Annotated in this window: 49 protein-coding genes and 3 tRNA genes (1 of these 52 running past the window's edge); 47 read left to right on the top strand and 5 right to left on the bottom strand. The window is 50.1% G+C overall.

All coding sequences use genetic code 11. The annotated features are described in order from the left end of the window. Positions 1-163: 163 nt before the first annotated feature. From NE473_RS23940 to NE473_RS23925, 4 genes are all read right to left on the bottom strand, one after another. Complete coding sequence (locus tag NE473_RS23940; protein ID WP_055651931.1) at positions 164-532, bottom strand: hypothetical protein; 369 nt, start codon at positions 530-532, stop codon at positions 164-166. A 231-nt stretch (positions 533-763) separates the two neighbouring features. Then, the gene (locus NE473_RS23935; RefSeq protein WP_172682299.1) at positions 764-1,564 is read right to left on the bottom strand and encodes an HAD-IIA family hydrolase; all 801 of its coding nucleotides are present in this window, start codon (positions 1,562-1,564) and stop codon (positions 764-766) included. A gap of 11 nt (positions 1,565-1,575) precedes the next feature. Next, complete coding sequence (locus NE473_RS23930; RefSeq protein WP_055651932.1) at positions 1,576-2,910, bottom strand: ABC transporter substrate-binding protein; 1,335 nt, start codon at positions 2,908-2,910, stop codon at positions 1,576-1,578. A gap of 15 nt (positions 2,911-2,925) precedes the next feature. Further along, positions 2,926-3,813 carry a sugar phosphate isomerase/epimerase family protein gene (locus tag NE473_RS23925; RefSeq protein ID WP_022032431.1) on the bottom strand — a complete coding sequence of 296 codons (888 nt, stop codon included), beginning with the start codon at positions 3,811-3,813 and terminating at the stop codon, positions 2,926-2,928. A 382-nt stretch (positions 3,814-4,195) separates the two neighbouring features. Here NE473_RS23925 and NE473_RS23920 point away from each other — a divergent pair, with 382 nt between their 5' ends. From NE473_RS23920 to NE473_RS23895, 6 genes are all read left to right on the top strand, one after another. Further along, positions 4,196-5,077, top strand: coding sequence for a glycoside hydrolase family 43 protein (locus NE473_RS23920; protein ID WP_055651933.1), 882 nt, complete (start codon positions 4,196-4,198; stop codon positions 5,075-5,077). Next, positions 5,074-5,955 (top strand): helix-turn-helix domain-containing protein, encoded by an 882-nt coding sequence (locus tag NE473_RS23915; RefSeq protein ID WP_006771440.1) that lies wholly within the window; start codon positions 5,074-5,076, stop codon positions 5,953-5,955. Before NE473_RS23920 ends, NE473_RS23915 begins: the two co-directional genes overlap by 4 nt. Before the next feature lie 168 nt (positions 5,956-6,123). Then, positions 6,124-7,458, top strand: coding sequence for an ABC transporter substrate-binding protein (locus NE473_RS23910; RefSeq protein ID WP_055651934.1), 1,335 nt, complete (start codon positions 6,124-6,126; stop codon positions 7,456-7,458). Between the two features lie 305 nt (positions 7,459-7,763). Next, positions 7,764-8,669: a carbohydrate ABC transporter permease gene (locus NE473_RS23905; RefSeq protein ID WP_006771443.1), complete on the top strand. Its 906-nt coding sequence runs from the start codon at positions 7,764-7,766 to the stop codon at positions 8,667-8,669. 14 nt (positions 8,670-8,683) lie between these two features. Beyond that, positions 8,684-9,526 carry a carbohydrate ABC transporter permease gene (locus NE473_RS23900; RefSeq protein ID WP_055651935.1) on the top strand — a complete coding sequence of 281 codons (843 nt, stop codon included), beginning with the start codon at positions 8,684-8,686 and terminating at the stop codon, positions 9,524-9,526. 67 nt (positions 9,527-9,593) lie between these two features. Continuing rightward, complete coding sequence (locus tag NE473_RS23895; protein WP_022031946.1) at positions 9,594-11,030, top strand: MGH1-like glycoside hydrolase domain-containing protein; 1,437 nt, start codon at positions 9,594-9,596, stop codon at positions 11,028-11,030. Between the two features lie 137 nt (positions 11,031-11,167). Here NE473_RS23895 and NE473_RS23890 read toward each other — a convergent pair whose 3' ends face one another. Then, positions 11,168-11,560 carry a desulfoferrodoxin family protein gene (locus tag NE473_RS23890; protein ID WP_055651936.1) on the bottom strand — a complete coding sequence of 131 codons (393 nt, stop codon included), beginning with the start codon at positions 11,558-11,560 and terminating at the stop codon, positions 11,168-11,170. A gap of 193 nt (positions 11,561-11,753) precedes the next feature. Here NE473_RS23890 and NE473_RS23885 point away from each other — a divergent pair, with 193 nt between their 5' ends. The 41 genes from NE473_RS23885 to flhA form a co-directional block, all read left to right on the top strand. Continuing rightward, positions 11,754-12,185 (top strand): hypothetical protein, encoded by a 432-nt coding sequence (locus tag NE473_RS23885; protein WP_006771448.1) that lies wholly within the window; start codon positions 11,754-11,756, stop codon positions 12,183-12,185. Positions 12,186-12,227: 42 nt separating this feature from the next. Continuing rightward, the gene (locus tag NE473_RS23880) at positions 12,228-13,148 is read left to right on the top strand and encodes a DUF1848 domain-containing protein (RefSeq protein WP_055651937.1); all 921 of its coding nucleotides are present in this window, start codon (positions 12,228-12,230) and stop codon (positions 13,146-13,148) included. A 25-nt stretch (positions 13,149-13,173) separates the two neighbouring features. Beyond that, positions 13,174-15,021, top strand: a complete 1,848-nt coding sequence (locus NE473_RS23875) for a putative bifunctional diguanylate cyclase/phosphodiesterase (protein WP_055651938.1) — start codon at positions 13,174-13,176, stop codon at positions 15,019-15,021. A gap of 145 nt (positions 15,022-15,166) precedes the next feature. Then, positions 15,167-15,239, top strand: a tRNA-Phe gene (locus tag NE473_RS23870). A 45-nt stretch (positions 15,240-15,284) separates the two neighbouring features. Then, positions 15,285-15,355, top strand: a tRNA-Gly gene (locus tag NE473_RS23865). Between the two features lie 80 nt (positions 15,356-15,435). Continuing rightward, a tRNA-Gly gene (locus tag NE473_RS23860) sits at positions 15,436-15,507 on the top strand. Between the two features lie 225 nt (positions 15,508-15,732). Then, positions 15,733-16,590, top strand: coding sequence for a MurR/RpiR family transcriptional regulator (locus tag NE473_RS23855; protein ID WP_022031948.1), 858 nt, complete (start codon positions 15,733-15,735; stop codon positions 16,588-16,590). A 1-nt stretch (position 16,591) separates the two neighbouring features. Continuing rightward, entirely contained in the window at positions 16,592-17,482 is an 891-nt protein-coding gene (murQ, locus tag NE473_RS23850) for an N-acetylmuramic acid 6-phosphate etherase (protein ID WP_055649426.1), read from the top strand. 57 nt (positions 17,483-17,539) lie between these two features. Beyond that, the gene (locus NE473_RS23845) at positions 17,540-18,979 is read left to right on the top strand and encodes a PTS transporter subunit EIIC (RefSeq protein ID WP_055649425.1); all 1,440 of its coding nucleotides are present in this window, start codon (positions 17,540-17,542) and stop codon (positions 18,977-18,979) included. A 4-nt stretch (positions 18,980-18,983) separates the two neighbouring features. Continuing rightward, entirely contained in the window at positions 18,984-20,054 is a 1,071-nt protein-coding gene (locus NE473_RS23840) for a MupG family TIM beta-alpha barrel fold protein (protein ID WP_055649424.1), read from the top strand. A gap of 154 nt (positions 20,055-20,208) precedes the next feature. Further along, positions 20,209-20,655 carry a DUF2975 domain-containing protein gene (locus NE473_RS23835; protein WP_022031952.1) on the top strand — a complete coding sequence of 149 codons (447 nt, stop codon included), beginning with the start codon at positions 20,209-20,211 and terminating at the stop codon, positions 20,653-20,655. 11 nt (positions 20,656-20,666) lie between these two features. After that, entirely contained in the window at positions 20,667-20,885 is a 219-nt protein-coding gene (locus tag NE473_RS23830; RefSeq protein ID WP_022031953.1) for a helix-turn-helix domain-containing protein, read from the top strand. A 109-nt stretch (positions 20,886-20,994) separates the two neighbouring features. Beyond that, entirely contained in the window at positions 20,995-22,407 is a 1,413-nt protein-coding gene (locus NE473_RS23825) for a redoxin family protein (protein WP_055649423.1), read from the top strand. An 11-nt stretch (positions 22,408-22,418) separates the two neighbouring features. Further along, positions 22,419-22,742: a thioredoxin gene (gene trxA / locus NE473_RS23820; RefSeq protein ID WP_341465585.1), complete on the top strand. Its 324-nt coding sequence runs from the start codon at positions 22,419-22,421 to the stop codon at positions 22,740-22,742. Positions 22,743-22,979: 237 nt separating this feature from the next. Beyond that, positions 22,980-23,315 carry an AtpZ/AtpI family protein gene (locus tag NE473_RS23815; RefSeq protein WP_022031956.1) on the top strand — a complete coding sequence of 112 codons (336 nt, stop codon included), beginning with the start codon at positions 22,980-22,982 and terminating at the stop codon, positions 23,313-23,315. A 20-nt stretch (positions 23,316-23,335) separates the two neighbouring features. Next, on the top strand, positions 23,336-23,737 hold the full coding sequence (locus NE473_RS23810) for an ATP synthase subunit I (RefSeq protein WP_055649421.1): 402 nt from the start codon (positions 23,336-23,338) through the stop codon (positions 23,735-23,737). Between the two features lie 51 nt (positions 23,738-23,788). Then, a complete protein-coding gene (gene atpB / locus NE473_RS23805; protein WP_022031958.1) occupies positions 23,789-24,490 on the top strand; it encodes a F0F1 ATP synthase subunit A in 702 nt (233 codons plus the stop codon). Between the two features lie 58 nt (positions 24,491-24,548). After that, entirely contained in the window at positions 24,549-24,806 is a 258-nt protein-coding gene (gene atpE / locus NE473_RS23800; protein ID WP_002605128.1) for an ATP synthase F0 subunit C, read from the top strand. Positions 24,807-24,849: 43 nt separating this feature from the next. Beyond that, on the top strand, positions 24,850-25,365 hold the full coding sequence (gene atpF, locus NE473_RS23795; RefSeq protein ID WP_022031959.1) for a F0F1 ATP synthase subunit B: 516 nt from the start codon (positions 24,850-24,852) through the stop codon (positions 25,363-25,365). Further along, the gene (gene atpH, locus NE473_RS23790) at positions 25,353-25,901 is read left to right on the top strand and encodes an ATP synthase F1 subunit delta (RefSeq protein WP_022031960.1); all 549 of its coding nucleotides are present in this window, start codon (positions 25,353-25,355) and stop codon (positions 25,899-25,901) included. The genes atpF and atpH overlap by 13 nt, the downstream gene beginning before the upstream one ends. A 34-nt stretch (positions 25,902-25,935) precedes the next feature. Continuing rightward, positions 25,936-27,438: a F0F1 ATP synthase subunit alpha gene (gene atpA, locus NE473_RS23785; RefSeq protein WP_055649420.1), complete on the top strand. Its 1,503-nt coding sequence runs from the start codon at positions 25,936-25,938 to the stop codon at positions 27,436-27,438. 30 nt (positions 27,439-27,468) lie between these two features. Then, a complete protein-coding gene (atpG, locus tag NE473_RS23780) occupies positions 27,469-28,323 on the top strand; it encodes an ATP synthase F1 subunit gamma (RefSeq protein ID WP_022030482.1) in 855 nt (284 codons plus the stop codon). An 18-nt stretch (positions 28,324-28,341) separates the two neighbouring features. After that, entirely contained in the window at positions 28,342-29,733 is a 1,392-nt protein-coding gene (gene atpD / locus NE473_RS23775) for a F0F1 ATP synthase subunit beta (protein ID WP_006776514.1), read from the top strand. Positions 29,734-29,744: 11 nt separating this feature from the next. Beyond that, positions 29,745-30,143 carry an ATP synthase F1 subunit epsilon gene (gene atpC, locus NE473_RS23770; RefSeq protein ID WP_006776513.1) on the top strand — a complete coding sequence of 133 codons (399 nt, stop codon included), beginning with the start codon at positions 29,745-29,747 and terminating at the stop codon, positions 30,141-30,143. Positions 30,144-30,336: 193 nt separating this feature from the next. Further along, a complete protein-coding gene (locus NE473_RS23765) occupies positions 30,337-31,578 on the top strand; it encodes a C40 family peptidase (RefSeq protein ID WP_055649419.1) in 1,242 nt (413 codons plus the stop codon). Positions 31,579-31,606: 28 nt separating this feature from the next. Beyond that, positions 31,607-32,836, top strand: a complete 1,230-nt coding sequence (locus NE473_RS23760; protein ID WP_055649418.1) for an N-acetylmuramoyl-L-alanine amidase family protein — start codon at positions 31,607-31,609, stop codon at positions 32,834-32,836. 18 nt (positions 32,837-32,854) lie between these two features. Next, positions 32,855-34,057, top strand: coding sequence for a PspC-like choline-binding domain-containing protein (locus tag NE473_RS23755; RefSeq protein ID WP_055649417.1), 1,203 nt, complete (start codon positions 32,855-32,857; stop codon positions 34,055-34,057). Positions 34,058-34,278: 221 nt separating this feature from the next. Beyond that, a complete protein-coding gene (fliE, locus tag NE473_RS23750; protein ID WP_022030486.1) occupies positions 34,279-34,587 on the top strand; it encodes a flagellar hook-basal body complex protein FliE in 309 nt (102 codons plus the stop codon). 29 nt (positions 34,588-34,616) lie between these two features. Continuing rightward, complete coding sequence (fliF, locus tag NE473_RS23745; protein WP_055649416.1) at positions 34,617-36,236, top strand: flagellar basal-body MS-ring/collar protein FliF; 1,620 nt, start codon at positions 34,617-34,619, stop codon at positions 36,234-36,236. A gap of 1 nt (position 36,237) precedes the next feature. Beyond that, positions 36,238-37,245: a flagellar motor switch protein FliG gene (gene fliG / locus NE473_RS23740; RefSeq protein ID WP_006775059.1), complete on the top strand. Its 1,008-nt coding sequence runs from the start codon at positions 36,238-36,240 to the stop codon at positions 37,243-37,245. After that, positions 37,229-38,017: a FliH/SctL family protein gene (locus NE473_RS23735; RefSeq protein ID WP_242866082.1), complete on the top strand. Its 789-nt coding sequence runs from the start codon at positions 37,229-37,231 to the stop codon at positions 38,015-38,017. Before fliG ends, NE473_RS23735 begins: the two co-directional genes overlap by 17 nt. 20 nt (positions 38,018-38,037) lie before the next feature. Beyond that, positions 38,038-39,339 (top strand): FliI/YscN family ATPase, encoded by a 1,302-nt coding sequence (locus tag NE473_RS23730; RefSeq protein WP_055649415.1) that lies wholly within the window; start codon positions 38,038-38,040, stop codon positions 39,337-39,339. A gap of 10 nt (positions 39,340-39,349) precedes the next feature. Further along, the gene (locus NE473_RS23725; protein ID WP_006775062.1) at positions 39,350-39,802 is read left to right on the top strand and encodes a flagellar FliJ family protein; all 453 of its coding nucleotides are present in this window, start codon (positions 39,350-39,352) and stop codon (positions 39,800-39,802) included. A 33-nt stretch (positions 39,803-39,835) separates the two neighbouring features. Further along, positions 39,836-41,236, top strand: coding sequence for a flagellar hook-length control protein FliK (locus NE473_RS23720; protein ID WP_055649414.1), 1,401 nt, complete (start codon positions 39,836-39,838; stop codon positions 41,234-41,236). Between the two features lie 39 nt (positions 41,237-41,275). After that, positions 41,276-41,893 carry a flagellar hook assembly protein FlgD gene (locus tag NE473_RS23715; protein WP_055649413.1) on the top strand — a complete coding sequence of 206 codons (618 nt, stop codon included), beginning with the start codon at positions 41,276-41,278 and terminating at the stop codon, positions 41,891-41,893. A 27-nt stretch (positions 41,894-41,920) separates the two neighbouring features. After that, positions 41,921-42,319 carry a TIGR02530 family flagellar biosynthesis protein gene (locus tag NE473_RS23710; protein ID WP_006775065.1) on the top strand — a complete coding sequence of 133 codons (399 nt, stop codon included), beginning with the start codon at positions 41,921-41,923 and terminating at the stop codon, positions 42,317-42,319. Positions 42,320-42,391: 72 nt separating this feature from the next. Next, on the top strand, positions 42,392-44,386 hold the full coding sequence (locus tag NE473_RS23705) for a flagellar hook-basal body complex protein (protein WP_022030491.1): 1,995 nt from the start codon (positions 42,392-42,394) through the stop codon (positions 44,384-44,386). Positions 44,387-44,401: 15 nt separating this feature from the next. Continuing rightward, positions 44,402-44,608, top strand: a complete 207-nt coding sequence (locus NE473_RS23700) for a flagellar FlbD family protein (RefSeq protein WP_006775067.1) — start codon at positions 44,402-44,404, stop codon at positions 44,606-44,608. Positions 44,609-44,653: 45 nt separating this feature from the next. Further along, positions 44,654-45,505 (top strand): motility protein A, encoded by an 852-nt coding sequence (locus NE473_RS23695; RefSeq protein ID WP_006775068.1) that lies wholly within the window; start codon positions 44,654-44,656, stop codon positions 45,503-45,505. A 15-nt stretch (positions 45,506-45,520) separates the two neighbouring features. Beyond that, positions 45,521-46,585 carry a flagellar motor switch protein FliN gene (fliN, locus tag NE473_RS23690; RefSeq protein WP_055649412.1) on the top strand — a complete coding sequence of 355 codons (1,065 nt, stop codon included), beginning with the start codon at positions 45,521-45,523 and terminating at the stop codon, positions 46,583-46,585. A 2-nt stretch (positions 46,586-46,587) separates the two neighbouring features. After that, positions 46,588-48,328: the 5' portion of a flagellar biosynthesis protein FlhA gene (gene flhA / locus NE473_RS23685; RefSeq protein WP_055649411.1), read on the top strand. Its footprint extends 314 nt past the window's final position; only the first 1,741 of its 2,055 coding nucleotides appear in the window; it begins with the start codon at positions 46,588-46,590; its stop codon lies beyond the right edge, outside the window.

Here is a 48,328-nt window from a genome sequence, read left to right as displayed (position 1 = left end):
ATTGATAACACATATCCCTGAAGATTTATCTTTTATGATCCGGGTGGCCCATGTTCCATAGATGGCATAACCAGGGTTTAATGTAATATCTTTGACAATTAATCCAGTTATGCTGGCTAAATCACTACTTTATAATCGAACATTTATTCTTGTGTGCTGAGAATTAGAGTCCTTGTGATATATTTTCCTTTGTGATACTACAAAATTCGCTAATATTTTGATCTGTAATTTGCTGACGAATTAAAGAACGTACTTTTTCATCACTAAATAAAGAAGATACTGGTTTTCCCATAATTCTAACTGTGTTTATTTCTTTTGCTATATAACCTTTGACAAAGGTATTTATGCTGCAAAGCATTTCGGTGTCTAAGCATACGCAACCGTCATTTATAGTGGCATTATCCCAAACTGGCGGATCGGTCATATAATTCTGTTCTGCCTCAAAGCAATATTTTACAATATCAGCCTCTTCATTATTGACAATAAGTTTCCCATTGCTAAAATCATATCCAAATGGAGCTGTTTTTTTCATGTAGCTACCTCCTCGAGTGTTTATAATTAAAGAATACATCATTTACTAAAAACGATCAAATAAATTTTATTAGTATTATGTAGGGGTTATTTGCGTGGCATACGAAATTTTATTGCAAATATAGTCAGAGTAATTAATAAAATGTTCGTCTGTATTCCGGTCGCCGGCAGTAAAAAAGCTGCAAAAGTGATTGTCACTTTTGCAACTTTTTTTGTATGGAAGAATGAAATTTTATTTTCTTAACAATTCCCCCATCTCCTTCAGAGAGAGATAGACGCCGTCCGGGCTTATTTTCGCATGCCTGAGATCCTCTCTCTTCGTCTCCCCGGTCAGCACCAGCAGCCCGGCCGCCCCGTTGTTAACGCCGGCCGCCACATCTGTATACAGACGGTCTCCGACAAAGGCGATCCGGTCTCTGGACACACCTGTTTTTTCCAGAATCATTTCAACGGTTTCAGGGTATGGTTTGCCCACATACTTAGGCTTTTTGCCTGTCGACAGTGTGATCGCCGCGCAAAAGGAGCCGCAGTCAGGGATAAAACCGTCTTCCGTCGGACAGTTGATGTCCAGATGTGTAGCCAGAAATTCCGCACCGCTTCGGATGTAATGGCATGCCCGTTCCAGCTTGTGATAGGTAAGCGTTGTATCAAAGCCCACCACCACAAGATCCGGCTGTTCTTCTGTCAGATGGATGCCGGCCTTCTCAAAGCTTTCGCGCAATACGGGAGTTCCAAGCAGATAGACCGTTTTTCCCGGATGAGAATGCTTCAGGTACTCAATCATCACATCTCCCGAAGTCATGATCTGACTGGAATCGATGAAGCAGTTCATAGACCTGAGCTTTTTTATATAGGCGCCGGAGGACTTCGAGGAGTTATTGGTGAAGAACAGATAACGCCGCCCTGTTTCCTGAAGCGTCTGCAGAAAGTCCAGGGAGCCTTCCAAAAGGTGTTCACCAAGATAAAAGGTTCCATCCATGTCCAACACAAAAAGCTCTGTCTTTTCAAGCAGTGATACTCTTTGCTCCTTCACGCCGTTCTCCTTTATGAGCCGCTTAATATTTCGTTGATTTCCACTTCCATCTCTTTCAGCGCGGTTTCAACGTCAAGATCTTCCTGAATGATTTCGTCCATCCAGTTTCTCCATGTGGTGGATACCTGACTCCAGTCGGTACGCTGGATTCCGGGAGTGATGATATCGAGGTTATCAAAAATAATCTGAAATTCCGGTTTTTGTGCCAGAAATGCCTTTCCTTCATCGGTTTCCTGTACAGATTTCCTGGTAGGCAGATAACCGGATTCAGAAGCCCATATCATGTTGACGTCCTTGCTCATTAAGTAGGAGAGAAATTCCCAGGAGGCATCCTTCACCTTCTGATCGTTTTTAGCCGGGAGAAAAAGGACGTTGCCGCCTAATACCTGTTCCTTTGTTTTTCCTCCGGGCAGCCAATCCATTCCGACGTCAAAGCTGCAGCTGTCGACAATGGTGTCATATAAAGAACTCGTATAGATGACGGACAGCGCCTTTCCGTCAATGAAGTTCTGGCGCATCACAGAAGCGGCGTCTTCCCCGGTTGCAAGGTAGGAGTAGCCCTTTTTGGTCCAGTCTTTCAAATCGGAAACCAGTTTGACTGAATGTTCAGAAGCAAGGTCAGTTTTGCCTTCGGCAGTAACCAACTGAACACCGTTATTGATAAAGAACGGCTCATAATACCATGTAATCCAGCCGGGAAATACCATGCCGTAGCGGTTGGTTTTGCCGTCTGCGCTGATATCGGAGGCCTTCTCTAAAAACGAGGGTATTTCATCCCAGGTTTTCGGAATCTGAAGCCCTAATTCGTTTAATAAATCCCTGTTATAGTATACTACCTCGGTAGATACCAGAAATGGAAGTGCTACCTGTACATCCTCGTATTTTGCAGCCTGAATCAAACCTTCTCCAAAATCGTCTATCTCAAATCCGTCGCGCTGAATATAAGGGCCCAGGTCTTCGCATAAACCGCCTGCGCCATAAGCGGTAACGTAAGGGATATTGGCCATGGCAACGCCCGGCAGGTTGGTATTTGCCGCATTTGCGGAAACGATGGCTTCGTTTAATGCAGTATAATTCCCGATATACATTGGCTTAATCACGATGTTGTCATGAGAATCATTGAATTCACCAACAACGCGGTTCAGTGTTTCCTGGTACTGGCTTTCTAAGGCATGCCAGAATTCTATCTCCAATACATCGGAGGCAGCTTCTGTATCCGCAGCGGTTTCTGCCGCCGGAGCTTTCGAAGTGTTTGCCTCTGCCGTTGTTTCTTTGTTGGCTGCGGAACAGCCGCTTATTGCGATAACTGTAAGTAATGCGATCCCCACCAAATACTTTCTAACCATATCTTCTCCTTTTCGTTAGTCTGCCAGTGTAAGCAGATATTCCCCCAGTTCATACGCATAACGCATCATTGCATCAATCATTGGATCAGGCAGCCTGTCTGTCATTTTGTGAGTTTCGTAAGCGAACACACCCTGATAGTTGATTTTTTTCAGGGTTTTCATGATGGGTTCCCACTCTACGGTGCCAAGAAATGGAAGTAAATGATCGTCGATGACTCCGTAGTTATCCTGAACATGTGTGGCAATCAGACGGTCTCCCATCATTTCAAGACACTCCGGCTGGTTCCAGTGCATCAAATTTGCATGTCCAAAATCCCAGACAATCCCCACGTTGTCATAAGACTGATGCAGTGTGTCAACCAGGTCGATCAAGTCTTCCGGATCGGCCAGATAACGGGGAACACGAACCCGTTTTTCGCTGTCGTTTAAATCGAATAGATTTTCTATGGCCAGTTTCACGCCATATTTTGCGGCAAACTCCAGATGGGGTTTGAAATATTCGATATTTTCCTGCTTGTTTTTGCGGTAATCCGGGCGGTAAGGACGCGAACCCCCATGAATAACGACAATGCCTGCTCCCAGTTCCGACGAAGCGATGATAGAACGGCGAACCATCTCTTCCTCTTCCTCCCGATATGGATAGTCCGGATTGATCACATTATAGAACGGGGCGTGAGACTGGCTGACTGTCATTCCGAGTTCTTCAATTAACGCCCTGCATTCCTTTATCCATTCTCTCCAGTTGTCGTAGTACAGTTCTGTTTTATGGCTCCTGGTCCATGCAAAGTTGAGGTCTAAATCCCGAAATCCCGCTTTGTGGATTCTGCGGATACTTTCCAACATGGGCCCTACACTTCCGTCCGGCCTCGGTCCATAGAACAATGTTGTTGTTGATAGTTTCATCTCTCTTCTCCTTAGTTTTATTAGCGATCTGACTGTTTTTTCTAACCCGTTTCCCCCTCCTTTTTATGATCTTTGATAACCATGCAGTCAGTCTGCTTCGTTCATTAAAAATAAAAAAGAGCAAGGCATCCGCGTGAAAGCATGCCTTACTCTTAATCTCATTAGCATTATTAATTTATAGTCTAGCATATGGATATCAGATCGTCAATGAATGTTTATATATTAACAAAGAATGGGTTGAAAACAAGGGAAAAATAGTGAAAATGACGAAAACCCCAAAATGCCAAAAGAGGAGGAGAGCCGAAGGTATGTTTTTTCCCGGACTTTTATGATATGATGAAAAAAATATGGAAAACGGCTTAGCCGGAAGGAGAAGAACATCATGAAAAACACAGAAATTAACATCAGGGATCCATTTGTACTCGCAGAGAACGGAACATACTATATGTACGGGACGAGGGCCGCTACCTGCTGGATGGTGGCAACCGGCTTTGACTGTTATGTCAGTGAAGATATGGAAAACTGGGACGGACCGTACGAAGTGTTCCGTAAACCGGAGGACTTCTGGGCGGATATGAACTGCTGGGCTCCGGAAGTACATAAATACCAGGGGGCTTACTACATGTTTGCAACATTTAAGGACAGCAGTGTACATGGGGGAACTGCGATCTTAAAGTCGGAGAGTCCGCTGGGGCCGTTCGTAATGCACAGTGACCGTCAGATCACGCCGAAGGACTGGGAGTGTATTGACGGGACATTCTATGTGTCACCTGACGGAAAACCATATATGGTGTTTGTCCATGAGTGGGTTCAGATTTCGGATGGCAGTATCTGCGCGGTGGAGCTGAGCCGGGATTTGAGGGAGGCAGTATCTGACCCGGTGACATTATTTCATGCTTCGGAGGCCGCAGGCTGGGTAAAGCCGATCACCAATAAAAAGCGGCCGGGCCTTCATTATGTGACGGATGGGCCGTATCTGTACAGGACAGAAAGCGGCCGTCTCATCATGCTCTGGTCCAGCTTCGGAAAAGAGGGGTATACGGAGGCGCTGGCCTATTCGGATAATGGGGACATTACAGGTACATGGACACAGGATGACCGTCTGCTGTTTGAAAAGGACGGCGGCCACGGCATGATATTTGAGAGTAATTCCGGGGAACTGTATTTGACCCTGCATACGCCGAATGAACATTTGAAGGAGCATCCAGTATTTTACCGTCTGATCGAGGAGGAGGACACGCTGCGCGTAGCGGAAACATCATGAAAGAAGTATTCTTCACGGGGAAATGCGACGGGATCGGAATCAGCCACGTCGCCAGAGACTGTGATTTAACAGAGACTATCGGATTTTATAAGAATGAGTACCAGATTTACTATATTCTGGATGGAGAGCGGTTTTTCTATCAGGGAAGCAAAAGCTACCGGATGGACAGGGGGACGCTTACTTTTATTGACAAACGGCAGATTCCCTTCACGAATGTGATTGGGGGGAAATACCACGAGAGAATCTTAATTGAGGTGGATGAGAAATGGCTGGTCAGCATGGGAAAGGCCATGGAGCTGGACCTGATCGGTTTTTTTGCAAATTATCATGGCGTTTACCGGCTGGAAGGAAAGCATCTGGCGGCGGTGGAGAAAAAGCTTAAGAAGATGGAAGAGGTAATGGGGCAGAAGAGGGCCTTCGCGTCCGCGGAGGTAAAAAATCTTTTGATTTCCATTATCATTTCCATGCTGTACGGAGCGGGCACAAGGTGTGCGGAGTATCACATGCCCAACGGAAAGATGCTCCGTTACGCGAAGGCAAGGGAGATAATTCAGTATATCATGGAGCATTACTCGGAGGTCTACGGGCTGGAGGACCTGGCCGGAATCTTCTATATGGACAAAAGCTATTTGAGCCGGATCTTCAAAGAGGTGACTAATTTTACCGTAAATGAATTTATCAACTGCCAGAGAATCGGTCATGCCAGGGACATGCTGTTGGATGAGTCGTTGTCCATGGAGGAAATTTCTCAAAAACTGGGCTATGAAAGATTATCCTATTTTGACCGCGTTTTTAAGAAATATGTGGGAATGTCTCCGCTGCAGTACCGTAAATCCAAGCGGAAAAAGAATGAGGACGAGGAAAACCAGTCAATATAGTGCAAAAACCGGAGATTTTTTGATGGATTGGTGAAAGTGCCCAAATCGGTTGAAAAAATAAGTCTGAAATAGTAAGATATGTTTACAGAAACGTATCGGATCCGAAAAAAGCTTAAGCAGGTAACAAGTGAGAACAAAGACAGCGAAAGGTGTAAAAGGGGATCAATTATGAAATTAAGAAGACTTATGGCATTGACAACAGCGGTGGTTATGGCAGCATCACTGACCGCGTGCGGAGGACAGAAAACCGAGACAAATACACAGGAGGCGGACAGCGGAAAAGAATCGGCAGCGTCCGGTGAGCAGATCACACTGCGCATGGCGTGGTGGGGATCACAGACGAGGCATGACGCTACGAACAAAGTAATTGAAATGTATGAGGAACAGAATCCGAATGTACATATTGAAGCGGAGTTTTATGATTTTGACAGCTACTTTACAAAGCTGGATACTTTGGTGGCAGCCGATGATGTATGGGATATCTTCCAGATGGGCGGAAACTTCCCGAAATATATAAACAGCATTGAACCAATGGACTCCTATATTGAAGCAGGAACCATTGATGTAAGCGATACCACAGAGAACTTCCTGGCGACCACGAGAGACAACGACGGCACCCAGGTGGGAATCTCCATTGGAACCAACACTTACGGAATCGCTTACGATCCGGCCATGTTTGCAGAAGCAGGACTGGCAGAGCCGTCTGATAACTGGACATGGGATGAGTGGAAGGCCGACTGTCTGGCGATTACAGAGAAACTGGGAATCTACGGAAGCTCAAAGATGGATAACTTCATTGCGGGTGTAACACAGAGAGCTTCTCAGGCTGAGAAGGATGGAAACTTCTTTAAGAAGACCAACGATGGCCTGGAATTTACTGATACAGCCACATTTGCATCGTATATGCAGATGATCAAAGATTTAACCGATGCAGGATCGTATCCTGATGCAGGAGCAATCAAGGAGATCAAGGACATTGAAGGCGACTATCTGGTGACAGAAGACGCCGCCATGACCTGGGTATCCTCCAACCAGATTGCCTCCATCGTCAATGCAGCGGGCAGAGAAATAAAGATCGCGCCGGTACCGCGTATCACAAAGGACGGTTCCTACGGAATGGGAGTTCAGTCCTCCCAGCAGTTATGCATGGCTAAGAGTTCCAAAAACAAAGAAGAGGCGGCTAAGTTCATCAATTACTTTGTCAATGACATCGAAGCCAACAAAGTATTAAACGGCGAGCGCGGTGTACCGATCATGTCGAAAGTAAGAGACGTAGTCATGGAGCAGGCAGACGACAGCAGCAAGATGATCTACGATTTCGTAGACAAAATCGGAAACTTCCCCAAAGAAGACTGCAACGTCATCAGCCCGGACCCAAAGACGGAGATAGAAGATCAGTACAAGCTGCTGCTTGAGAAAGTACAGTACGGAGATGTAACCCCAGAAGACGCGGCCAGGCAATTAGTCGAATTCGCGGAGAGTAAATTTACACGCCAGCAATGAGCCATGCGAAAAAGGGCAAATGCAGATCTGCGTTGTGCTCGCACATAAGCAGATCTGGGTTTGTCCTTTTTCATAGGGCGAAGCCCGTGACCGAGACAGCGTGCCCCGCTTTACCGGGTATGAAGCGAAGCGGAATCGAGGTGCATGGCGGACTACCGGGAGGCTCCACAGAATCAAATCACATGGCGGACTACCGGGATACCTCACAAAACCGAGGCACCGCAAACCAGCAAAAGGCAGGTGGGATCAGCCCCTATATTCACCTCACCTGCCTTTTCTGTGCAAAAAAATGGAGGAAATGACCAATGGAAGAAAGGAAAGCCAGCATAAAAAAGTTCTGGTACAACGACAACACGGTGGGCTATATATTCTCGCTCCCGTTTATTATCGGTTTTCTGGCATTCACCCTGATACCGATAGCGGTTTCCATGTACTATTCGGTAACCGACTACAAACTGGGCCAGACGCCGGCATTTATCGGAATACAAAACTATCTGGATCTGTTAAAAGATGAGCGATTCATCAATTCCGTAAAAGTAACGTTGATATACGTCGTTACATCAGTGCCGACGAAGCTGATTTTCGCTCTGTTTGTGGCTTATTTGCTGACACAGGGAAGACGGGGAGTCACATTTTACCGTTCCCTGTATTACGTACCGTCCTTAATCGGAGGAAGTATCGCGGTAGCCCTGGTATGGAAGACGATCTTTTCCAGAAAAGGTCTTGCCAACACCATCCTGGCTTCCCTGGGACTGCAAAAGCTGTCCTGGCTTGGCGATCCGAAGCTGTCCATGGGAATCCTGGTCCTAATGTCGGCCTGGCAGTTCGGCTCCTCGATGATCATCTTCGCAGCAGGCCTGAAAGAAATCCCGGGCAGCTATTACGAGGCGGCTGAGATTGACGGAGCAAATAAATGGCAGCGTTTCCTGCGCATCACGCTTCCCTGCCTTTCCCCTATCATTCTCTATAACCTGGTTATGCAGACGATCACGGCGTTCATGGCCTTTACCCAGGCATTTGTCATCACCCAGGGCGGACCTAACGATGCAACCAACTTCTACGCGCTCTATGTCTACAACCACGCGTTCAAATGGTCCAATATGGGGTATGCCAGTGCAATGAGCTGGCTCATGCTGGTTTTAATCAGCTTAATCACATTTATTCTCTTTAAATCCTCGAAGTTCTGGGTATTTTCTGAGGCAGATCAATAAGGAGGGGAAAGATTATGACGAAAAAACACAAAATCGAAGCAGTCCTTTACCATTTGTTTGTGTGCCTGTTCGGACTCCTTATGATATATCCGGTGCTCTGGATGATCAGCGGCTCACTCAAAAATAACACGGAAATCTTAAACGGAGGAATGAATTTGATTCCTCCGGCCTGGAGAGTAGAAAATTTCGCCAACGGCTGGAAGGGATTCGGCGGAATCAGTTTTGCCACCTTCTTCTCCAACTCGTTTTTCGTAGCCGCGGTATCGACACTTGCCACGGTACTGTCGTCAGCCTGTGTGGCTTACGCATTTTCGAGGGTGAAATACAAAGGGAGAAATATCTGGTTCACTGCCATGATCTGCACGATGATGATCCCGACACAGATTATTCTGGTGCCGCAGTACATCATCTACAATAAACTTGGCTTCGTAGGAACGTACCTCCCTTTAATCCTGCCGCATTTCTTCGGTCAGGCGTTCTTCATCTACCAGATGATGCAGTTCGGAGCCGGCATTCCGAAAGATTTAGACGAGGCGGCCATCATCGACGGATGCAGCAAATATACGATTTTTACAAAGATATTTCTGCCGCTTTTAAAGCCCTCCATTGTAACCACGATCATCATTCAGTTCTACTGGAAATGGGACGATTTCATGTCGCCGATGATCTACTTAAGCAAGCCCAGAATGTACACGGCTTCCGTGGCCATCAAGAATTTTGCGGATTCCACCTCCACTACGGACTATGGCGCCATGTTTGCCATGTCCACGCTGTCACTGATTCCGGTATTCCTGATTTTCCTGTTTTTCAACCGGTATCTGGTAGAGGGAATCAGCACGAGCGGCATCAAGGGCTGATATCTGCGGTACTGTGAAACAGCGGTATTACGACACTGCAATATAATGACACAGAGAGGAAAAACGTGTGAAAAATCAAACGAGTGTATCATTTCAGACCTCCTGCGGCCTGCTGCAGAAGCTGGTGGATACGGCTGAAAGAAAGTCCAGAGAGAATCTGAAACAGTTTGGCGGCAGACTGGTGCTGATTGAAGGCGGCGGCTACGAAAAAATATGGCTGGAGACGCAGCCCATGGGCGGAGAGATGTACGCCAAACGGAATTTGGAAGCGGGAATCAACAATCAGCTGCTTTTTATGGAAAATCAGAGGGCGGACGGCAGAATTCCCGGAAGCGTAGCGTGTGAAGACGGGAAAATCATTCCCCAGTTCAATAAATTTCAGGGCTTTTGTTTTCCTTCCGCAGCTTTAAATGTATATTATTTGATGGGAAAGGATCCTGGATATCTCGATCTGCTTTACACCACGCTGGAGCGTTTTGACAGCTACTTATGGCGCGTGCGGGATTCTGACGGGGACGGCTGCCTGGAGACCTGGTGCAAATACGACACCGGGGAAGACCATGCCCTCCGGTACGGGGATGCACCCGACGACTGGAGTAAGGAGACCCCTCCGGAAGGATGCAGCGTGGTGCCCATGGCTTCCATGGATATTATGAGTTTTTCCTATGCGTCGAGAGAGACGCTGGCGAAGATCAGCAGAATCCGGAACGACATGGAGAAGATGGAATTCTGGAAGGAGAAGGCGGCACAGGTACAGGGGAAGATCCGGACCTATCTGTGGGACGAAACGGCAGGCGCCTGCTTTGACCGGGATAAGAATCACCGGGTTCTGCGCACCATGACCCATAATAATCTGCGGGCCATGTACTGGAACAGCTTTACCCAGCCGATGGCCGATCGCTTCGTGAACGACCATCTGCTGAATCCGGAGGAATTCTGGACGCATATGCCGCTTCCCTCGGTTGCGGTAAACGACCCGCTGTTCCGAAACGTGACGACCAATGACTGGAGCGGCCAGGCGGAGGCGCTGACATATCAGCGGGCCATCCGGGCGCTGGAAAACTACGGATATGACAGTCTGATTCCGGAACTGGGAGAAAAGCTGTTTCAGGCCATTGGCGAGGACTGTATCTTTGTCCAGCAGTATGACCCGTTTACGGCAGCGCCGTCGCTTGTCTGCCTGGAAGGGGAACAGGATTGTTATGGACCGGCTCTTTTATCGGTGCTGGAATACGCGGCCCGGATGTACGGCGTACATCTGGAACAGGACACGGTCTTCTGGGGGACTGTGGGCGGCTATGAGAGCGTTTATGAACAGATCTGGGGGGATCGCTCCTTTAAACTGGTGCAGAGCGGAAATGGAGCGGAAGGCTTTATAAACGGGAAAAAAGTATTTGAAGCCGGGCCGGGAATCAAAGTGATAACCGGACTGGATGGAACTGTGCTGGAGGTTAAAAAGATGTCAAAGGATGGAGATGTCAGAAGGCTCCGGCAGAAGATATAGAGACAGGGAAATACTATAGGATATGACAGAAGCAAAGCAGAGGAACGCCCCGAAAGCAGATGTTCGGAGCATTCCTCTTTTTTGCATTGCCGTGTTTTTTGAACCCCTGATCTGCTGCATTCCACGGTCCGGTCTTTTTATGCTTCAGTTTTCCAGAAGCCGTGGAGGTTGCACCAGGCGTAGGCGGCTTTCGGAGCGTCACCGTCCTCCAGCGTAAAATAGGCAACCGGATCACAGGCAGAGTCTAAGGGAACGCGCATGGTGACGCCGGCCTCTGTCTCCAGACAGATCCAGCCGATGTTATGCTCCTCGCTCATGGGATGAAAGATGCTTCCGACCTTTACCGTTACACGATTCCCGTCAGTTTCAATGATGGGGAGATGCTTTTCGGAAGCGCCTTCCGAGGTGTTGGGATCCAGGATTTCAAATGGTTTTAAGCTGTCCGGGACTGCCGCGTTTGGCATTCCTGTGATGGCCTCGAGTACAACGAGATGGTCTCTGTCCGTTAAAAATACAGGCTGTTTATTCATAGAATCCTCCAGTCATCATGATAAATTCATAAAGTAGTCAGTTACGGATACTCCATTATTTTTCCTGTACTGCCGCCGTTTTATGCATGAATCTGAAAAGCTTTGCGGTTTCACTGCCGCCGGGAGAATGAATTGCTGCATTTTACCCCATACTATCAGGGAAATTAATAATGAATGAAAAGAGGTGTTGGAGATGAGCGCAGATGCGGAAATGCTTAACTTTGTCTATCAGAACTCCCAGATGGGAGTTGAGACCTTAAACCAGCTGCTTCCTATGATTGATAACGAGGCGTTTAAGAAGCGGATCGAGGCACAGCTTAAGGAGTACAAGCAGATTCACGAGGAAGCGAAAGAACTTTTAAACCGCCATGGCTACGATGAAAAGGGAATTGGAGCCCTGGAAAAAATTATGACCTATCTCATGATAGACATGAAGACCCTGATGGATAAGTCTTCCTCTCACATTGCGGAAATGCTGATTCAGGGAAGTAATATGGGAATTATTGATGCGGTCAAACGGATTAACCAGTATGAGAAAGAGGCGGAGAAAGAGGTGACGGCTCTGATGAAGCGTCTTCTCAAATTTGAGGAGAATAATGTGGAACGGTTGAAGGACGCTCTTTAATAGGGTATAATGGCTTTAGCATAAACGGAACGGAGACCGGCCATGATACTGAGCGTGAGCAGAAGAACGGATATTCCACAGTACTATTCCGACTGGTTTTTTAATCGAATGAAAGAGGGATTTCTCTACGTGAAGAATCCGATGAACAGCCACCAGGTCAGCAGGATTGAGCTGTCTCCTGATCTGGTGGATCTGGTGGTGTTCTGGACGAAGAATCCGGAGCCCATGATGAAACGGATTGATGAACTGGGAGAAATCCCGTATTACATACAGTTTACACTGACGGGATATGGACGCGGCATGGAACCGGGGCTTCCGGACAAACGGGAACTGATCCGCATATTTCGAGAAACAGCAGAAACGGCTGGCAGGAACCGGATGGTATGGAGGTACGATCCGGTATTGTTAAATGAAAGATATCCTGCAGAGTACCATTTCCGTGCATTTGAGGCGATAGCAGAAGGGATCTTCGGCTGTACGGACAAGGTGGTCATAAGCTTTCTGGACTGTTACGGGAAGACGAAACGAAATATGAGAGGGATTCCTCTGGAGACGCCGGACGCGGAGACTATGAAACGGATGGGGGAGACATTCGTTAAGACGGCGGAGCGGTTTGGCATGAGGGTGGAGAGCTGCGCGGAGGCCGTTGATTTGAGTGATGTGGGAATCCGGCACGGAAGCTGTATCGACCCGGCCATGGCCGAACAGATTCTGGGGGTTCCAATCCATGTGAAGAAGGATAAGAACCAGAGGCCGGTGTGCGGATGTGTGGAGAGCGTGGAAACGGGGGCATACGACACCTGCCTGTGCGGCTGTAAATACTGCTATGCCAATGACAGTGAGGAAGCAGTAAAGAGACGGAGGGCAGTATACGATGCAGATTCGCCGCTTCTCTGCGGAACTGTGGAAGAAGGGGACCGGATAACGGTGCGCAGGACGGCTCGGATTCGGAGCGGAGAATAAGTCTTATCAGGGGGATACGATACAAATGAAAAAATATTTTAGAACGCTGCTTCTTCTGCTTTTAGGAATGCTTGTGGCGATCAGCGGGGTTTCGATCAAACGGATTTCAGATATTCGGGATTATGGGAAACTGATCAATTATGTGGGGATCGTGAGGGGCGCTTCCCAACGGGTGGTGAAGCTGGAGACGAACGGCCGGCCGGATGATGAACTGACTGCGTATGTAGAAGGCATTCTGAATGAACTGATGACCGGACAGGGGGTATACGGTCTGGTTCTTGCCGACTGCAGACAGTATCAGTTAGATTTGGACCTGCTGAAGGACCAGTGGGATCACGTTAAGAAAGAGATTGGCGAAGTGAGGCAGGGAGCGCGTGCAGATGCGCTGATTGATTCCAGCGAGAAGCTGTTTGAGATAGCCAATGACACGGTTTTTACCATTGAGCAGTATTCCGGTGAAATGGCGGAAAAGACAGCGCGTATGATTTTTGCAACAGCTCTGGTCAGTGCCGCTGCGTTTGCATTCACTGTCTATTTTTACATAAGGAAATTTTTTCAGTTAAAGGTTACAAATGAAAAGCTGGAGGAGTTAACGTCCAGAGATGAACTGACCGGGGCCTACCGTGCGGATAAGTTTTATTCGGAGGTAAACCGCATAATGGAGCGGGAACCGGATGCGAAGTTTGCGGTTTTATATATTGATTTCGAAAATTTTAAGTATGTAAATGACGTGTTCGGATATTCGTATGGGGACGATCTGCTGAAGGGATATGCACAGCTGGTCATGAGCCGCCTGAAAGAAGAGGAACTGCTGGCCCGCGATGTGGCGGACCGGTTCGTACTTCTGCGCCGTTACGAGACGCAGGAGGAACTGCTCGAGACCCAGAAAATGATGGATGAGGAGTTCTTAAACTCCGATATTGTCATGCTGAACCGTCATATGCTGACCATTGCATGCGGAATCTGCTGTGCAGAAGACCTGGTGGAAGAGCCGGAGGCGGTAAAGATGGTCAACCGGGCTAATTTTGCCCAGAAGGAAGTGAAGAATAAACCGGGAAAACACTATGCATTCTATGGGGAAGAGATCCGGCAGAAGCTGATCGCAGAGATGGCGGTCAAGGACCGTATGCAGGAAGGGCTCGATAATGAGGAGTTCGTTGTCTACCTGCAGCCCAAGGTAGGCGTGGAGGACGGCGCAGTGAAAGGTGCGGAGGCACTGGTGAGATGGGCGGTTCCGGGGAACGGACTGCTCTCCCCTGGGCTCTTTATTCCGGTGCTGGAGAAGAATCATTTTATTGGAAAAGTGGACCGTTACGTCTTCGAAAAAGTGTGTATATGGCTCCATGACAGGATGGCAAATGGGAAGACTGTGGTGCCAATCTCTGTAAATGTGTCAAAAATTCAGTTTTATAACCCGGATTTTATTCCAGTCTACGCAGGGATTAAGAAGCAGTACGGCATTCCTGACGGGATGCTGGAGATTGAACTGACAGAATCGGCGGCATTTGAACACGAGGAGTACCTGATGCAGGTGGTGAGAGAACTGCATGACAACGGATTTCTGTGTTCTCTCGATGACTTTGGCACCGGTTATTCTTCTCTGGGGCTTTTAAAAGACCTTCCTATCGACGTGATGAAGCTGGACGGTGTGTTTTTCCGTGTGAGCGTAGATGTGAACCGGGGACATACAATTTTAAAATACATTATTGATATGGTGAAGGAACTCAATATCAGTACGGTTGCCGAGGGAGTGGAACGTGAGGAGCAGGTGGAATTCTTAAAATCCGCAGGCTGCGATCTGATTCAGGGCTTTGCATTCTACAGACCGATGCCGGTGGAACAGTTTGAAGAGGTGCTGGACGGGCCGGTGTGATGTGCGGTTTTATAAAAAATATGAGTAATCAGATTAAATTTTTCTTGACAAATGAAGGGAAATCTTGTAAACTTATTCGTGTTGTGAGTGAGAGGAGCAGTTAATCGAAACTGATTCCGGATACGCACAGGGACATCGCATGTCTGCCCAGATAGCTCAGTTGGTAGAGCAGAGGACTGAAAATCCTCGTGTCGTTGGTTCGATTCCGACTTTGGGCATTGTACTCGCGAGAGTACATTTGAAATGCTTTTGGAATTTCCTTTGCGGGTGTAGTTCAATGGTAGAACACTAGCCTTCCAAGCTAGATACGTGGGTTCGATTCCCATCACCCGCTTTAGAAAATTTCTGTTGCATTTTCAAAAGATATGTGCTATAATGCCTTTACGAAAAGTTCATATTTTGTTTTTAGTTTATGCGCGAGTGGCTCAGTGGTGGAGTACAACCTTGCCAAGGTTGGGGTCGCGGGTTCGATCCCCGTCTCGCGCTCTTTTTATTTGGCGGCCGGATGCCTGCAGTTATGCGGGAGTCCGGTTTTTTTGTATCACAAAAACGTGTTTCTGTGATCCTCTTTCTTTTGCATTTCTTGTAAATCCGAAACTTTCTATTGAAATCCCACACAAAATCAGTCATAATATGCAATAAAATTTCATAATAATGCCGAATAATTGACACAATTATTTCACATGCTATGATGAAGGAGAGGTAGGAACTATGGCAGCGAAAGGATTGCTGCTGCGCCTGAAAGACTACCAGGTCAAGGCAAGCGCAGCGGAAAAGAATGCGGTAACAATCATCCTGAACCATCCGGATCTGGTGATTGGAAAGAGTATACACGAGTTTGCAGATTTGGCCTATGCGTCGCCGGCGACCATTATCAGACTCTGCAGAAAACTGGGCTGTGCGGGATACCGCGATTTTCAGCACGCGCTCGTATACGAAAACGCTCTGTTCAAGGACAGCAGGGAGATATCCGTTCAGGAGATCATTCCCACGCCGTCGACAGAGGATATTATTCAAAAGGTTACACGAAAAAACATCGAGTCTCTTGAGACGTCAAGAAAGCTGGTAGAACCGGAGATCATCGACACCTGCGTCAAAATGATCGAAGAAAGCAGGATTATCCAGCTGTTTGGACTCGGCTCCTCCTTACTCGTTGCACGAGACCTGTACTTAAAATTGATCCGTGTGGAGAAACTGTGTAATATCTGCGATGACTGGCACGCTCAGCTGCTGGCAGCGAGAACCATGAGAAAAGGCGATCTTGGCATTGTGATCAGCTATTCCGGTCTGACGGAGGAGATGATTACCTGTGCCAGGGCCGCAAAAGCCAACGGCGCCAGAATTATTGTGCTTACAAGGGCCGCTGACTCCAAGCTGGCAGCCGAGGCGGACTGCGTGCTGGCCGTAGCTGCCACGGAGCTGATTCTGCGCAGCGGAGCCATGTCGTCCAGAATTTCACAATTAAACATGGTAGATATCCTCTATGTTGCCTATGTAAATAAACACTATGAGAGCTGCATGAGGAGTTTCCCAAAAACACACATTCAAAAACCATTGGAGGAATATTAGAATGCTTGATTTGACAAAGCTGACAACAGAGACAAGAAATGATAAAACCATGAATTTAGATCAGATGACTCCGGCAGAACTGGCGGCCGTGATGAACGAGGAAGACGGAAATGTCGTTAAAGCCGTCAGGGAGGTGATCCCGGAGATCGCTACAGCGATCGAATGGGCGACGGAAAGCTTAAACCGCGGCGGAAGAATCATCTATATGGGCGCTGGAACCAGCGGCAGACTGGGCGTTCTGGATGCAGTTGAGTGTCCGCCTACCTTTGGAGTGTCTCCTGATCTGGTGATTGGTCTGATTGCCGGCGGTGAAGGGGCGTTCGTAAAGGCGGTGGAAGGCGCAGAGGACAGCCAGACCCTGGGCGTACAGGAGCTAAAGGATTTATCTCTCAACGAAAATGACATCGTAATCGGTCTCGCTGCAAGCGGAAGAACCCCCTATGTGATCCACGGTCTCGCATACGCGAATTCCGTGGGATGCAAGACGGTCGGAATCGCATGCAACCGGCAGTCGGAGGTGGGAAAAGCCGCGCAGCTTGCAGTTGAGCCCGTTACCGGCCCGGAGGTACTGACCGGTTCCACAAGGCTGAAGGCAGGTACGGCCCAGAAAATGATTCTGAATATGATATCAACCGGCAGTATGGTGGGATTCGGAAAGGTATATCAGAATCTCATGGTTGACGTTTTGCAGACCAATGAGAAGCTGGTTGTAAGGGCCCAGAATATCACCATGACGGCCACCGGCTGTACGAGAGAAGAGGCAAAAACCGCTCTTTTTGAGACTGACGGCCATGTGAAAACGGCCATTGTCATGATCCTGCTGAGCTGCGGCGCGGAGGAAGCGAGAAAGCATCTGGATGCAGCCCGCGGCCATGTAAGGAATGCTTTATAACAGACACATCATAGACGATCAGGCAGAAGGTCTGATCTTTGAAACAGGAGGGACCATATGAACTACAGGGAATTGAGTGAAAAGCTGCTCTCGCTGCTGGGCGGAAAAGAGAATATTCTGGGCAATGCCGCGTGCATGACCCGTCTGCGCATCAGCGTCAGAGACTTAAGCATTGTAGATATCGAAGCAATTAAAAAAGTGGACGGCGTGCTCGGCGTCGTGGAATCGGAAACACTTCAGATTATCCTGGGGCCGGGAAAAGTGAATAAGGCTCTGGAGGAGTTTTCCCGGCTGACAGGGCTGGCAAAGGGCGCAGTTTCGGATGCCCCGCCTTCCGCCGGCGGAACCGTGGAGGATCTGGCTAAGGAAAATAAAGCCGCACAGAAGGCCAAATACGATAAACCGCTTCAGAATTTTTTGAAGAAGATTGCCAATATTTTCGTGGCGCTTCTTCCGGGCATCATCGCAGCCGGTTTAATCAACGGAATCAGCAATGTGGTCAACGTCTCCACAGGAGGAGCGCTGAGCGGAATCTGGTGGTATGAATGCATCCGCACCATGGGCTGGGCCATGTTTGCCTACCTGCCAATCCTGGTCGGCTACAACGCTGCGAGAGAATTCGGCGGTTCCGCATCCCTGGGAGGAATTGCGGGCGCTATGTGTATTGCCAATACGGCGATGCCGCTTTTAGCTAAATATAACGACGCGCAGATCCTTCTGCCGATCACCGGTAATGTGTTCAACCCGGCAGCCGGCGGTATGCTTGCTGCTCTGATTGCAGGTGTGTTTTTCGCATTCTTAGAGAAGCATATCCGTAAGATTATGCCGGATCTGATCGATACGTTTATCAGTCCCCTGCTCGTATTAATCATCGGCGGCCTTGTGATTCTTCTGATCATACAGCCTCTGGGAGCAGCTCTGACATCCGGTATTTATACTGTTTTGACGTTTGTATATGAAAAACTCGGCGTTGTGGGCGGATATATCCTCTCGGCAGGCTTCCTTCCGCTGGTGGCAGTCGGTCTTCATCAGGCGCTGACGCCGATTCATGCCATGTTAAACGATCCGGCCGGCGCGACGCAGGGCATCAACTACCTTCTTCCCATGCTGATGATGGCAGGCGGCGGACAGGTAGGCGCAGGTCTGGCCCTATATTTCAAAACAAAGAACAAAAAGCTGAAAGGCTATATCCGCGATTCGATCCCGGTAGGTATCCTGGGTGTGGGTGAGCCTCTCATGTATGCGGTCACACTTCCGCTTGGAAAGTCCTTTATCACTGCCTGTCTAGGCGCCGGCGTCGGCGGTGTTCTCTCCGCACTGTTTCATTTGGGAACCGTATCCCAGGGTGTCTCGGGGCTCTTTGGCCTGCTGATCGTAAAACCGGGACAGCAGATTCCATATATTATCGCCATGGCTGCGGCTTACGCCGGCGGTTTTGTTCTGACCTGGTTCTTCGGCGTGGATGAGAAGCGGATCAACGAAGTCTATGGGGAATAAGCTTATGAAAACAGGAATATCACTCTATTTCAGCAATGGCGTGGAAAAGAACGAGGCGATGATCCGAAAAGCCCAAAATGCCGGTATCAGATACGCGTTTACCTCCATGCACATTCCGGAGGAGACGGGCATCGATTATAAAGCGGATGCCAGAAAGCTTTTGGGACAGTGCAGAGACGCCGGGATCAATCTGATTGTCGATGTCAGCCCGGTTACATTAGAAAAGCTGGGCTGCACCTCCTTTGAGGAACTGCTGGCGCTGGGAATAACCTATATCCGCCTTGACTTTGGATTTACAGCAGAGGAAACGGTGGCGCTTTCGGAAAAATTCCATATCGTTTTTAACGCCTCTACGATTTCACAGGAGGATATCCAGAACTGGAGGGCGGCGGGGGCTGATTTTACCCGCTTTGCCGCCTGCCACAATTACTACCCGAAACCGTATACCGGTTTGTCCCTTGACCGGGTAAAGGAGATGAATCAAAGGCTTAAAATTCTCGGTTTTACCACGATGGCGTTTGTTCCGGGGAATTCCGAGCTGCGCGGCCCTCTCTGTGAAGGGCTTCCCACGGTGGAGGAACACCGGTTTTCGAAGGACGAGGTGCTTCTTCACATGCTGGAACTGTACCGGGCGGATTCCGACATTGTTCTGGTGGGCGACAATGATGTGACGGAGGAAGTCTGGAAGCAGCTGGAGGAGCTGGGCAAAGGGTATGTGACCCTCCATGCGGATATGCTGCCCGGTTATGAATTTGAGAGAGCGGTGATCCATCATGACCGGCCGGATTCCAGCGAGTATGTGATCCGTTCCCAGGAATCCCGTTTTAACTGCCGGGACCGGGTCATTGCGGCAGAGACAGCGGCAGAATTTTCCGGTCAGAGGCTGGCCGGCAGGATCTGTATTGCCAATGAGGCGTATTTACGGTACATGGGCGAGCTTGAAATTTCCAGAATTGATCTGCCTTCCGATCCGCGTGTGAATGTGATCGGACAGGTGGCCGAAAAGGACAGAAAATACCTTCCGTATATCAGGGACGGGCTGGGATTTTACCTCTGTCCGGCTGACGGACGGTGATGAGAATCAGGAAGAAATCTTATTTGACGGATTTCTTCCTGATTTTTTGCTTCCGTATTTTCTGTTGCAATTCCCCTCTGCCCTGTGATAAACTTTCCTCATAAATGGCCGCTGCCGGAATGGCTGCGGAAACGGGAAAGAGGGAGTGGAAATTATGAATACGAAACTGGTTCGTTTTACGAAATATATGCTGGATGCCATGTTTTATATTGGGATAGTGCTGACGGCGGCGATCCCGGTCCTGTTTTATTTTTTCGGGAATTACATCGAGGCCTTCCGGAAATACTATGTATTTCAGTGTGTGATCTACATGGCTTCCGGGGTGATGGCGCTGTTAATCGTCCGGGAACTTCGGAAGATGTTTCAAACTGTCCTGACGGAGAATCCGTTTGTTATGGAAAATGCCGGTTCACTCAGGAAAATGGGAAAATGCAGTTTTATGACTGCATTTCTTTCCATTGTGCGTCTGCCTGTATCGCTCACTCCGGCGACGGCTGTGATCATCATCGTCTTTACTGTTGCCGGACTCTTCTCCATCGTGCTGTGCCAGGTATTTGAGAAAGCGGTGCAGTATAAGCTGGAAAACGATTTGACAATATAGGAGGGGACAGAATGGCGATTGTAGTAAATCTTGATGTCATGATGGCGAAGCGGAAAAAGGGATTGACGGAGCTTGCGGGCGAAGTGGATATCACCATGGCCAACTTATCTATTCTTAAAAATAATAAGGCGAAGGCTGTCCGTTTTACCACGCTGGAGGCGATCTGTAAGGCGCTGGACTGCCAGCCGGGAGACATTCTGGAATACGTTCCGGATAAGCCGGAGGAATAAATAGAAAAAAATTTCATAAAGTACTTGACAATATTAACTGTAACTTTTATAATAACAGTACAAACTGAAACAAATAAAATTACAGTTAATAACACGTTCAGGAGGCGATATGGGATTTTCAGTTGAGGTCGGAATACCGGCAATTACAGTTTTTATACAGGGACTTTTAAGCTTTTTCTCACCCTGCGTGCTGCCACTTGTACCGCTTTACATCGGATATCTGGCAGGCGGAACGAGGACCGTCGATGAAGAGGGACGCGTCCGGTATTCGAGAAAAAAGGTTATGATTAATACGCTGTTCTTTGTGATTGGCGTGAGCTTCGCATTTTTCCTGCTGGGCTTTGGCTTTACAGCGGCAGGCAGGTTCTTTGGCAGCAACAGAACCATGTTTGCACGGATCGGCGGTATTATCGTGGTCCTGTTCGGATTGTTCCAGCTGGGAGTATTTGGAAGCTCTGTGCTGGGGCAGGAGCGCCGCCTTCCCTTCCGTCTGAATCAGCTGGCCATGAATCCGCTCCTGGCGCTGGTGCTGGGCTTTACCTTCAGCTTTGCGTGGACTCCGTGTGTGGGACCGGCGCTGGCAAGCGTTCTTTTGATGGCGTCATCAGCGACCTCTCAGGGAACGGGCTTTTTGCTGATCGGCGTCTATACGCTGGGCTTCGTCATTCCGTTTCTGGCGGTGGGACTGTTTACCGGATCGGTGCTCGACTTCTTTAAGAAGCATCAGAACGTGGTAAAGTACACGACAAAGGCCGGCGGCGTGCTGATGATCGCCATGGGTGTTATGATGTTTACCGGCTGGATGAACGGAATTACCGGATACTTATCAAGCTTTGGCGTGGGCGGTCAGACAGTAACCGAGTCTCAGGCGCCTGCAGGCGGTGACAGCGGGACAGCCGAAGGAAAAGAGACAGCACCGCAGACCGAGGCGCAGAGTCCGTCAGATAACGGACAGAATCCGGACCAGAGCGCAGGACAGGGAACGGACAGCGGTCAGGATCCGGCAGGATCGGCAGCCGATGATGCCAGTGAGACAGACAGCAGCCTTCCGGATACGTCGGACCGTGTGGAAGCTCCTGATTTCACGCTGGTGGATCAGTACGGCGAAGAACATACGCTTTCAGATTACAAGGGAAAAGTCGTATTCTTAAACTTCTGGGCGACCTGGTGTCCGCCATGCCGCGAGGAGATGCCCGATATTGAGGCACTCTATAAGGAATATGGAGAAAATTCGGAGGATCTTGTCATTTTAAGTGTGGCAAATCCAAAAACGAAGGATAATCCCAACAATAATGACAAAACTATAGAAGAAGTGACAAAGTTTATGGAGGATAATGGATATTCTTATCCTGCACTTATGGACACAACGGGTGATGTTCTGTTACAATACTATATAACAGCATTCCCAACCACGTTCATGATTGACCGTGAAGGACGCGTCATCGGCTATGCCAACGGCGCGCTGACGAAAGATATTATGAAAAATATAATTACACAGGCGCTTTCAGAAAGCGCGGAATAAGGAGGAACCATATTATGGCAGTAATAACATTTACACAGGAGAATTTTGAGCAGGAAGTTTTAAAGAGCAGTGATATCACGATCGTCGATTTCTGGGCGACCTGGTGCGGGCCATGCAAGATGTTTTCACCAATTATCGACGAGATCGCGGAGGAGAATCATCCGGGGCTGAAGGTTGGCAAGGTGAACGTCGATGAACAGCCGGATTTAGCAGGCCAGTACCGCGTTATGAGCATTCCGACCCTGCTTGTATTTAAAGGCGGCAAGGTTGTGGCAACCAGCGTTGGCGTGCAGAGTAAGAAGGCCGTTCTGGATATGGTAGAAAAGGCCAGATAGCGGGAAAAATAGCAGAAAAAGCCTAAAAAATTTTTAGAATTTGAATAAAAAAGTGGGAACCGGGGTAAGATATAGCAGACTGGCTCCCTCTTTTTTTGTACTAAAAAATGTACAAAACCTCGCAAATTGTATATCATCCAATATTATCCAGTAAAATTTACGTACATAATAGACAAAATCAAAATTTTTAGGTATAATACCATGTATATGTGCAAAATGCAGAAAGCAGGTGGATTCATGCGCCATAAAAAGAGCGTAATGAGGAATATGATGATGGTTACCCAACTGGGTCTCAGCGTCATGGTGCCTGTATTTGTCTGTATTCTTGCCGGCAGCTGGATTGACCGGCATGCCGGAACGAACCTGACAATCTTTTTGATGTTTCTGGGATTTCTGGCAGGCGGCTGGAACGGCTACAAGGTAGCCATGACGACGCTTAAGATGAATGAGCAGGAAGAGAAAAAAGAGGATCAGGAGGCACGCAGGGAGCAGAAGGGAGAGCCGCGTCCGCCGGTGCACAAGCCGAAGCAGAAGAGCCGCGTAAGGAGACATGAGGATGATGAAAAGCTTTAGAAAACAGGAGGATTTGTGAATTGGGGAAGGAAACAAGGAATCTGGTGCTTGAGGTTTCATCGGGAATCGTGATTTTTACCGCGGCAGCCATGCTGGCTGCGCTTATTGTGTATCCGAAGCCGTCGGTTTTTACCGGGCTCCTGCTGGGGATGGTCCTGGCTCTTGCCATGTTTTTTTCCATGGCTGAAGTGCTGGACCGCTCCATGAAAACGGAGGATTCGAAGATTGTCCAGAAACGGACGGTGATCAGTTCGATCATCCGCTATGTCGTGCTTTTTGCTGTTCTGGTTATCGTCGTGGTCTGGTTTCCGGACCAGGTCAATGCGGTTGCCCTAGTAATCGGAGTCCTCGGACTCAAGGCTGGTGCATATCTGCAGCCGGTTATACACAGGATCGTGTCGCGTGGAAAAAAAGAGGAGTAATTTTCGTGTACAGGAGCCGGTGTGATCAAGTAAGAAAGGAGGCTTAAGCGTATGGGCATAGCTAGTGCCAATAATGTGGACTTTATGATCAAGGGCGTTTTCAAGTTTCAGGCATTTGGCCAGGAACTCTGGGTAACAACGACCGAGATCGGTTTAAGTATCGTGACCATTGTCATATTGCTGATCGCAATCGTAACCAGTGTCAAGATGAAGAAAGCGACGGAAGTACCGGGTACATTTCAGAATATCATGGAATTCGCTGTCGAGACGCTTGATAACATGGTAAGCGGAACAATGGGCCATAATGCGAAAAAGTTCGTTAACTATATCGGAACTATATTTATTTTCATATTGTTCTGCAATATTGGCGGCTTATTTGGACTCAGAACACCAACAGGAGACTTTGGTGTAACGTTTATGCTGGGTATCTTCACATTCTGCATTACACAGTATCAGGGTATTAAAAACCATGGGATCGGTCATCTGACGAGCATGTTCAAACCGTTTCCAATCCTGTTTCCGATCAACCTGATCGGAGAGATTACAAATCCACTGTCTCAGGCGCTTCGTCTGTTCGGCAACATGATGTCAGGCGTTGTAATCATGGGATTGTGGTACGGCATGATGCCAATCTTTGTAAAAATTGGTATCCCGTCATTTTTACATGTATATTGTGACTTATTCTCGGGCTGTATACAGACATATGTATTCTGTATGCTGACCATGGTATATGTCAATGATAAGATGGATTAACAATGAAAAAGCGCGGCTGAGCGCGTAATACAAAATTGATTTCAGGAGGAAGTTATCTATGAACGGAATTTCAGGACAGGATTTTATCTTAGGTTGTTCAGCAATCGGTGCGGGCCTTGCGATGATCGCAGGTATCGGACCTGGTATTGGACAGGGTATCGCCGCAGGTCACGCAGCAGCAGCAGTAGGCCGCAATCCGGGCGCAAAGTCTGATATCACATCCACCATGCTTTTAGGCCAGGCCGTTGCCGAGACAACAGGTCTTTACGGTTTCGCTGTCGCTGCTATCCTTATGTTCTTAAAGCCATTCAGCTAAAGAAAAGAACGGATAAGAATAGAGAGCGAGAGGAGGCGAAACCTTGGAACGATTATTGGGATTTGACCCACAGCTGCTTTTCGATGCGTTTGTGACGGGCATTAACGTCTTTATCCTGTTTTTCGCATTATCCTATCTGCTGTTCAATACCGTGCGTGATGTTCTGGAGAGAAGAAGACAGAAGATTGCCGGGGAACTGAAGTCCGCTGCCGATGACAAAGAAGCTGCGAAGGCCATGAAGGAAGAGTACCAGACACGGCTTACCAGCGTCAATAAAGAAGCGGAACAGATATTAGAGGATGCGAGAAAGAGAGCAAAGCAGCGCGAAGCGGAAATACTTACAGAAGCCAGGGAAGAAGCGAACCGCATTATTGAGAGGGGTAACCGCGAAGTAGAGCTGGAGAGAAAGAAAGCGCTTGATGATATGAAGGAACAGATCATCTCCATCGCTTCTGTCATGGCCGGCAAGGTTGTGGCTGCGTCCATTGATACAACGGTATCGGATGCCCTGATTGAGGAAACTTTGAAAGAGATGGGTGAGAGCACATGGCAAAGCTAGTATCAAAAGTATACGGCGATGCATTGTTTGAGGAGTCCATCGAAAAGCAGAGTGTCGACACCCTGTTTTCAGAGGTGAAGGCTTTGCTTGCCATCTGGCGTGAGAACCCGGAACTGGCGGAGCTTCTGGATAATCCGAAGATTGTGAAGGAAGAGAAGATCGGTATTATGACGAACATCTTCGCCGGCCGTGTGTCGGACGATTTGATGGGTTTTCTGGCAGTCATTGTCGACAAGGGCAGACAGAAGGACATTCCTGCAATCTGCACGTATTTTATCGATACGGTCAAAGAGTATAAAAAAATCGGTGTGGCCCGTGTGGCGAGCGCCGTGGAATTAAAGAGTGAGCAGAAAGCCATGATTGAACAGCGGCTTTTAGATACCACGCAGTACGTGGAATTTGAGATGGAGTATTCGGTAGACCCGTCCTTAATCGGAGGTCTGGTTATCCGTATCGGAGACCGCGTCGTGGACTCCAGCATTAAAACTCAGATTAACGAGCTGCACCGTAGCTTGTCAAAACTGCAGTTATCGTAACAAATAGAAAGATAGAAGGAAGGTGCAAACCTTAATGAATTTAAGACCAGAAGAGATCAGTTCTGTCATCAAGGAACAGATTGAAAGATATTCTACAAAGCTGGAAGTCTCTGATGTTGGTACAGTCATTCAGGTAGCGGACGGAATTGCACGTATCCACGGTCTTGAGAACGCCATGCAGGGTGAACTTTTAGAGTTCCCGGGAGAGATCTACGGCATGGTACTCAACCTGGAAGAGGATAACGTGGGCGCCGTTTTACTCGGTGCCGGAGACATCAGCGAGGGCGATACCGTTAAGACGACCGGCCGCGTGGTGGAAGTTCCTGTCGGCGATGCGATGACCGGCCGCGTGGTGAACGCGCTGGGACAGCCGGTAGATGGCAAGGGACCGGTCCAGACAGACAAATTCCGCCAGATTGAGCGTGTTGCTCACGGCGTAATTGACAGAAAATCAGTAGACACGCCGCTTCAGACCGGTATCAAGGCCATCGATGCCATGATCCCCATCGGAAGAGGCCAGCGTGAATTAATCATCGGCGACCGTCAGACCGGTAAGACGGCGATTGCCATCGATACCATTATCAACCAGAAGGGGCAGGGGGTTCACTGTATCTACGTGGCCATCGGCCAGAAGGCTTCTACGGTTGCTACCATTGTTAAGACTCTTGAGGAGTACGGCGCCATGGATTACACCACCATCGTGGTATCCACAGCCTCCGATCTGGCTCCTCTTCAGTATATTGCTCCATACTCCGGATGCGCCATCGGCGAGGAGTGGATGGAGAACGGCGAGGACGTACTGGTTGTTTACGACGACTTAAGTAAACATGCGGCGGCTTACCGTACCCTGTCCCTGCTGCTCAAGAGACCGCCGGGACGTGAGGCATATCCGGGCGATGTATTCTATCTCCATTCAAGACTTTTAGAGAGAGCAAGTAAGTTATCCGACGCGTTGGGCGGCGGCTCCTTAACGGCTCTTCCGATTATTGAGACTCAGGCAGGTGACGTTTCGGCCTATATTCCGACGAACGTGATCTCTATTACTGACGGCCAGATTTATCTGGAGACGGAGATGTTTAACTCCGGTTTCCGTCCGGCCATCAACGCAGGTCTGTCCGTATCCCGTGTAGGCGGCGCGGCTCAGATCAAGGCGATGAAGAAGATTGCGGCTCCGATCCGTGTGGAGCTGGCTCAGTACCGCGAGCTTGCAAGCTTTGCCCAGTTCGGCTCAGAGCTTGATAAAGAGACCACGGAACAGCTGGCACAGGGCGAGAGAATCAAGGAAGTGTTAAAGCAGGGGCAGTATCAGCCGATGCCGGTAGAATACCAGGTCATGATTATTTTCGCTGCCACCAGAAAGCTTTTGCTGGACATTCCTACCCACCGTATCCTTGATTTTGAGAAGGCATTATTCAGCTTCATCGACAGCAAATATCCGCAGATTCCGGCTTCGATCCGTGATACGAAGCAGATTACCGAGGAGACGGATGCGCTGCTGACGAAGGCGATTAACGAGTGCAAGGCGGAGGCTTTTTAACAGGATTGTAATAAAGGCAGGTGAAGAATCATGGCATCCATGAGGGATATCAAACATAGAAAAGAAAGTATTCAAAGCACCGAGCAGATTACGAAAGCCATGAAGCTTGTATCCACCGTGAAGCTGCAGAAGTCCAGAACAAAAGCAGAAGAATCAAAACCATATTACGACATGATGTATGATACGATCTGCTCCATGCTGCGTAAATCCGGCAATATAGAGCATAAGTATTTAAAGGCGGGAGATTCGAAGAAGAAGGCGGTCATCGCCATCACTTCCAACCGTGGTCTGGCGGGCGGTTACAACAACAACATCGTCAAGCTGGTAACGGGAGCGGAAGGTCTGACTCCGGAGAACGCCGTCATCTATGCCATCGGCCGTAAGGGAAAGGATTCATTTGTGAGAAAAGGTTATGAGATTGCCGAGGATTATTCCGAGGTCATCAATGAGCCGATCTACCGCGACGCGGCCGATGTGACCGCGGAGCTCCTGGATGCGTTTGGTCAGAACCAGATTGGTGAAATCTATCTGGCCTACACTTCATTCAAAAATACAGTGACCCATATTCCGACGCTTAAAAAGCTGCTTCCCGTAGAGGCAGGCGACGCAGGCGAAAAGACGGATCTGGTGCTTATGAATTATGAACCGAATGAAGATCAGGTGCTGGATTCCATCATTCCGAAATATATGAGCAGTCTGATCTATGGCGCACTTTTAGAGGCCGTGGCAAGTGAAAACGGTGCCCGGATGACAGCCATGGATTCGGCGACAAATAATGCGGAAGAGATGATTGAAGAACTTGGTTTGGCATACAACCGTGCAAGACAGGGCTCCATTACCCAGGAGCTGACCGAGATCATTGCAGGTGCCAATGCAATATCATAATAATAAAGGAGAAACAAGATGGCAGAACAAAATATTGGTAAGATCACCCAGATCATCGGTGCCGTACTGGATATCAAGTTCAGCCAGGGCAGGCTTCCGAGCATCAATGATGCGATTGACATCACGATGAAAAACGGAAACCGCCTGGTTGTGGAAGTATCCCAGCACCTTGGCGATGATACCGTAAGATGTATCGCCATGGGTTCGACCGATGGACTGGTACGTGGTATGGAAGCCGTCGCAACGGGGGCGCCGATCACAATACCGGTCGGTGAAGAGACCCTGGGACGTATCTTTAACGTACTGGGTGATCCCATCGATAATAAACCAAAGCCGGAAGTGAAAGAGTACTTACCGATCCACAGACCGGCTCCTACATTTGAAGAGCAGTCCACCGAGACTGAGATCCTGGAAACGGGTATCAAGGTAGTCGATCTTCTCTGCCCCTATCAGAAGGGCGGTAAGATCGGTCTGTTCGGCGGCGCCGGCGTAGGAAAAACCGTATTAATCCAGGAACTGATTCGTAACATCGCTACAGAGCACGGCGGATATTCCGTATTCACCGGCGTTGGCGAGCGTACCCGTGAGGGAAACGACTTGTACTATGAGATGCAGGAATCAGGCGTTATCAATAAAACCACCATGGTGTTCGGACAGATGAACGAACCGCCGGGAGCCCGTATGAGAGTCGGACTGACCGGACTGACCATGGCAGAGTATTTCCGTGACCAGGCAGGCAAGGATGTACTGCTGTTCATCGACAATATCTTCCGTTTCACGCAGGCAGGTTCCGAGGTTTCCGCTCTGCTTGGCCGTATGCCATCCGCCGTTGGTTACCAGCCGACCCTGCAGACCGAGATGGGTGCTCTTCAGGAGCGTATTACATCGACAAAGAATGGTTCCATCACATCCGTACAGGCTGTTTACGTGCCGGCCGATGACTTGACCGACCCGGCTCCGGCTAATACATTCGCCCATCTGGATGCGACCACTGTTTTAAGCCGTGCCATCGTAGAGCTGGGTATCTATCCGGCCGTAGATCCGCTGGAGTCCACCTCCCGCATCTTAGACCCGCGTATCGTGGGTGAAGAGCATTACAACGTGGCCCGCGGCGTACAGGAAGTACTTCAGAAGTATAAAGAGTTACAGGATATCATCGCCATGCTGGGTATGGATGAGCTTTCTGAAGAAGATAAGCTTACCGTATCCCGTGCGAGAAAGATTCAGAGATTCTTATCCCAGCCGTTCTTCGTGGCAGGACAGTTTACCGGTCTGGAAGGCCGTTACGTTCCGCTGGCTGATACGATTCAGGGTTTCAAGGAGATTCTGGAAGGCAAACATGACGATATTCCTGAAAGCTATTTCTTAAATGCAGGTAGTATGGATGATGTTCTTGCCCGTGTGAAATAGGGGGTGGGAATATGGCTGATTTATTCAAACTGCATGTGATTACTCCCGAACGGAGATTTTACGATGGAGAAGCTTCCATGGTGGAACTGTCCACGACGGAGGGAGACATCGGTGTATACAGGAACCATATCCCGCTGACAGCCATTGTGGCTCCCGGAGTCTTAAAGATTCACGAGGAGGGCGGGGTTAAGGAAGCAGCCCTGATGTCCGGATTTATTGAGATTCTCCCGGAGAGAATCACCATTATGGCCGAAGTGGCCGAATGGCCGGATGAGATCGATGGCAATCGTGCGGAGGAAGCGAGAATCCGTGCGGAACGCCGCTTAAAGGAAGAGAGCGGTGAAATTGATACCATGAGGGCGGAACTGGCGCTCAGAAGAGCGCTTGTACGACTTTCCCTCAGAAAATAGCGGTTGAAGCGAATGGACCGGTATTCGACACGTAATGTGTTGGATGCCGGTCTTTTTGGGATACAACAGGTTACATAATTTGGAATATTCCGGTAATTTATTCTTAATTTGAAATTATTCTCCAGCTATGGTACACTGATAGCAGCAAACGGTTACGCCTTTTATTATTATGAGATGAGTCAGGGGATTACAAATGATGGGGCATCAGAGACCGGTTCGGTGCTGCCGTTTCCTCCTGTTTGTCACTGCTGCCGTCTGTCTGGGGCAGATGGTTTCCTTTGTATCGGCGGCCTCGCCCATATCCGAAGCGGAGCGGGAGAAGCAGGAGGCGGAGGCAAGGTATGAGGCGGTAAACGGGGAAGCGGAGGAACTGGAGAGAAAAAAGGGGGAAGCCGCCGCGCTGGCCGGCCGGCTGGATAAGGAGCTGACCGGTTTACTGACCGATATGGATCTGCTGGAGACCGACATGGATGATATGACCCGGCAGATCGAGCGGGAGGAAGCGGAATATCAGCGGGCGGAGGAAAAAAGGAAGCGTCAGTACGAGATACTGAAAAAGCGGATTCAGTATATTTATGAAGAAGGTGAAGTTACCTATCTGGATATTCTTCTGAAAGCGAAAACCATTGGTGACGTAATCAACGGGAATGAGTATTTTCAGCAACTCTACGAGTATGACCGGAAGTTAATCACGGAGTACGAGAAGACGAAGTGCGATGCGGGGAACCGGAAGGAAGTGCTGGAGGAGCGGCAGTCGGAGCTTTACAGCTTACGGCAGGAATACGGAGTCCGGGAAAAGACGCTGCGAACCATGATGAAAGAAAAACGGGCAGAGGAGTCTGATTTCGATCTCAGACTCAAGGCCGCCAGGGCGGAAGCGGGAAAACAGGCAGAGGTTATAAGAAGGCGGACAGAGGACATCAGGCTTCTTCGGGAGGAAGAGGAGCGGAGAGCAGAAGAACAGAAGAGGATCAGCGAAGCAGCCCGAAACGAAGCGCAGTGGAGGCAGAGCGGTTCTCAGGGAGCGCAGGGCGGGCCGGGGAAGACGCAGAACGGAGGACCTGGAATCATCAGGAGTACCGGAGGCACAGAATTCGGAAGAAGTGTGGCAGACTATGCACTGCAGTTTGTGGGGAATCCCTATGTGTGGGGCGGTACAAGCTTAACCTCGGGAGCGGACTGCTCCGGATTTGTTCAGTCGGTCTACCGTCACTTTGGTGTATCGATCCCGAGGACGTCTGCGGAACAGGCCGGTTTTGGCAGAGAAATTGCATATGAAGACATGGAGCCGGGAGACTTAGTCTGCTATCCGGGTCACGTAGCCATGTATATCGGCGGCGGAAGAATTGTTCACGCGCGCTCGGCAAAGGCGGGAATCCGGGTGGATGACAATCCTGCATACCGCACGATTGTGTCAATACGAAGGCCGTGGTAAGAGAGAAAAGATAAGAGGGGGAAAGAAAATGAAATACAGAAAAAAGACCGGCAGGCTATGGCTGCTTCTTGCCGCAGTAACGTTCCTGGCAGCCGGATATTCCATGACTGCCTTTGGAGAAGAGGCGATTAAGTCCGTGTCGGTCACCGTCACTTCATCGGTGGAGGCGGAAGCAGATGAGGGCACGGTTTCAGCCACGGCAAACAGTTCAAAGTACCGGGTGGTATCGTGTGATTTCGCAAATTCCAGAGGAAGCTGGAAGGCGGGAGAAACCCCAAAGGTAACCATAGAACTGGAGGCGGAGGAGGGCTACAATTTCAGCTCCATTAACGCAGGAAAGGCCACCGTAAAGGGGGCTGTCTATTCGTCTGCAAAGAAGGGAAGCGACAACCATTCTCTGACACTGTCAGTAAAGCTGAAGGGGGTTAAGGGGACACTGGGGACCGTGGAAAGCGCTTACTGGGAATCGGCGCCGCTGGGCAAGGCGAGATGGAGCAGAGTGGAGAACGCTCCGGCTTATGAAGTAAAGCTGTACTGCGGGGACAGTATGGTATACCGGGTGGAGAAGACGTCTTCCACCAGCTATGACTTCTTTTCCCGGATGACGTCGCGCGGCGATTACTATTTCAAGGTGAGGGCTGTGGCAAAGACTGCGTCGGAAGCAGATTATTTAAAGGCGGGAGAATGGACGGAGTCAGACAATCAGGAGATTACAAAACGGGATGCCGAAGCCGCAGAGGCCCGGAATTCCTCAGGGAACGGCGGTTCCGGCAGCAGTTTTGGCAGCGGCAGCCAGGGTCCCGGTCAGGGAAACGGTCCCGGTTCCCGAAGTCCCGGATGGGAGCAGGACAGAAACGGCTGGTGGTACCGGAATGCAGATGGGACCTATCCGGTGAACAGCTGGCAGCTGATCAACGATAAATGGTATCTGTTTAACATGGATGGTTACATGCTGACCGGCTGGCAGACGAAGAACGGTCACGAATACTATCTGACCAGCAACGGAGACATGGTGACAGGCTGGCTCCAGGACAACCGGGTGTGGTATTATCTGGATCCGCAGGTGGGAAAGGTGTCAGGCGGATGGCTTCAGCAGGGCAGTGACTGGTACTATCTGAATCCGGACGGCAGTATGGCGGTCGGCTGGATCCGGTATAAGGATAACTGGTATTATCTGGATCCGGATAACGGACGCATGGTGAAGGACAGGATGGTAGAGACGTATTACATTAATTCAGATGGTATCTGGATACCGTAGCAGACAGGAGGATAAGATATGTTACGCAGGTTAAGACAGGCCGCGGCGGCAGTTCTGGCGTGCGGCTTGCTGACGGCAGCACTGCCGAATGCTTCAGGAACGGTTTGGGCCGCTGTGAAAAATGAGACGAGAACACCGATTACTTCCGTATCGATTACGGTGCGTTCCGATGTAAAGGCCGACTACGATCTGGATGCAGCCACAGTCTATGTGACGACTGACAGCAGTCTCTACACCATCGGCGCATATACGTGGGTGAACGGCAATAAAGAATACTGGGAACCGGGAGATGTGCCGAAAGTGCAGATAGAGATCCATGCCAGAAGCGGCTGCTATTTCGAAAAGACGACGGGGGCGGGGAAGTTCCAGATTACGGGGGCAGCCTATGCTTCGGTAAAACGCCAGAATAATAACGAGACGCTTCTTTTAACAGTTAAACTGACACCGGCTTCCGGCACGCTGGATATTCCCAATTCCGCGGAATGGGTTGGTTATCCGCTGGGAAAAGGAACCTGGGAAGCGGTTCCTTACGCCGGGGCATATGAACTGAAGCTGTACCGTGACGGTCAGATGATTCAGGGAGTGGCAAAGGTCAATGCCACCACATACGATTTCTATCCTTTTATGACTCAGGCAGGCCGTTACCAGTTCCGTGTCCGTGCAATTCCAAAGGATACGGAGGAGCAGGGCTATATTACCAGCGGTGACTGGGTATATTCCGATGAACAGGACATTGATGATGATCAGACATACAGCCAGGGCGGGGGCAGACAGAATTCAAATCTGACGCCGGCCAATATCGGCTGGGTAAAGAATTCGGATGGCTGGTGGTACCGCAATGCGGATGGAAGCTATCCGGCAAACACGTGGCAGAACATTGACGGGGCATGGTATCTGTTTGATTACGATGGTTACATTTTAACCGGCTGGCAGCTGAAAAACGGTAAATATTACTACCTTGACAGCAATGGAGCGATGCAGACCGGCTGGTTCCAGGATAACCGGAAATGGTATTACCTGTCAGACGACGGAAGCATGCAGACCGGATGGCTGACACTGGGCGGCAGTACTTACTATTTCGACGGTGACGGGAGCATGCATACTGGCTGGCTTCTGGACAGCGGAAAATGGTACTACTTCGCGCCGGATACCGGAGCTATGGTGCGCGGGACGAGTGTGGGCGGTTATTACCTGAATTCCGACGGAGTGTGGGTTCACTGAAAGAAGTAAATTAGACTATCATAGTTGATGGCTGAAACAGAAAACAGCCATGTAACCATGATAGTCTTTTTTTGGAAAATTATGGAAAAATGTAAGAATTATTACAAAAACATACATTTTTCTTAAGTTTTAAGTTGACGTAACGATTTTAAAAAGTTATACTGAAAATAGCCAAATTTTGTAACCAAAAGCAAAATTACAGGGGTGTTTGGAGGGGAATTATGTTTATAGTGCCGATAACGAGGCTGGAGGGTCCGGCATCTCTGGAGGAGATGAAAAAACTGGACAAAGCCCCGCAAAAGCAGGGAAAGAGCAGCTTTCAGAATATATTGACGGATGCGGTCAGGGAAGCGGATCAGGCGGTGAAAGATACCAGAGAGATGGATGTGAAGCTTGCGGCCGGTCAGATCGATAATTTACATACAGCATTGATTCAGGCAGAACAATCCGCTGCTGCGATCGAGTTTACGACACAGCTGACCAGTAAGGCAGTCAGTGCGTACACTCAGATTATGGGAATGCAGATTTAAAATAACGGAAAGATAGCAGTGGTGGAATTATGGGTGTGAAAGACAAAGTGAAAACGGCAGTCGAGGGCAGCGGTACGGTCGGCCGTCTTTTGGGCAGCAAAAAAAGGAAAGCAGCGGCGGCGGGAGTTCTGGCGGCGGTCATCGTCGCTCTGGCGGCGGCAATCCTGTTAAATACAAATAAAGCCGGAGAGTACGTGGTACTTTTCCCGGGAATTTCAAGAGAAGAGAATAATGAAATACTCGCAGTGCTGAACGGTCGTGGAGTAGGCGCGAAGAGAAATGCAGAAGGAGAAGTGACGGTTCCGGAGAACCAGGTCGGTGACATTATGCTTGATATGTCAGAACTGGGATATCCGAAAACGGCACTTCCTTTTGACATTTTTTCGGATAATATGGGATTTACCACGACAGAATTCGAGAAGCGCCAGTATCTTCTCCTGAATCTTCAGGACAGAATTGAACGGACCCTGAAGGACATGAACGGCATTAAGAATGCGATAGTGACGCTGAACGTATCCGATGACAGCAACTATGTGTGGGACGATCAGGGGGCCGACAGTACGGGGGCCGTTTCCCTGACCCTGATGCCCGACTGTGAACTGTCGCCGGAAAAAGTGGGGGCCATCAAGAACCTGATTGCCAACAGCGTTCCCAGGCTGCTTCCGGAGAATGTAACCGTAGTCAATGCGGAGACGATGCAGGAGATGGTGTCTGACGATGTGGGCGGACTGACCAGCTACGGTCTGGGCCGTCTGGATTTTGAGACAAAGGTGGAAAAGCGCCTTCAGGACAAGATCATGAATGTGCTGACCCTGGCGTATCCGCCGGGACAGATTCGGGTATCTGCGACGGTGGTTATCGATTACGATAAGATGATCACCGAGGATCTGCAGTATGAGCCTCAGGACAACGGTCAGGGCGTGGTGGAGCACTATAAGACTGGACAGTCGGTAAACGGCCAGGGCGGAGGCGCCGGCGGCGTGGCCGGAGAAGAGAACAACACGGATATTCCAACGTATGGAGCGGCGGGAACCGGAGGAGCCAATGGGGCCAACGGGGATTATTACCGCGATGTGGACTATCTGGTAGGATATATCAAGAAACAGATTGAGAAGGACAACGTAAAGCTGCAGAAGGCGACTGTGGCGATTACCGTGAATGACAGTAATCTGACAGAGTCAAAGAAGCAGCAGCTGATCGATGCGGCGTCGAAGGCCGCCAATATCGCGCCGGAAGACATTGTAGTATCCAGCTTCCAGCAGATTGCATCGGATAAAACTCCGGAACCGGAAAAACCGGTAATTCCGGTGACGGCTCCTGGTGTCGGGGGAATCGATCCCCGTATTCTGATAGCGGGAGCTGCGGCCGGTATTTTCCTGTTCCTTGTACTTTTGTTCCTCATTTTACGCCACAGGAAAAAGAAACAGAGAAAAGAAGACCAGGAGCTGTTCGGACCCTTTGAGGGGGAGGCCGTTGAGCTGGATCGTGATATCGCGGAGCGCGCCGAAGAGAGCGCGGTAGAAAACCGTCTTACCAATATTCCCGTAAAACCACAGGATCCGGTAAATCAGGTCCGCTCCTTTGCGGAGGACAACCCTGAGATCATTGCATCTATGATAAGCAACTGGCTGAAGGAGGATAAGAAGTAGTATGCCGGCAGAAGAAAGAAGACCAGCAGAAAAAGCTGCGGCCGTCATATCCATGCTCGGTACGGAACGGGCCTCCGAGGTGTTCCGGTATCTGACAGAGAATGAAGTGGAACAGCTGTCCATGGAGATTACAAGGCTTCCTCACCTGGCACCGGATGAGATGGAAGATATAGCCAAGGACTTTTACAATTGTTGTGTGACGGAAAAGGTGATTACCGAGGGCGGAAAAGACTACGCCAAGGAAGTGCTGGAAAAGGCATTCGGCCAGCAGCAGGCGAGAAATTTAATGGACCGGGTCAGCAAGGCGCTTAAGACCAAGGCGTTCAGTTTTATCAGAAAAGTAGATTATAAGACACTGATGACCGCGATACAGAACGAGCATCCGCAGACACTGGCGCTGATCCTTTCCTACGCCACTCCGGAGCAGGCGTCCAAGATTATCGCGAATCTTCCTCAGGAGACGCGGGTGGATGTGGTGGAACGCATCGCTGCCATGGACAGGGCTCTGCCGATGGCCATCAAGATTGCGGAAGAGGTGCTGGAGAAGAAGATCGGTTCCTCGTCCTCGGAAGAGACCATGGAAGTGGGCGGACTCAATTATATCGCCGATATTATGAACCATGTGGACCGCAGCACGGAGAGAGATATTTTTGATGAGCTGAACCTTAAAAATCCCCAGCTTGCCGAGGATGTGCGCAAGCTGATGTTTGTATTTGAAGATATTGCATATCTGGATCCGCTGTCGATCCAACGTTTCTTAAGAGAGACCGATTCCAAGGACCTGGCGGTCGCATTAAAGGTATCCAACAAAGATGTGATGAATGCGATATTCGCCAACATGTCAAACCGTATGAGGGAATCCATACAGAGCGATATGGAGTATCTGCATAATATCCGAATGAGCGATGTGGAAGAGGCGCAGCAGAGAATCGTGGCTGTGATCCGCCGTCTGGAGGAAGAGGGGGAGATCGTAATCTCCAAGGATGGAAAGGATGAGATCATTGTATAGGGTAATCAAGTCCGGACAGACGGTGCTGGGAGAAGGAAGGGTTCCTGCCTATCAGATGCCCGGCCCCAGCGCAGATCAGGCGGAAACGGCCAACGGGGAACCGGAAACTGCAGTTCAGGAAGCTGCCGATGGTTCGATCCCCCGGTATGCGCTGATTTCTGAAGAAAAGAGAAAGATTCTGGAACATGCCAGAAGCCAGGCGGAGCAGTCTGCCGCCAGGATTTTAGAGGAAGCCTACGCCCAGCGGGACAAGATTGTGAATACGGCTCTTGCGGAGGCGGAACGGCTGAAAAAGCAGGCGGAGGAAGAGGGCTATGAGGACGGTATCAACCGGGCTGAAGCGGACATTTCCACGGGCCTGGTCAGGATTGGACAGGCCGTGGAACAGGCAGGGCGCCGGCTGGAAGAGCACTCGGAGGAGATAAAGGCCGGGATTACAGAGATGGCCCTCATGATAGCAGAAAAAATTCTGCAGAGAGAAGTAGACGCCGGCAGAGCGGGGCTGGCCGATATGGTGGAGCAGGCGGTGTTGTCGGAGCGGGATAAGAATGAGATCACCGTGCATTTGTCAGACGACTCCATCGCCCTGGTGGAAGAACTGGAGAGACGCCTGGAACCATTGAGAGACCGAAACGGCGGATATGTCCGCATCAGACCGGAACAGCAGCAGCCCGGCTATGTGCAGATTGAGACGGAGGAAGGGATTGTGGACGCCTCCGTGTTTGTGCAATTGGAGAATTTAAAACGGCAGCTGGCGGAATTACTGAAATAGTGAGACAGGCGGCGCATAAGATGATAGAGAGTGTGAGACAGGCGGTTCAGAACGCCAATTTGTATACCTATCTGGGGAAGATAGACAAGATTGTGGGGACTACGGTGGAATCCATGGGACCTGCCTGCAGAATCGGTGATGTCTGCACCATCGATGTTCCGGGAGGCAGTCCGCCGGTAATGGCTGAGGTGGTGGGATTTCGTGAAAACCGGGTGCTTTTAATGCCCTATGAAGAGACAGAGGGCATCGGCTACGGAAGCGCGGTCCGCAATACGGGAGAACGGCTTTTGATACCGGTATCCAATGAGTTAATCGGCCGTACCGTGGATGCCATGGGAATGCCGATCGACGGCCAGGGTCCTTTGGGGGAGGTCGCTTATTATCCCATAACCGGCAAACGCTCCAACCCCATGGAGCGGCCCAGAATTGATACTGTGATCCAGATGGGAGTCAAGGCCATAGACGGGCTCTTAACCATTGGAAAGGGACAGAGAATGGGGATCTTCGCCGGAAGCGGCGTCGGTAAAAGCACGCTGATGGGCATGATTGCCAAGAATGTGAAGGCGGATGTCAATGTCATTGCCCTGGTCGGGGAGAGAAGCCGCGAGGTTGTGGAGTTCATTAACCGGGATCTGGGAGAAGAGGGATTGAAGCGCTCTGTTCTGGTGGTGGCCACCTCCAACCAGTCGGCAATGATGCGTTCCAAATGCACCATGACGGCGACGACGATCGCAGAGTACTTCAAAGATCAGGGAATGGATGTTCTGCTGATGATGGATTCCCTTACACGGTTTGCCATGGCACAGCGGGAAGTGGGGCTGAGCATTGGAGAGCCGCCGGTGGCGAGGGGATATACCCCTTCCATTTACTCGGAGCTTCCCAAGCTGTTAGAACGGTCAGGCAATTTTGAGATGGGATCCATCACCGGAATCTACACGGTTCTGGTGGAGGGGGACGATGCCAACGAACCGGTGTCCGATACGGTGCGGGGCATCATTGACGGTCATATCATGCTGTCGAGAAAGGTGGCGACACAGAACCGGTATCCGGCGATCGACATCTTATCCAGCGTCAGCCGTCTGATGAGCGACATCGTGATGCCGGAGCACAAGGAGGCAGCAGGGAAGATCCGAAAACTTCTCTCCGTCTATGAGAGCAACATCGATCTTGTTTCGATCGGAGCGTATAAGAAGGGGACGAATAAGGAACTGGATGACGCGCTGATGAGAATTGATAAAATATATGAGTTTCTGCAGCAGAAGACGGATGAGAGCTTTACTCTGGATGAGGCCGTCATACGTATGATTCAACTGACCGAATAGAGGGAATTTTATGAAAAAGTTTGCATTTTCACTGGAGCGTATGCTGAATTTTCAAAGCCAGAATCTGGAGAAGGAGATGGGAATCCTGGGCCGTATGACTGCAGAGCGGGATGCGCTGGAAGCACGGAAACGGGATATGGCTGAGAAAGCCGCCGGTATACAGGCGGAGATCGCCAGGCGGGAGGCGGAAGGAACAACGATATTTATGCTGAAAGCCTGTTACTCCATTCTGGAAAGTGCAAGAAACCAGCTGGAGGAGCTGGAGAAAGAACGGAAGCTTTTGCAGGCAGGTCTGGAACGGCAGCGTCAGGTAGTGACGGAGGCCTCCAGAGAAGTAAAAAAGCTGGAAAAGCTGAAGGAAAAACAGTTAGAGGAATACCACCGCGGTGAAGCGAAGGAGCAGCAGGAAACCATAGCGGAACATGTTGCGGGAAATTTCGTACGTCGTGGTGCTTCCCAATAAATATGTCACAGAGAGAAAGGCGGTGAGAAGAAAATGAATATGGAAACAGCCATGAAAGCTTCGGTTACCGGCTGGAAGCAGCAGGTAACTGCGGATCATGGAAAAGGCAGAGCGGCAGGTAAAGCGAATTTTGCCGATACCTTCAGCGAGATGCTAAAGACGGGGAAAAAAGCCGCAGAGGACAGAACTCAGTCACAGAGCGCACGGAAGACGCCTGAGATTCAGACTGGTTCGAAAACCGATGACACCGGTAATGATACGGTGAGGGCTGAGGCTTCCGGACCGGCAGATACCAGGGCTGAGAAGGCTCCGGAAAAGAAGCCGGATACGAAAAAGATGGAAGATTCTGCACAGGAAGAAGCGGGAAAAACGGCAGATCTGGAAATCATGGCAGAGCAGGCAGCAGTTATGGCGGAAGCTCCGGCCGTGCCGCTGATAAACGGTGCGAACGCAGAAGAAGACGGGCTCCAGGCGGGAACGGAGGCAGGCAGCGTATCGGATCAGACGGAAGCTGCAGCAGTACCGGGATCCGGTACAGGCGCCGGATACGAGGCGGTTCAGGCGGCAGCCGCAGAAAATGCGGGTGCATCAGACGCAGTCAATACCCGGGAGATGCGTTTCCAGCCGGCAGCACAGAAAGTGGAGGAAACGGAAAACGGGCAGAAGACAGAAGCCGTGAAGTCAGCAGAAGCGGAGCATACGGCTCTGGCCGGTCACCTGCCGGTTTCAGATGGGAACGGTGCAGGCAGAGAGGAAGGAAGCTTTTCCGATTTGCTGAAGGGCCATTCGGAACAGATGAAGGCCATGGGAACCGGAACGCAGGTACAGACAGAAGAGGAGACCGTTTCTGACGATGCGATGGACAACCGGATGCTGGAGGAACTGAAAAAGAATTCAGACGGAAAAGGCATGTCGTTTCAGGACAGGCTAAGCGTATCGCAGCAGGGCGCGTTAAAGGGCGTGCCGACGGTGGACAATACCGCTTCCGATCTGCACACACCGGTAGCAGAACAGCTGAAGGCAGGGGTAGAACAGGGCATGAAACGGGAATTGTCGGAATTCACCATCAAGCTGAAGCCGGAGGGCCTGGGAGAGATCGTCGTACATATGGCAAGCGCAGGCGGCAGGACATCGGTCAGCATCGGAGTGGCCAATCCGGAGACGGAGAAGCTGGTTAACAGCCAGATGATGAGCCTGAAGGAGATGCTGGAGCCGCTTCATGCAGAGGTGGAAGAGGTATATCACAACAGCCAGGGCGGAATGGATTTTGCAGGATTCGGCCAGGAGCTCTATCAGAATCAGGGGCAGCAGGCCCGGGGACATTACCGCCGCGGCGTGAATCAGGGATTGATGGCGGACGACGGAGTGTTTATACAGGAGACAGAGCGAATGGCGGCGGAGAGCCTGGTTCGCAGACTGTATGCGTATGTGTAGCCGCCCCATGAGTAAGGAAATGAAGAGAAAAGGAGAGACATGTCAGTACAGATACCAGAATATTCAAATCCGTACCTGAGAACCGCCTCCTCCGGAAGCAGCGGACCGGGAGTGCCGGGAGGTGCTGCACCGGCAAAGGCATCTGAGGATGGTGAGAAAGAAACAGAAGGTACAAATGGCGCGTCGGGAAACGGAGACGTCATAGATGCTGTGTTTGGCGATGCATCCGATAAAGCCGTCAGCATGGAGGATTTCCTGACTCTGATGGTAGCCCAGCTGAAAAATCAGGATTTTATGAATCCGGTGGATGACACCCAGTATGTGACGCAGCTGGCCCAGATATCGACCATGCAGCAGATGGAAGAGATGGCGTATAACGCCAAGAGTACCTATGTGACCTCACTTGTGGGCAAGACGGTTACGGCTGCCAAATTTACGGTCGCCGGGGACTTAAAGAAGACGGAAGGCGTCGTAAACAAGGTTTCCCTGCTGGACGGAAAATTTGTGATCTATGTGGAAGGAGAATCCTACGGCATGGATGAGATCATGGAGATCAGGACAGAGGCGCCGGAGAAGGACGGAACTGAGCCCCCGGATTCTGAAGGCAGCGGAGACGGGGCTGGAGAGGATCCCGGCGACAAGGATTCAAAGATATGAGCATCAGTGCAGTAAGGAGGTAAGAGAATGGATTCCATGATATATAACAAAATGCTTCATACCCCCATATGTACCGGAAAACCGTGGGAAGCCGCCAGGAATAAACCGGCGGAGGGCACGGAAGGCGGCAGCGCGTTTAAAGAGCTGCTGGAACAGAAACTAAAGGAAGAAAGCCAGGTGACGTTTTCTAAACATGCCGTGGAGCGGGTGATGGAGCGAAGCGTGGATGTGTCCTCTGATAAGCTGGAACGGCTGAATGAGGGGGTAAAACTGGCCGGAGAAAAGGGGCTTAAGGCTCCGTTAATCCTGATGGATTCCACGGCATTTGTTGTAAATGTAAAGAATAACAAAGTAGTAACTGTTGTGAACGAAGAAAGCTTAAAAGGCACTGTATTCACAAACATTGACGGAACCGTTATGGTATAGCCGGTCCTTTTGGAGGCTATTCTTACCCCGATTGACGGACGGGTAAGGCGGTTAGAAAAGGAGATATCAACTATGTTAAGATCATTGTATTCCGCAGTGTCCGGTATGAAAGCGCACCAGACAAAGCTGGATGTTATCGGCAATAATATTGCCAACGTAAATACGTACGGATTCAAATCCAGCCGCGCGCGTTTTCAGGATGTATTCTATCAGACATTACAGAGCGCAGCAGGCGGCGACAACAATAAAGGAGGAACCAATGCCAGCCAGGTTGGTTACGGTTCCCAGTTAGGCGGCATCGATCTGGATATGAGCCGTTCGGCGCTGCAGTCCACAGGCAGACCCCTGGACGTGGCGATTACAGGCGAGGGATTTTTCCAGGTCATGGATGCAGATGGAAATATCTTCTACACGAGAGCAGGAAACTTAATGCTGGATTCCAACAGCGGCAACCTGGTGGATTCCAACGGCTACACGGTACTCGGCGTATCCGGTGATCCGCTGGGCAAGGCGCCATCCTCCGACAAGATCCATTTGAACATTCCGACCAAGTCCAGCGGACTGGCATCGAAGACGCTGACGATCAACGGAACCCAGTTTACGATCACCTCGGAGAAGGCCACAACGGATGCCAACGTATCCATCACCTTTAAGGCGGAGGACAATCTGCCTTCCGGTTCCGATATCGTTGTGAATCCATCCGATATCAACGATTCCAGCATCACGGTGCATGTGAATAAAAATGCTATCTTTACGAGTCTTTCAGACTTTAACAGCAAGATGAACAGCGCCATCACCCGCGGCTGCGGCGGAAAGGCCCATCCGGGCGGTAACTTTACCATCACCGCGACACCGGCGGAGAATGTGTTCCAGAAACCGCTGACCGGCGCGGAGCTCTTAGGCGACCACTTTGGAATTAACGAAGGAACCTTCGAATTTGTCACCTCCACAGATGCGGCTGACGGAATCTTCGGCGGACTGAAGTTTTCCGGCATGAGCACGAGTCCTGCCTTTGACGCGGCGGGTCCGGTGGACTTTAAATCAGAACTGAGGCCGGGTACAGGCGGAAAGATGGCCTGGGTTGTGACGGCCACGGTGGACGGACGGGAGTTTGTCGGCGAAATAAATGAGAACACCACAACTGCAGGCAAGATGTGGCTGAAGGAAGCCGGAACGGGGCAGTACATCGAGATGAGCCATCCGGGTTATACGGCGATCACTTCTTCGTTTAATGCAGGCACGGGAAATACGGCGCAGTCTTTTCACAATGTGACGATGCCGGCGGCAGCGGGGACCGGTTTTTTCAACAAGAGTATGAGCCTTAAGGATTACGGCACCTCGGGAATCAACCCCGGTGACGACATTGAATACAGCGCGGTAAAGATACCTGCCAGCGCGGGCAATAAGGCAAAATGGCATGTAACTGCGGTAAGCGGCGGCAAGACGTATTCCGGTGATATCAGCGAAGGCGATGCGGCCGGAGACCTGGTGCTTACGGAAGAAGGCGGCGGGACTCTGACCATCGACCATAAGGGCTATTCAGACATTAACACCGCATTTTTAAACGCAGATGAGGCAGATAAGACATACGCTTCCTTTGTGCCGAAGGATCATGCAGGAACCATCACCGCGGCTACGCAGTCCAACGATGCAGGACTTGGAAGCGGAACATTTACACTGGAAAATGGTACGGAGGGCGGTGCGATCTCCCTTTCCGGCGCATCGATCGCCATTCTGGGAAACGGTATCATTGAGGCAACCCATCCGGATAAGGGCAAAATCCAGATCGGCCGTATCGATCTGGTCACCTTTGAAAACCCGTATGGACTGGAGGAAAGTGGAAATTCCTACTTCCGGGCGACCTCCAACTCCGGTGAGGCCAAGGCCTGCCAGGCCGGTGAGGACGGAACGGGAGCGTTAAAGACCTCCTCACTGGAGATGTCCAATGTGGATATTTCCACTGAGTTTTCCGACATGATCGTAACACAGAGAGGCTTCCAGGCCAACTCACGTATCATTACAGTATCAGACTCGATTCTGGAGGAACTTGTAAACCTGAAGCGATAACAGGAGGTGGTATCGGTGATTACCCTCAGTAAATTAAATGGAGAGGAATTCGTCCTCAACTGTGATTTGATCGAGATGATCATGGAGAATCCCGATACCACGATTCTTCTCACCAACGGGAAACACCTGATTGTGCGGGAATCAAAGGAAGAGGTTGTCGAACGGGTCGCGGCGTTCCGCAGAAAGACGTTCAGTGATCTGATCGAACAGATCAGAGGATAGCCGGGCGGAAATACAAGAAAAGTTAAGGAAAAGGATGTAGCAGATATGGATATCATGTCAATTCTGGGTTTTATTTTGGCGGTAGTGCTGGTACTGTTCGGTATGACCTTTGATCAGGAGGCCATGAAGCTGGTCTTTCACAATCTACGGGCGTTTATCGATCTTCCGAGTATGGCCATTACCATAGGAGGCACCATCGGTGTTATGATGCTGTCCTTCCCCTCCGGGGCGTTTAAAAAGATAGGGAAACATTTAAAGATCATTATAAAACCGTATAAGTTTGATCCGGAACAGTCCATTGAACAGATTGTGGAGCTGGCTACGGAGGCGCGTATGAAGGGACTTCTCTCCCTGGAGGACAAGCTAAACGAGATTGACGAGCCGTTCATGCACAACAGCCTTTTACTGGTGGTGGATTCCGTGGATTCAGAAAAGGTCCGTCAGGTCATGGAGACGGAGCTGGACCAGTTAGATGAGCGTCATGCGCTGGACCGCGGGTTCTATGAGAAGGCGGCCAGCTTTGCACCGGCATTCGGTATGATCGGTACGCTGGTCGGCCTGATTCTGATGCTGGGCAACATGCAGGATGTCAATGCTCTTGCAAAAGGCATGGCAACGGCTCTGATCACCACATTATACGGCTCTCTTCTGGCCAACATCGTATGTCTGCCGGTGGCAAGCAAACTGAAGGCAAGGCACGATGAGGAATTTTTATGTAAACAACTGGTTCTGGAAGGCGTTCTGGCCATTCAGGACGGGGAAAACCCGAAATTCATAGAAGAAAAACTCTACAAGCTGCTTCCGGCCAGCCGTAAGAAGGCGGAAGAAGACACTGAAAAGGAAGACGGAAAGCAGAAGAAAAAGAGCAGACGGAAAAGCAGAAAGAATGAGGAATAAAAGGAGCTTATAGCGATGGCGAAGGAAGTAGAGAACCAGGGGATCATGAATAGGACGGACCGGCAGGTGTTTGAGGAACTGATTCATCTGCACGCAAAGGCGGCGGGGGAATCCCTGTCATCGATTCTGAAGGCGGATATAGAGATCAGCAGTCCGGAGATAACGGAGATAACGGTAAAGGAAGTGGAATACGGGATTCTGGAACCTGCTGTCTTTGTCAAAAGCTGCCTGACCTCCGGCGTTGCCGGCAATACGGTTATGATCCTGCGTCAGCGGGATATGCAGGCGTTCTTAAACGAACTGATGGGAATTGATGATCTGCCCGACCCGGATTTTGAGTTCGATGAAGTGGCTATGAGTGCAGCTGCGGAGCTGATGAACCAGATGGTGCATGCGTCCGTGGAGGCCATGGCGGAATACCTGGGCAATTCCATGGAGTCATCGGACTGCCAGCTGATCCTTTCGGATGGCAGGCAGAACCTGTCTCCTGCCATCGGAGAAGCTCCCGAATCAAAGACGATTGTGATTCATTACCGTGTGAAGATCAAGGACATGGTGGAGTCTGAATTTATGGAGTGCATATCCATAACGGCGGCCGACAGTATTTATCAGGAGATCGGGGCCAGGAGGGAAGCGGAGAAAAGGGCGGAGGCCGAGGCGAAAGCCATGGAGGAGAGCCTTTTCGTGAAGCCGGTGCAGCAGGGCGCACCTCCGGCGGCAGCCGGAAGGGAGAGCCTGCAGTCCGGGATGGAGAGCCGTACGGCGAATTCGGTGACGGCAGACACCGGGCATGCCGTATACCAGGCATCGCCGTCTATTAACGGCAATCTGGGCCTTATCATGGATGTTCCCTTAAATGTCTCCGTCGAGATCGGAAAGACCAGACGCAGACTGAAGGATGTGCTGAACTTTAACAACGGTACGGTGGTGGAGCTGGACAAGCAGGCAGATGCGCCGGTGGATATCATCGTAAACGGACAGCTGATCGCCCGGGGAGAGGTCGTCGTGATTGATGATAATTTCGGGGTGCGTATCAGTGAAATCGTAAATACAAGAAGTATTATTGGAAATGGTGAATAAATTTGAAACGGTTTAATATCCTTGTGACAGCGGGAATCATCGGAATCATTTTCCTGATTCTGATCCCCCTGCCGACGCCCATACTGGATTTTTTATTTATACTGAATATCACGTTGTCGCTTCTGATTCTCGTCATGACGATGTATATCCGGGAAACGCTGGAATTCTCCGTGTTCCCCTCCCTTTTGCTGATCACAACGCTGTTCCGGCTGGGGCTTAATATCTCTTCGACGAGGAAGATCCTGTTTGACAATGGCTACGCGGGGCAGGTGGTGAAAACCTTCGGACAGTTCGTAATCCGGGGGAACGCGGTTATTGGTTTTATCATATTCCTGATCATTGTGCTGGTACAGTTTATCGTTATCACCAAGGGTTCGGAACGTGTGGCCGAGGTCGCGGCGAGATTCACGCTGGATGCCATGCCGGGAAAACAGATGGCTATCGATGCCGACTTGAACAGTGGTCTGATCGATGAGCAGCAGGCCAGGGAGCGGCGCTTAAAAATCCAGAGAGAAGCTGATTTCTTCGGTTCCATGGATGGCGCCACCAAGTTCGTAAAGGGTGATGCGATCATTTCCATCATCATCACACTGATCAACTTCATTGGAGGTATCGTCGTCGGAATGATGAACGGTCAGGGCAGCATCTCTGAGATTATGCAGATCTATACCACTTCGACGATTGGAGACGGCCTGGTGTCCCAGATTCCGGCGCTTCTGATCTCTGTGGCGACCGGTATGGTGGTGACGCGTTCCGCGTCGGAGAACAGTCTGAGCGAGGATTTGACAAGCCAGTTTCTGGCCCAGCCCAGGGTGCTTATGACAGCCGGCGGGGCGGCAGCCTGTCTGTGCCTGATTCCGGGATTTCCGGTGCCTCAGATTCTCATGATATCAGCTATGATGATCGGTGGCGGATACGCCCTGATGAGACGGCAGAAAACCATAGTGGCGGACGCGGCGGAAGGATACGTGGAAGCGGAGGTTACCAGTGAAGCTTCCTTTTATAAGAATATTGAAAATGTATACGGTCTTCTGACCGTGGAACAGATTGAGATGGAATTTGGCTACAGCTTAATTCCGCTGGCGGATGAGAGCAACGGCGGCAGCTTTATCGACCGTGTCGTCATGTTCCGCAAGCAGATGGCCCTGGATATGGGCTTTGTAATACCGTCGGTCCGGATTAAGGACAGCGGACAGTTAAATCCCAACCAGTACAGCATCCTGTTAAAGGGCGAGGAAGTGGCAAGGGGAGATATTCTCATGGATCACTATCTGGCTCTGCCGCCGGGAGGAGACGCGGATGACATTCCGGGTATCGACACCATTGATCCGGCGTTCCATATTCCTGCTAAATGGATCAGCGAAGACAAGAAGATTCAGGCGGAGCTGGCGGGGTATACGCTGATTGATCCAACATCGGTGGTCATCACCCATTTATCGGAGGTGGTGAAGGAGCATTTACATGAGCTTTTAAACCGCCAGGAGGTCAACAATCTGCTGGAAACACTGAAGAAAACAAATGCCAGCATCATCGAGGATACCATTCCCGCAGTGATTTCCGTGGGAGAGCTTCAGAAGGTACTTTCCAACCTCCTTCGTGAGGGAATACCGATCCGCGATATGGAGACGATCGTGGAGACGCTGGGGGATTACGGAACCCAGATAAAGGATACGGATATGCTGACGGAATACGTGCGGCAGGCGCTGAAGAGAACCATCTCCCATCGTTTCTCTGAAGCGGGGC

This window comes from Hungatella sp. SL.1.14 (assembly GCF_024460495.1).
Taxonomy (GTDB): domain Bacteria; phylum Bacillota; class Clostridia; order Lachnospirales; family Lachnospiraceae; genus Hungatella; species Hungatella hathewayi.
Note: the sequence above shows the minus strand (reverse complement) of the source record. Positions and strands in the feature narration are given on the sequence as shown.

What these genes read in the sequence shown, in the direction of transcription:
- NE473_RS23940 (WP_055651931.1), bottom strand. Translation starts at nt 532, where the DNA reads ATGAAAAAAACAGCTCCATTTGGATATGATTTTAGCAATGGGAAACTT.
- NE473_RS23930 (WP_055651932.1), bottom strand. Translation starts at nt 2,910, where the DNA reads ATGGTTAGAAAGTATTTGGTGGGGATCGCATTACTTACAGTTATCGCA.
- NE473_RS23925 (WP_022032431.1), bottom strand. Translation starts at nt 3,813, where the DNA reads ATGAAACTATCAACAACAACATTGTTCTATGGACCGAGGCCGGACGGA.
- NE473_RS23920 (WP_055651933.1), top strand. Translation starts at nt 4,196, where the DNA reads ATGAAAAACACAGAAATTAACATCAGGGATCCATTTGTACTCGCAGAG.
- NE473_RS23915 (WP_006771440.1), top strand. Translation starts at nt 5,074, where the DNA reads ATGAAAGAAGTATTCTTCACGGGGAAATGCGACGGGATCGGAATCAGC.
- NE473_RS23910 (WP_055651934.1), top strand. Translation starts at nt 6,124, where the DNA reads ATGAAATTAAGAAGACTTATGGCATTGACAACAGCGGTGGTTATGGCA.
- NE473_RS23905 (WP_006771443.1), top strand. Translation starts at nt 7,764, where the DNA reads ATGGAAGAAAGGAAAGCCAGCATAAAAAAGTTCTGGTACAACGACAAC.
- NE473_RS23900 (WP_055651935.1), top strand. Translation starts at nt 8,684, where the DNA reads ATGACGAAAAAACACAAAATCGAAGCAGTCCTTTACCATTTGTTTGTG.
- NE473_RS23890 (WP_055651936.1), bottom strand. Translation starts at nt 11,560, where the DNA reads ATGAATAAACAGCCTGTATTTTTAACGGACAGAGACCATCTCGTTGTA.
- NE473_RS23885 (WP_006771448.1), top strand. Translation starts at nt 11,754, where the DNA reads ATGAGCGCAGATGCGGAAATGCTTAACTTTGTCTATCAGAACTCCCAG.
- NE473_RS23880 (WP_055651937.1), top strand. Translation starts at nt 12,228, where the DNA reads ATGATACTGAGCGTGAGCAGAAGAACGGATATTCCACAGTACTATTCC.
- NE473_RS23875 (WP_055651938.1), top strand. Translation starts at nt 13,174, where the DNA reads ATGAAAAAATATTTTAGAACGCTGCTTCTTCTGCTTTTAGGAATGCTT.
- NE473_RS23855 (WP_022031948.1), top strand. Translation starts at nt 15,733, where the DNA reads ATGGCAGCGAAAGGATTGCTGCTGCGCCTGAAAGACTACCAGGTCAAG.
- murQ (WP_055649426.1), top strand. Translation starts at nt 16,592, where the DNA reads ATGCTTGATTTGACAAAGCTGACAACAGAGACAAGAAATGATAAAACC.
- NE473_RS23845 (WP_055649425.1), top strand. Translation starts at nt 17,540, where the DNA reads ATGAACTACAGGGAATTGAGTGAAAAGCTGCTCTCGCTGCTGGGCGGA.
- NE473_RS23840 (WP_055649424.1), top strand. Translation starts at nt 18,984, where the DNA reads ATGAAAACAGGAATATCACTCTATTTCAGCAATGGCGTGGAAAAGAAC.
- NE473_RS23835 (WP_022031952.1), top strand. Translation starts at nt 20,209, where the DNA reads ATGAATACGAAACTGGTTCGTTTTACGAAATATATGCTGGATGCCATG.
- NE473_RS23830 (WP_022031953.1), top strand. Translation starts at nt 20,667, where the DNA reads ATGGCGATTGTAGTAAATCTTGATGTCATGATGGCGAAGCGGAAAAAG.
- NE473_RS23825 (WP_055649423.1), top strand. Translation starts at nt 20,995, where the DNA reads ATGGGATTTTCAGTTGAGGTCGGAATACCGGCAATTACAGTTTTTATA.
- NE473_RS23815 (WP_022031956.1), top strand. Translation starts at nt 22,980, where the DNA reads ATGCGCCATAAAAAGAGCGTAATGAGGAATATGATGATGGTTACCCAA.
- atpB (WP_022031958.1), top strand. Translation starts at nt 23,789, where the DNA reads ATGGGCATAGCTAGTGCCAATAATGTGGACTTTATGATCAAGGGCGTT.
- atpE (WP_002605128.1), top strand. Translation starts at nt 24,549, where the DNA reads ATGAACGGAATTTCAGGACAGGATTTTATCTTAGGTTGTTCAGCAATC.
- atpH (WP_022031960.1), top strand. Translation starts at nt 25,353, where the DNA reads ATGGCAAAGCTAGTATCAAAAGTATACGGCGATGCATTGTTTGAGGAG.
- atpA (WP_055649420.1), top strand. Translation starts at nt 25,936, where the DNA reads ATGAATTTAAGACCAGAAGAGATCAGTTCTGTCATCAAGGAACAGATT.
- atpG (WP_022030482.1), top strand. Translation starts at nt 27,469, where the DNA reads ATGGCATCCATGAGGGATATCAAACATAGAAAAGAAAGTATTCAAAGC.
- atpD (WP_006776514.1), top strand. Translation starts at nt 28,342, where the DNA reads ATGGCAGAACAAAATATTGGTAAGATCACCCAGATCATCGGTGCCGTA.
- atpC (WP_006776513.1), top strand. Translation starts at nt 29,745, where the DNA reads ATGGCTGATTTATTCAAACTGCATGTGATTACTCCCGAACGGAGATTT.
- NE473_RS23765 (WP_055649419.1), top strand. Translation starts at nt 30,337, where the DNA reads ATGATGGGGCATCAGAGACCGGTTCGGTGCTGCCGTTTCCTCCTGTTT.
- NE473_RS23760 (WP_055649418.1), top strand. Translation starts at nt 31,607, where the DNA reads ATGAAATACAGAAAAAAGACCGGCAGGCTATGGCTGCTTCTTGCCGCA.
- NE473_RS23755 (WP_055649417.1), top strand. Translation starts at nt 32,855, where the DNA reads ATGTTACGCAGGTTAAGACAGGCCGCGGCGGCAGTTCTGGCGTGCGGC.
- fliE (WP_022030486.1), top strand. Translation starts at nt 34,279, where the DNA reads ATGTTTATAGTGCCGATAACGAGGCTGGAGGGTCCGGCATCTCTGGAG.
- fliF (WP_055649416.1), top strand. Translation starts at nt 34,617, where the DNA reads ATGGGTGTGAAAGACAAAGTGAAAACGGCAGTCGAGGGCAGCGGTACG.
- fliG (WP_006775059.1), top strand. Translation starts at nt 36,238, where the DNA reads ATGCCGGCAGAAGAAAGAAGACCAGCAGAAAAAGCTGCGGCCGTCATA.
- NE473_RS23735 (WP_242866082.1), top strand. Translation starts at nt 37,229, where the DNA reads ATGAGATCATTGTATAGGGTAATCAAGTCCGGACAGACGGTGCTGGGA.
- NE473_RS23730 (WP_055649415.1), top strand. Translation starts at nt 38,038, where the DNA reads ATGATAGAGAGTGTGAGACAGGCGGTTCAGAACGCCAATTTGTATACC.
- NE473_RS23725 (WP_006775062.1), top strand. Translation starts at nt 39,350, where the DNA reads ATGAAAAAGTTTGCATTTTCACTGGAGCGTATGCTGAATTTTCAAAGC.
- NE473_RS23720 (WP_055649414.1), top strand. Translation starts at nt 39,836, where the DNA reads ATGAATATGGAAACAGCCATGAAAGCTTCGGTTACCGGCTGGAAGCAG.
- NE473_RS23715 (WP_055649413.1), top strand. Translation starts at nt 41,276, where the DNA reads ATGTCAGTACAGATACCAGAATATTCAAATCCGTACCTGAGAACCGCC.
- NE473_RS23710 (WP_006775065.1), top strand. Translation starts at nt 41,921, where the DNA reads ATGGATTCCATGATATATAACAAAATGCTTCATACCCCCATATGTACC.
- NE473_RS23705 (WP_022030491.1), top strand. Translation starts at nt 42,392, where the DNA reads ATGTTAAGATCATTGTATTCCGCAGTGTCCGGTATGAAAGCGCACCAG.
- NE473_RS23695 (WP_006775068.1), top strand. Translation starts at nt 44,654, where the DNA reads ATGGATATCATGTCAATTCTGGGTTTTATTTTGGCGGTAGTGCTGGTA.
- fliN (WP_055649412.1), top strand. Translation starts at nt 45,521, where the DNA reads ATGGCGAAGGAAGTAGAGAACCAGGGGATCATGAATAGGACGGACCGG.